This is a genomic window from Lysinibacillus sp. CNPSo 3705 (assembly GCF_028674935.1).
Classification (GTDB): domain Bacteria; phylum Bacillota; class Bacilli; order Bacillales_A; family Planococcaceae; genus Lysinibacillus.
This window is the reverse complement of the sequence record NZ_JAQZSD010000036.1, coordinates 1-43,549: the sequence shown is the minus strand read 5'-3', so window position 1 is coordinate 43,549 and position 43,549 is coordinate 1. Positions and strand designations below refer to the sequence as shown.

At 37.8% G+C, this 43,549-nt stretch carries 42 protein-coding genes and 1 rRNA gene; 13 read left to right on the top strand and 30 right to left on the bottom strand.

Going from position 1 to position 43,549, the window contains the following annotated elements:
* The first annotated feature begins 97 nt into the window (after positions 1 to 97).
* A complete protein-coding gene (locus tag PVA17_RS15700; protein ID WP_274068209.1) occupies positions 98 to 568 on the top strand; it encodes a hypothetical protein in 471 nt (156 codons plus the stop codon).
* Between the two features lie 77 nt (positions 569 to 645).
* On the opposite strand, the gene PVA17_RS15695 is transcribed toward PVA17_RS15700, so the two are convergent.
* From PVA17_RS15695 to PVA17_RS15650, 10 genes are all read right to left on the bottom strand, one after another.
* Positions 646 to 1,368: an amino acid ABC transporter ATP-binding protein gene (locus PVA17_RS15695; protein ID WP_274068208.1), complete on the bottom strand. Its 723-nt coding sequence runs from the start codon at positions 1,366 to 1,368 to the stop codon at positions 646 to 648.
* Positions 1,361 to 2,020, bottom strand: a complete 660-nt coding sequence (locus PVA17_RS15690) for an amino acid ABC transporter permease (protein ID WP_132363591.1) — start codon at positions 2,018 to 2,020, stop codon at positions 1,361 to 1,363. The genes PVA17_RS15695 and PVA17_RS15690 overlap by 8 nt, the downstream gene beginning before the upstream one ends.
* Before the next feature lie 84 nt (positions 2,021 to 2,104).
* On the bottom strand, positions 2,105 to 2,902 hold the full coding sequence (locus PVA17_RS15685) for a transporter substrate-binding domain-containing protein (protein ID WP_274068207.1): 798 nt from the start codon (positions 2,900 to 2,902) through the stop codon (positions 2,105 to 2,107).
* A 262-nt stretch (positions 2,903 to 3,164) separates the two neighbouring features.
* Positions 3,165 to 3,524 carry a Na+/H+ antiporter subunit G gene (locus PVA17_RS15680; protein WP_248717651.1) on the bottom strand — a complete coding sequence of 120 codons (360 nt, stop codon included), beginning with the start codon at positions 3,522 to 3,524 and terminating at the stop codon, positions 3,165 to 3,167.
* Positions 3,502 to 3,786 carry a Na(+)/H(+) antiporter subunit F1 gene (locus PVA17_RS15675; RefSeq protein ID WP_049663615.1) on the bottom strand — a complete coding sequence of 95 codons (285 nt, stop codon included), beginning with the start codon at positions 3,784 to 3,786 and terminating at the stop codon, positions 3,502 to 3,504. Before PVA17_RS15675 ends, PVA17_RS15680 begins: the two co-directional genes overlap by 23 nt.
* Entirely contained in the window at positions 3,786 to 4,268 is a 483-nt protein-coding gene (locus PVA17_RS15670) for a Na+/H+ antiporter subunit E (RefSeq protein ID WP_142509620.1), read from the bottom strand. The genes PVA17_RS15675 and PVA17_RS15670 overlap by 1 nt, the downstream gene beginning before the upstream one ends.
* Complete coding sequence (locus PVA17_RS15665; RefSeq protein WP_274068206.1) at positions 4,268 to 5,773, bottom strand: Na+/H+ antiporter subunit D; 1,506 nt, start codon at positions 5,771 to 5,773, stop codon at positions 4,268 to 4,270. The genes PVA17_RS15670 and PVA17_RS15665 overlap by 1 nt, the downstream gene beginning before the upstream one ends.
* A complete protein-coding gene (locus PVA17_RS15660) occupies positions 5,766 to 6,104 on the bottom strand; it encodes a Na(+)/H(+) antiporter subunit C (RefSeq protein ID WP_132363601.1) in 339 nt (112 codons plus the stop codon). Before PVA17_RS15660 ends, PVA17_RS15665 begins: the two co-directional genes overlap by 8 nt.
* A gap of 3 nt (positions 6,105 to 6,107) precedes the next feature.
* Positions 6,108 to 6,530: a Na(+)/H(+) antiporter subunit B gene (locus PVA17_RS15655; RefSeq protein ID WP_132363603.1), complete on the bottom strand. Its 423-nt coding sequence runs from the start codon at positions 6,528 to 6,530 to the stop codon at positions 6,108 to 6,110.
* Positions 6,517 to 8,931 carry a Na+/H+ antiporter subunit A gene (locus PVA17_RS15650; RefSeq protein WP_274068205.1) on the bottom strand — a complete coding sequence of 805 codons (2,415 nt, stop codon included), beginning with the start codon at positions 8,929 to 8,931 and terminating at the stop codon, positions 6,517 to 6,519. The genes PVA17_RS15655 and PVA17_RS15650 overlap by 14 nt, the downstream gene beginning before the upstream one ends.
* A gap of 758 nt (positions 8,932 to 9,689) precedes the next feature.
* Here PVA17_RS15650 and PVA17_RS15645 point away from each other — a divergent pair.
* Complete coding sequence (locus PVA17_RS15645; RefSeq protein WP_132363607.1) at positions 9,690 to 10,376, top strand: adenine nucleotide alpha hydrolase family protein; 687 nt, start codon at positions 9,690 to 9,692, stop codon at positions 10,374 to 10,376.
* 37 nt (positions 10,377 to 10,413) lie between these two features.
* Here PVA17_RS15645 and PVA17_RS15640 read toward each other — a convergent pair whose 3' ends face one another.
* A complete protein-coding gene (locus PVA17_RS15640) occupies positions 10,414 to 11,619 on the bottom strand; it encodes an MFS transporter (protein ID WP_132363609.1) in 1,206 nt (401 codons plus the stop codon).
* Between the two features lie 118 nt (positions 11,620 to 11,737).
* Here PVA17_RS15640 and PVA17_RS15635 point away from each other — a divergent pair, with 118 nt between their 5' ends.
* A complete protein-coding gene (locus PVA17_RS15635) occupies positions 11,738 to 12,463 on the top strand; it encodes a DUF421 domain-containing protein (RefSeq protein WP_371873283.1) in 726 nt (241 codons plus the stop codon).
* An 18-nt stretch (positions 12,464 to 12,481) separates the two neighbouring features.
* On the opposite strand, the gene PVA17_RS15630 is transcribed toward PVA17_RS15635, so the two are convergent.
* Positions 12,482 to 13,195, bottom strand: a complete 714-nt coding sequence (locus tag PVA17_RS15630) for a CBS domain-containing protein (RefSeq protein ID WP_274068204.1) — start codon at positions 13,193 to 13,195, stop codon at positions 12,482 to 12,484.
* Positions 13,196 to 13,810: 615 nt separating this feature from the next.
* On the opposite strand from PVA17_RS15630, the gene PVA17_RS15625 reads away from it, so the two are divergent.
* On the top strand, positions 13,811 to 14,464 hold the full coding sequence (locus PVA17_RS15625) for a GAP family protein (RefSeq protein ID WP_274068203.1): 654 nt from the start codon (positions 13,811 to 13,813) through the stop codon (positions 14,462 to 14,464).
* 110 nt (positions 14,465 to 14,574) lie between these two features.
* Here the strand turns inward: PVA17_RS15625 and PVA17_RS15620 are convergent, their stop codons facing one another.
* From PVA17_RS15620 to PVA17_RS15595, 6 genes are all read right to left on the bottom strand, one after another.
* Positions 14,575 to 15,357, bottom strand: a complete 783-nt coding sequence (locus tag PVA17_RS15620; protein WP_274068202.1) for an ABC transporter permease — start codon at positions 15,355 to 15,357, stop codon at positions 14,575 to 14,577.
* Positions 15,354 to 16,247 carry an ABC transporter ATP-binding protein gene (locus PVA17_RS15615; protein WP_274068201.1) on the bottom strand — a complete coding sequence of 298 codons (894 nt, stop codon included), beginning with the start codon at positions 16,245 to 16,247 and terminating at the stop codon, positions 15,354 to 15,356. The genes PVA17_RS15620 and PVA17_RS15615 overlap by 4 nt, the downstream gene beginning before the upstream one ends.
* On the bottom strand, positions 16,244 to 16,447 hold the full coding sequence (locus PVA17_RS15610; RefSeq protein ID WP_132363619.1) for a PLD nuclease N-terminal domain-containing protein: 204 nt from the start codon (positions 16,445 to 16,447) through the stop codon (positions 16,244 to 16,246). The genes PVA17_RS15615 and PVA17_RS15610 overlap by 4 nt, the downstream gene beginning before the upstream one ends.
* A 248-nt stretch (positions 16,448 to 16,695) precedes the next feature.
* The gene (locus PVA17_RS15605) at positions 16,696 to 18,378 is read right to left on the bottom strand and encodes a hypothetical protein (protein WP_274068200.1); all 1,683 of its coding nucleotides are present in this window, start codon (positions 18,376 to 18,378) and stop codon (positions 16,696 to 16,698) included.
* A 130-nt stretch (positions 18,379 to 18,508) separates the two neighbouring features.
* Positions 18,509 to 18,940, bottom strand: coding sequence for a protein-tyrosine phosphatase family protein (locus tag PVA17_RS15600; RefSeq protein WP_132363623.1), 432 nt, complete (start codon positions 18,938 to 18,940; stop codon positions 18,509 to 18,511).
* 20 nt (positions 18,941 to 18,960) lie between these two features.
* A complete protein-coding gene (locus PVA17_RS15595) occupies positions 18,961 to 19,908 on the bottom strand; it encodes a carbohydrate kinase family protein (RefSeq protein WP_132363625.1) in 948 nt (315 codons plus the stop codon).
* A gap of 275 nt (positions 19,909 to 20,183) precedes the next feature.
* Between PVA17_RS15595 and PVA17_RS15590 the strand changes: the two genes are divergently transcribed.
* From PVA17_RS15590 to PVA17_RS15560, 7 genes are all read left to right on the top strand, one after another.
* Complete coding sequence (locus PVA17_RS15590) at positions 20,184 to 20,747, top strand: GNAT family N-acetyltransferase (protein WP_274068199.1); 564 nt, start codon at positions 20,184 to 20,186, stop codon at positions 20,745 to 20,747.
* Between the two features lie 15 nt (positions 20,748 to 20,762).
* A complete protein-coding gene (locus tag PVA17_RS15585; protein ID WP_274068198.1) occupies positions 20,763 to 21,680 on the top strand; it encodes an EamA family transporter in 918 nt (305 codons plus the stop codon).
* A gap of 248 nt (positions 21,681 to 21,928) precedes the next feature.
* Positions 21,929 to 23,020, top strand: a complete 1,092-nt coding sequence (locus tag PVA17_RS15580; protein ID WP_132363631.1) for an extracellular solute-binding protein — start codon at positions 21,929 to 21,931, stop codon at positions 23,018 to 23,020.
* 124 nt (positions 23,021 to 23,144) lie between these two features.
* Positions 23,145 to 24,215: an ABC transporter ATP-binding protein gene (locus PVA17_RS15575; protein ID WP_274068197.1), complete on the top strand. Its 1,071-nt coding sequence runs from the start codon at positions 23,145 to 23,147 to the stop codon at positions 24,213 to 24,215.
* 12 nt (positions 24,216 to 24,227) lie between these two features.
* The gene (locus PVA17_RS15570) at positions 24,228 to 25,949 is read left to right on the top strand and encodes an ABC transporter permease (RefSeq protein WP_274068196.1); all 1,722 of its coding nucleotides are present in this window, start codon (positions 24,228 to 24,230) and stop codon (positions 25,947 to 25,949) included.
* Between the two features lie 27 nt (positions 25,950 to 25,976).
* Complete coding sequence (argH, locus tag PVA17_RS15565) at positions 25,977 to 27,491, top strand: argininosuccinate lyase (protein WP_248717636.1); 1,515 nt, start codon at positions 25,977 to 25,979, stop codon at positions 27,489 to 27,491.
* Complete coding sequence (locus PVA17_RS15560; protein WP_274068195.1) at positions 27,488 to 28,435, top strand: N-acetylglucosamine kinase; 948 nt, start codon at positions 27,488 to 27,490, stop codon at positions 28,433 to 28,435. Before argH ends, PVA17_RS15560 begins: the two co-directional genes overlap by 4 nt.
* A 71-nt stretch (positions 28,436 to 28,506) precedes the next feature.
* Here the strand turns inward: PVA17_RS15560 and PVA17_RS15555 are convergent, their stop codons facing one another.
* The 5 genes from PVA17_RS15555 to PVA17_RS15535 all read right to left on the bottom strand — a co-directional run bounded on the left by PVA17_RS15555 (position 28,507) and on the right by PVA17_RS15535 (position 32,694).
* Entirely contained in the window at positions 28,507 to 28,698 is a 192-nt protein-coding gene (locus tag PVA17_RS15555) for a hypothetical protein (protein ID WP_274068194.1), read from the bottom strand.
* A 129-nt stretch (positions 28,699 to 28,827) separates the two neighbouring features.
* Complete coding sequence (locus PVA17_RS15550; protein ID WP_274068193.1) at positions 28,828 to 30,129, bottom strand: transglutaminase domain-containing protein; 1,302 nt, start codon at positions 30,127 to 30,129, stop codon at positions 28,828 to 28,830.
* Between the two features lie 105 nt (positions 30,130 to 30,234).
* Positions 30,235 to 31,392 (bottom strand): transglutaminase domain-containing protein, encoded by a 1,158-nt coding sequence (locus PVA17_RS15545; protein ID WP_274068192.1) that lies wholly within the window; start codon positions 31,390 to 31,392, stop codon positions 30,235 to 30,237.
* A gap of 248 nt (positions 31,393 to 31,640) precedes the next feature.
* On the bottom strand, positions 31,641 to 31,901 hold the full coding sequence (locus PVA17_RS15540; protein WP_004233098.1) for a metal-sensitive transcriptional regulator: 261 nt from the start codon (positions 31,899 to 31,901) through the stop codon (positions 31,641 to 31,643).
* A gap of 73 nt (positions 31,902 to 31,974) precedes the next feature.
* On the bottom strand, positions 31,975 to 32,694 hold the full coding sequence (locus PVA17_RS15535) for a glycosyltransferase family 2 protein (RefSeq protein ID WP_274068191.1): 720 nt from the start codon (positions 32,692 to 32,694) through the stop codon (positions 31,975 to 31,977).
* Positions 32,695 to 33,121: 427 nt separating this feature from the next.
* Between PVA17_RS15535 and PVA17_RS15530 the strand changes: the two genes are divergently transcribed.
* Positions 33,122 to 34,981 (top strand): tetratricopeptide repeat protein, encoded by a 1,860-nt coding sequence (locus PVA17_RS15530; RefSeq protein WP_274068211.1) that lies wholly within the window; start codon positions 33,122 to 33,124, stop codon positions 34,979 to 34,981.
* Positions 34,982 to 35,328: 347 nt separating this feature from the next.
* Here PVA17_RS15530 and PVA17_RS15525 read toward each other — a convergent pair whose 3' ends face one another.
* The 6 genes from PVA17_RS15525 to aceA all read right to left on the bottom strand — a co-directional run bounded on the left by PVA17_RS15525 (position 35,329) and on the right by aceA (position 42,416).
* A complete protein-coding gene (locus tag PVA17_RS15525; RefSeq protein ID WP_274068210.1) occupies positions 35,329 to 36,699 on the bottom strand; it encodes a sensor histidine kinase in 1,371 nt (456 codons plus the stop codon).
* On the bottom strand, positions 36,699 to 37,370 hold the full coding sequence (locus PVA17_RS15520; protein ID WP_274068190.1) for a response regulator transcription factor: 672 nt from the start codon (positions 37,368 to 37,370) through the stop codon (positions 36,699 to 36,701). The genes PVA17_RS15525 and PVA17_RS15520 overlap by 1 nt, the downstream gene beginning before the upstream one ends.
* 129 nt (positions 37,371 to 37,499) lie before the next feature.
* A complete protein-coding gene (locus PVA17_RS15515) occupies positions 37,500 to 38,597 on the bottom strand; it encodes a DUF1648 domain-containing protein (RefSeq protein WP_274068189.1) in 1,098 nt (365 codons plus the stop codon).
* 3 nt (positions 38,598 to 38,600) lie between these two features.
* Entirely contained in the window at positions 38,601 to 38,996 is a 396-nt protein-coding gene (locus PVA17_RS15510; protein ID WP_132363649.1) for a GntR family transcriptional regulator, read from the bottom strand.
* Between the two features lie 429 nt (positions 38,997 to 39,425).
* Complete coding sequence (gene aceB, locus PVA17_RS15505) at positions 39,426 to 41,024, bottom strand: malate synthase A (RefSeq protein WP_274068188.1); 1,599 nt, start codon at positions 41,022 to 41,024, stop codon at positions 39,426 to 39,428.
* Between the two features lie 108 nt (positions 41,025 to 41,132).
* Entirely contained in the window at positions 41,133 to 42,416 is a 1,284-nt protein-coding gene (gene aceA / locus PVA17_RS15500; protein ID WP_132363653.1) for an isocitrate lyase, read from the bottom strand.
* A 214-nt stretch (positions 42,417 to 42,630) separates the two neighbouring features.
* On the opposite strand from aceA, the gene PVA17_RS15495 reads away from it, so the two are divergent.
* Positions 42,631 to 43,302 carry a LytTR family DNA-binding domain-containing protein gene (locus tag PVA17_RS15495; RefSeq protein WP_132363655.1) on the top strand — a complete coding sequence of 224 codons (672 nt, stop codon included), beginning with the start codon at positions 42,631 to 42,633 and terminating at the stop codon, positions 43,300 to 43,302.
* Between the two features lie 150 nt (positions 43,303 to 43,452).
* Here the strand turns inward: PVA17_RS15495 and rrf are convergent.
* Positions 43,453 to 43,549 (bottom strand): 5S ribosomal RNA (gene rrf, locus PVA17_RS15490); the annotation flags it as partial.

The following is a 43,549-nucleotide window of genomic DNA, read 5'->3' as shown; positions in this document are numbered from 1 at the left end:
TCGTAAAACAGCCAATCTATCATAATTTTCTGATAAATACATCATAATAACATGTATAATAAAAGTATTAAAAAATTATGAATAGGTGGTGCTTTATTTGTTAAAAAATACAACTATAATATCTTTTGCTTTAGTACTCCTCATTTTTTGTATCGGATGTTCTAATAATGCCCAAAAAATTATATTGGATATAGCCGATGACAAAGGAAATTATAAAGAACGTATAGAAATTCTAGATAAAGACCAAGTTTCAATCGTACATAAAATTCTTAATAACGCTGAATGGGAAGAAGAAAACGAGGCATCATTTGGGTTATTAAAATATAAAATGTCTTTTGCTTTTATAGATTCCAATAAAGAGGTTAAGACTTCTTACTATTTAATTTATATTTATTCAAATGAACAATTAATTTTGGTAGAGAATGACGCGAAGTTTACTAAATTATCAATAGAAGATTCGAAAAAATTATTTGATATACTACCTAGCGACACAGAATCGCTAAGGACTACTGTAGCTAATTTCCACACACACATAGCCGTAGAAAGTTACGGGGCCCCGAAGAGATAAAATAAAATGAATACCTCAACAAAAACAAAAAGCGCATTTAGACACTCCTTTTAGAAAGTCTAAATGCGTTATGTCGTTTATAATACTTTTTCTAAGAAATCCTTTGCACGCTGGGTAGATGGTGCGGCGAAAAACTGTTCTGGTGATGTATCCTCAATTAACTTTCCGCCATCAAGGAATAGTATACGGTCAGCCACTTCACGTGCAAAGCCCATCTCATGCGTTACGATTAACATCGTCATCCCAGTATCAGCAAGATTTTTCATTACCGCTAATACCTCTTTTACCATTTCAGGATCAAGAGCAGAAGTAGGCTCATCAAATAACATTACTTTTGGATCCATTGCAAGTGCTCGGGCAATGGCAACACGTTGCTTCTGCCCTCCTGATAGACGGTTTGGATATTCATTGCGTTTTTCAAATAGGCCTACCTTCGTTAATAAATCTTCAGCCTTTTTAATCGCAGCTGCCTTATCCATTCCCTTCACATTAATCGGTGCATATGTTAAATTTTCAAGTACCGTTTTATGAGGGAAAAGATGAAAATGTTGAAATACCATACCGACTTCTTCACGGATCTTCATAATGTTTGTCCCTTTGTCCGTTAGAACGTCTCCAGCAATTGTAATCTTTCCGCTCGTTGGCTCTTCTAATAAATTTAAGCAGCGCAGGAATGTTGATTTACCAGACCCTGATGGTCCAATAATAGCAATTACTTCTTTTTGTTTAATTTCTGTTGAAATACCTTTTAGGACTTCATTTTTTCCATATGATTTGTGTAAATCTTCAATTTTAATCACTTTTTCTCATTCCTTTCTCGATTCGTTTGCCAAGGAACGTTAATACAAGTGTCATAATGTAGTAGATTACACCTGCAAATAGTAAAGGTTCTAGATAGCGATATGTTGCACCACCAACAATGTAAGCACGGCGCATAATATCAAGTGCACTAATAACTGTGACAACAGCTGTTTCTTTATTTAATGTAATAAACTCATTGACTAAAGATGGCAAAATATTTTTTATTGCTTGTGGGATAATAATATCCTTCATCATTTTTGCATACGGAATACCAAGTGCTTGTGCCGCTTCCATCTGTCCTTTATCTACCGCATTAATACCAGCGCGAATGATTTCAGAAATATAAGCACCTGAGTTTAACCCAAATGCAATAATAGCCGTTGGAACTGGGTCAATTTGAATATCTAATAACTGTGGCACTGCATAGTAAATAATCATTAATTGTAATACGAGCGGTGTGCCACGGAAAATCGATGTATAAAAATCTGCAAACCAACGTAAAACATTCACTTTACCAATTTTACATAACGCTAGTAATATACCAATTATAAAACCGATGATTGAAGCACCGATTGCAATTTGAAGTGTAACACCTATCCCTTTTAATATGTAAGGAATAGAGGGAATGATAGCTGTAAAATCTAAATTCACAGTGCCCCCTCCTTTCTTGGGTTCTTTTAAGGAAATGAAAGTATAAGCGATAGCTCGAAATAGAGCTATCGCAGTCCAACTTGCTTATTTAACTTTTAACCATTTTTCTTCTAGCTCTTTAATTTTGCCTTCAGTAGCTAATTCTTTTAATGCTTTGTTAATTTTATCTTTAAGATCGCTACCTTTTTGAACAGCGATTGCTTTGAAGTCTTCAGGTTGTTCTTTAACAAGGAACGCCTCAAGTTTATCATTCGTATCAAGATAACCTTTTGCTACACCACTTTCTACAATTCCAGCATCTAAACGTTTAGACATCATGTCTTGAATAATTTCAGGAATTCGTGTACGTCCTTCAACTGTTGCATCTACTTCTGTAGCAATTTTGTTGCCTAATTTTTCTTGAATTGAAGCGTTTTGAACACCAATTTTTTTACCAGCTAAATCAGCTTCTTTTTTAATTCCACTATCCTTTTTCACGATAAACACTTGCTCTGTTTGATTGTATTTATCAGAGAAATCTACAACTTTTTCACGTTCTTTATCAGGAGACATACCAGAAATAACAACATCCACTTTACCTGCTTGTAGAGCTGGTACTAGACTATTGAAGTCAATATCTTGAACTTGCATTTCTGCACCAATCTTGTCACCAACTAATTTAATTAAATCGATATCAAAACCAATAATGTCTTCACCTTTTGCAGCGTCAACATACTCAAATGGTGCATAATCAGATGAAGTACCTACTTTTAATACTTGCTTTTCTTCTGTGCCTTCGCTTGCATTTGTTTTTTTATCGCTTGCCTTATCATCTTTTGCGCCACATGCTGCTAATACACCAATTACTAGCACAAGCATTAGCATAAAAATTTTGTTTTTCATATTCACGATCCCCTTTTAATTGTATTTTTTGTCTATAAAAATCTACGTTATCGAAATTAATCAAATGGATATTTATTCACTTTAGAGAATAAAAAATCTATCTGCTAATAAGATATACCCTTTTGAAGTAATAATCAAGCAAAACTAAAAATTTTCCGATAAAACATTTTACACTTAATTTTCAGATAAATCAATCTACTCAGACAAATGCAGCAGTTATATTCAACAAAGGACCCCCAAAAATGGGGGTCCGCCACTAATGTTATTTTTCATCTGGAAATAGCTTTTCCTTCAACTCATCCTCTCCAGACCCTTCTGCTAAAGGTACTCGAGAGCGATACGCTGCACGACATATTAAATGCCCTGCTACAGGAGCTGTTACGAAAACGAAGATAATTCCTAAAATTAAACGTACACTCACATATCCATCATGCACCCAAAAGTAAATAAATGCACCCAGTAGACATGTTAAGACCGACAATGTTGAACTTTTCGTTGCAGCATGTGAGCGTGTGTAAACGTCCGGCAAACGAATCATCCCTAATGCACTAATAACACTTACAATGGAGCCAATCAATATAAGGATAACTGCTGCCCATTCAATCATTTGATTTACGTTCAACAATCACACCTCTTTCAATATATTTCGTAAATGCAATCGTGCCGATAAAAGCTAAAATACCTAATATTAAAATAGCTTCTAAATACGCCTTTGTTTTCAATATAATGGAGACGATAGCGATTGCTGAAAGTAAATTAACACCTATTGTATCCAGTGCTATGGCACGGTCGGGCAACGAAGGACCTCGAATCACGCGAAACAGCGACAACGCAATCGATACACTGAATAACGCCAGAGCCAATAGCAAAATTTTTTCAGTCATTAACGTGTCACCTCCATGATTGCTTGTTCAAATTTCCCTATAGAACGAATGACAGCTTCTTTTGATTGTTCAATATCCATTGCATGAATATAAAACATGTCTCCCTCTTCACAAACTTCCATCACTACTGAGCCCGGCGTAAGAGTGAGCAACAATGCAAGTGCTGTTATTTCCCAATCTCCTTTAAGCACTGTTTTATACGTAAATATACCAGGCGTAATATTGAGTTTCGGCGTAGTAATTTGTCTTATTACACTATAACTCGATAATAGTAGCTCCCAATTAAAGAGCCATAATAATTTAATGATTGAAAATACACGTCGTAAATAAAATTGCGTGCCGTAAAAGCGATGCATAGCATATAAAATTCCTATTCCGACGATAAACCCCATTAAAAATGTCGAAAACTGCGGGATAACTTCATCTTGTAACAAGAGCCAAAGTGTTGCGATAAATAAATTTAAGATAAATTGCATCGCCATTATTTATTCACCTCACCTTTCCACGTCGTACCATCCAGCACTGCATCAATATAGATGGATGGTGTGTAAAGCGTTTTTGCTGCATCTGTTACATACGGAGCCAGCCATTCAGCTCCAATTCCTAAGCCAATTGTACAAGCTGCCAATAATGTTAGTGGCAAGACCATACGCTTTGGTAACGGCTTTTCATCCTCTAGACTAATAATGGTTTCTCCAAAGAATGAGGAGAGGAATATTCGTAATAGTGAATACAAAACAATTAAACTAGATAAAAATCCTAACCCTAGTAGAACAAAATTTCCGCCCTCAATAGCTCCTTGTCCAATTAAAACCTTCCCTAAAAAGCCACTTAATGGTGGTATTCCAGCAAGGGAACACATGACAATAAAGAATAACCAACCAAAAAGAGGGTAATTTCGAATGAGCCCACTCATTTTATCAATAACCGTTTCGCCAGTAACGTACATCATCATTCCAACTGCTAAAAACAGCATGGCCTTAGCTACCATATCATGCATCAAGTAATAGGTTACACCCTGTAAAGCTGACTCTGTACCGATCGCTAGACCAGCTACTATAAAGCCGACACCAATTAGGACATTATAAGAGGCAATTGTTCTTACATCTCGCCCTGCTAATGCTCCCATACATCCAGCAATAATCGTAACTCCCGCCATAATTCCTAGCACCATATGAGTCACTTCAGTATTCGTTGGGAAAAGTAATGTAAAGGTGCGGACGAGTGCATAAATACCAACCTTCGTTAATAACGCTGCAAAAAGTGCAGCTATAGCTGTTGGAGGTACACTGTATGAGCCCGGAAGCCAGAAAAATAATAGGAGGCCAGCTTTCAAGCTAAAAACAATTAAGAAAATAAGAGCCACAGTCGTTATTAATGGATTAGCTCCTGCCTCCATAACACGGACAGAAATATGTGCCATATTCAACGTGCCAACTGTTCCATATAAAAAAGCTAATGCCACTAGGAAAATCCAAGATGCAACAATATTAATCAGCACATATTTTAACGCCTCGCGCAGTTGAACTTTATCGCCACCTAAACTAATAAGTGCATAAGAAGCAAGTAACATAACCTCAAAGCACACAAACAAGTTAAAAATATCCCCTGTTAGAAACGAACCGTTAACTCCCGCTACCATAAGTAGGACAAACGGATAAAAGTACATCTTTTCAAAGCTCTTACCGATTGAAAAAATGGCATACAGCAAACAAATGGCTGCGACAATATTCGCTACTAATACAAGAAGCATTGCGAATGAATCTGCAACAAATAAAATGCCGAACGGTGGTGCCCAGCCACTAAAATCAATACGCATCACACCTTGTTTTTGAATCTCTAGCAATAATATGACACTAATAAGAACAACAAAACTTAATGTCAATAAACTAATAATGCGCTGCAAAAAAACATTTTCACGTAAAAATACAAGTAAAATCGCCGTAATAACCGGCACAATTAATGGTAAGACAATCATATTACTCATCCGGCGTACCTCTCAATTCATCAAAATTCGCCGAATCGTTCGTTTTATACGCTCGGTAACCAAGAACGAGTACGAACGCCGTTACTGCAAAGCTAATGACGATTGCAGTTAAAATTAATGCTTGCGGCAAAGCATCTGTATAAGGACCTTCTGATTCTTCTAAGAGTGGTACATCCCCTTTTTTCAGTCCACCCATCGTTAATATTAGTAAATGTGCCGCATGCGATAAGACTGCAGTTCCTAAAATCACACGTAATAACTGTTTCGAGAGGATTAAGTACGTCGCAACAGCTACTAATACACCAACTAACACTAGTATTAAAGACTCCATTGGCTACTCATCCTCACTTATACTTAAAATTATTGTGACTACAACACCTACTACCGTTAAAGCTACGCCAGCCTCGAAAATTGTTACAGTCGAAAAGCCCATTTTCCCAAATATCGGTACATTTATATAACTATGTGTTTGCGTTAAAAACGGAACATCGAAAAATAATGAGCCGATTGCTGTGCCTGTTGCAAGTAATACACCAAGCGCCGCAACTTTTTTAAAATCCAATGGCATTCCTTTATGCACCGTTTCAATGTCATATGCTAAATACAACAGAACAATGCCAGAGGCCAGCACGAGACCACCTATAAAACCTCCACCAGGAGCATGATGCCCTGCAAAGAATAGATAAATACCAAGGGTTAAAATAATGAAGACGACCGTCTTTGTGATAGTACGCAAGATGACGTCATTGATTTTCATGATCCGTTTCCTCCTTTCGTGGCTTTAGCTTTGTTAATGTATATACTCCTAAGCCTGCAATCAGAAGAACGACCACTTCTAGCATCGTATCAAATGCACGGAAATCGCCTAATATTGTGTTGACAATATTTGAGCCACCCGCTAGTTCGTAGGAATCATTGAAGTAAGTAGCCACTGGCTTAAAGCGATCAAAATGGACAACTGCTAAGCCAATTAAAGTAACTGTGGCGCCAACAAAAATGGATATAATCGCCTTAGACCATTGCTTTTTTTTCCGCGAAGCTTCAGGCATTAAATCGGGTAAATATTTAAAGCATAGAAGGAATAATGCAGTTGTTACAGATTCAACGACTAATTGGGTTAATGCTAAATCAGGAGCACGGAAAATAACAAAGAAAAATGCAATTGAATAGCCGAGTACGCCATTTAATAACATGGCTGTTACACGTCCTTTAGCGAAAATTATCCATACTGCGGCGAACATCATCACAAATACTAAAATGAGCTCATAAGACTCAATTGTGGAATCCTTCGCAAAATTAAATGCACTAGCATCCGACCAAATAAAATATCCTGCAATTAGCGCAACAAAAAATACATAAATATAAACAAAATAATGCGTTAAATTGCCTGTCATATAACGATTAGTAAGCTTCGCAGAACTATTTTCACTAAACTCAATCATACGGTTGTAATACGTATTAAACGTATATCTTTGCGGGAATATCCGATACAAAGGCTTCCAGCTTTTTAACGTTTTAAATAAGATGACCCCAATAATAATTACACCGAGCGTCATTAACAATTCTGCATTTATGCCATGCCAGGCATGAATATGTGGTGTTAATTCACTAGTTGATGGGAATGTTGGATAAATGCTATCCATAGCAGGCTCTAAAATATAATGCCCTAGCACGTTCGGGAAAAAGAAAATCCCAACTACAAAAATGCACAGAATGATTGGCGAAAATAGCATCCCTAACGGAGCTTCATGCGGTTTTTTATCCAACTTATCTAGCCGTAGTTTTCCGAAAAATGTTCGGCTGATCAAAATCATACAGTAAACAAATGTAAAGATACTTGCCACCCATGCCACTATTGGAAAGAGTAGTCCCAAATCAGCAATTGAAAATGCCTCTACGTTGCGAATCGCTAGTACCGCTGCGAAAAACATTTCTTTACTTAAGAAGCCATTAAAGGGAGGTAAGCCTGCCATAGAAAATCCACCAATGACTGCAATTGTGAAAGTTATCGGCATTATGGCCATTAGCCCTCCGAGACGGCGAATATCGCGTGTGCCTGCCTCATGATCGACAATACCGACCATCATGAATAGTGCACCTTTAAACGTGGAGTGATTAATAAGATGGAACAACGCTGCAAAGCTTGCCTGCGTATAAAGAACAGTATCTGGAGCATAACCGTAATAATGACCTACCGATCCTAGCCCAAATAAGCTCATAATCAATCCAAGCTGACTAATCGTTGAAAAGGCCAGTAACGCCTTTAAATCCGTCTGACGCACAGCATTAAATGAACCCCAGAACAATGTTAGAAGGCCAATCACACTTACTAGCCAGAACCAAACAGCCTCTCCTCCAAATACTGGGGAAAAACGTGCAACTAAATATATACCAGCTTTTACCATAGTTGCCGAGTGTAAATAAGCACTAACCGGTGTTGGCGCCTCCATCGCATCTGGTAACCAAATATGGAAAGGAAACTGTGCGGATTTTGTAAATGCACCAATTAGAATAAGGATTAATGCTGGGCTAAACAGTGTATGATCTCGTATAATGCCTACATTGGCTACGATTTCGCGAATACTAAATGTACCTGAAGCTACATAGAGCATCAAAAAGCCTGCTAACATTGAAAGGCCACCAAAAACGGTAATTGTCATAGCTTTCCTTGCACCAGCACGAGATGCTTTTCGATGATGCCAAAATGCAATTAACAGGAAAGATGACACACTTGTTAGCTCCCAAAATGTGTATAAGACCATTAAATTATCTGAAAAGACGACGCCAAGCATAGCGCCCATGAATAGTAATAAATAGCAGTAAAAATGGTGAAGAGATTCTTTCGTTGATAAATAAAAAATAGAATATAAAATAACTAAACTACCTACACCCGTAATCAGTAAACCAAAAATCATACTGAGTCCGTCGAGATAAGTTGTGAAATTTATATTAAAAGAGGGAATCCACTCATATGTATGCATAAACGTTTTACCCTCGGCAATTTGAGGAATGTAGCGCGCGAGTAAAAGAAACAAGATGAATGGAACAGATAACACAAACCAGCCTAGGTGTGCAACACGCCTTAGTCGCCTATAAAGTAGTGGAATAAGTGCAGCACAGACAATTGGTAAAAGAATCGCAAAGAGAACTGTAACCAAGTGAAAACCTCCTACTAACAATTTCGTTCAGCAACTGTATGATATGGTGCGAAAAAACTGTGTATATGAGAAAATAACCGATAATAAAGTATTCCCAAATCTACTGAAGTTACTACTGTTTTATATGCTTCACGCACAAAAATTTAACAATTGCTGGAGATCCTAAAAAAACTCACTAAAAATGAATAAAGCTAACTAACATATTAGAAATTCTCTTGAAATTTGATTCATGTAATAAAGTGTGTACTCCTTGAATCGGAAAACAAATGGTAAAGATCTAGCTCAATTTATACAGGGAAAAAGTTTCTGGTGATTACACTGCATAAAACAAGGGGAGTCTTTCAGGCTATGAACTTTTTCTACTGAGAAGCCTAAATACCGATAACGTATTGCCTTAAAGCCTTTAGAAAATGGCACGACTTTTTGAGAGATAATATGTACACACTATCCATGTCACTATAGTTTTACCAAGTCACTTGACTAACTAATTAACTAACTGCATAATAGTGTGGCATATAGAGGCAATTGGCTTAAATGTACGGAATGCATAATTCAAATAACTGTAAAGTATAGAGATAACCCAGTTTCCTCAAGGTTTTCCCAATATATTATCATTAACTTTTATACGTTTTTTAGTATACAATATAAATGAGCATAATGCACTGTATCAGTATCGATTTTTGCTGTTTTAGGCTATTTTTTTCAAAATCGACTGTAAAAATGACAAAATAACGACAAGATAAGAGGTGTTAATTTTTATGAAGCATGTAAAAGGGCGTTTAGACGAAAGTATATTAGTTTGTGTCTACTATGGACTTAACGGTGAGCGATTAATACGACGTGGTCATAAAATGGCTACAATGTTAGATTGTCCGCTCTATATTCTTTCGGTCGATTCGCAACCCCTTGATGCATTTGATGCAGAGAAATCTAGCTACATTGAGCAATGGAAAAAGTTATCTGATGAGCTTGAAATTGAAAAGTTCATATTACAAGATAATGAGAAGCGCCCCATCCAAAAGGTTATTGCAGAAGTGGCAAAAAATTACGGAATCTCCCAAATTATTGTAGGCCAAAGTGCACAAAGTCGCTGGGAAGAGATTACAAAGGGTTCCTTCTTAAACGTCTTACTAAAAGAGGTTCCTTTTGTTGATTTTCACATTGTAGCTGTCCAACGTCCAACTGACGACGATGCGAACGATACATACGAAAAAGGTGTACGTGCTTATTTAATCCAAGAACACGAAGATTTTAAAGTAGCATTTACATGTCCTAAATATGTATCAATTGAAGGTATATTTTTCAAAGAGATTGGCACTGACTTTGATAATGGTATTTTTAAATTTACTTACAACGATAAAATGCATGAAGTTCACATATCAGAGGGCTATGTACTAGATAAAGAAAAACTTCCGGCTGAATTTTTATCTCCATTACGCCAATAATAAAAACGCGTTTCTCAAACTTGAGAACGCGTTTATTTTACGCCGCCGAAGCTGGTTTATCCTTAGGTAAGAAAAATGCTACTAGTAATAATAAAGGGAGCAAAGATACAACCATCATCGTAAAATCAATACCCCTATGATCCATTAATACACCAATTACCATCGCACCGATTGCGCCCATTCCGAAAGCAAAACCAGTTGTTAAACCAGCCATTGTTCCAATTTTTGTTGGAACAAGCTCCTGTGCATAGACAACTGTTACTGAGAAGCTAATCATAATGAGTGTACCGATAATCACTAAAAATATCATTGCTGCCCATAACGGTACATAAGGCAATGCCAAACAAAATGGCATTGGCACAACAACGGACAGTAAAATTACGTTTTTTCTACCAATTCGATCGGATAATGAACCTCCGAAAAATGTGCCAACGACGCCAAAGGCCATAAAGGTGAAAATTAATATTTGTCCAAGACGAAGACTAACATCATAATGATCCATTAAATAAAACACATAAAAACTTGTAATATTCGTTGTATAAAATGATCTCGCAAAAATAATCGTAAACAGTAACGTTAACGCAATACCTACTTGTTTCTTTGTTAATGGAGGCAAGTTCGAAACTAATACTCGTTTTTTCTTTGCTATACGTTCTTGCTCTAGCTGCTTTCTATACCACGCTGCAATTTTGCTCAATAAAACAATACCTATTGCTGCCACTACTAAGACAATTGCTGCACCACGTTGCCCAAAAATATCAAAAATATAAGCACTAATTAGTGGTGCAAGTGCTTGCCCAGAGTTTCCTCCAACCTGATAAACTGATTGAGCAAGTCCTCTTTTCGAGCCAGCTGCCATGAATGAAACACGAGAACCCTCAGGATGGAAAATAGCTGAGCCAAACCCTAAAAATAATACTGCAATAATAATTATCCAATATTGTGATGTGAACGCTATAATAGCAATGCCTATAAATGAGCTTGCCATCCCAATCGGGAGTGCGTAAGGCATCGGCTTTTTATCGCTAGCAAAACCAACAACAGGCTGCAGAGCAGAAGCAAACATATTTAATGCGAACGAAATAAGACCTATTTGCGTGAAAGTTAGCCCTAAATCACTCTTCAATATCGGGAACATCGCTGGAATAACAGCTTGCATTGTATCATTGATAAGATGGGCAACAGCTATTGCAATCATAATTGGATAGACTGGATTGTTTAAATTCCCATTTTGTTTATTCATACCGCCACCTCCCTTTCTAATCTTTGTAAATTTTCATTATAAGAGATCGTCGCATACAATTGTCCTTTTTGCACAAGCTATTCATTGAAAATAGCAGTTTTAAGGGAGTGATTTATGTATGAATATAGACGAATTTTTTAAAGCCGATTTTTGGGAAATGATACTTAGGGCAACACTTTCCTTCTTTGCTCTACTCATCGTCACCCGATTACTAGGAAAAAAACAGCTTGGGCAACTAACCTTCTTCCACTATACAACAGGTATCACATTCGGTTCCATTGCTTCTGAAATAGCAGCACAGGCTGAAACACCCTTTTTAGATGGCCTTATTGCCCTCATTTGGTGGAGCATCTTAACTTATATTATGACTATCATTACTATTAAATCTAAAAAAGCTCGTGTAATTGTTGATGACAAGCCAACAATCCTAATTCAAAACGGAATTATTTTAGAGTCCGCCTTAAAGAAAAATCGTCTGCATATGGATGAGTTAGCGATGATGCTACGGGAACAGGCCATATTCTCAATACAAGATGTCCAATATGCATTACTTGAAACGACGGGTAAATTAAGTGTGTTACCAAGACCCGCTGAGCAACCGGCTACAAAGCAAGATGTTAAAGCTGATGTTACGCCGCCAACCTATATACCAACAGAAGTGCTTTCTGACGGTAAGGTTATTTATGAAAATTTAGTTGAACTTGAATTGACTGAAGATTGGCTTATGAAAAAGCTGAAAAAGCAAAATGTCCAAGCCGTTGAGGATGTTTATTTTGCTCAGGTTCAAACAAACGGCTCCCTCTATATAAGCATGAAGGATAAAGCAAGACGATCAAGCTCTTAACAGCTTGTCTCGTCTTGCTTAATCTATTTTTACAATATCTAATGGTGTAACAATGCCGATTAGTTTTTGATGTGGTTTACCATGCTCCGTTATTAATAAAGCTTCAAAGCGACGTCCCCGTTCCACACCTTGTTTAAAAATATCTTCGGCCTCGTAAATCGTTATGTATCTACTCACAAATTTATAATTCACCTTATTTTTTTCATGTATCAAAATATCATGTAAAGACGGAATTTTCTTAGGTATTTGATCGCCTCCCATCATCGTAGCTAGCCAATTTGTAATTCCTACTGTCGTTACAAGCCCTTTAAATTGATCTTTATGATATACGGGAAACTGTGTAAATTTACGATGACGTATAACTTTTAAGACATGTTTTAATGAATCTCTTTCCTGAAAAACTAATACTTTTTTATGAAACATTTGGCCAACAAGTGTTGGCTTTGCAAGTGTTGCATCTATATATTCAATTCTTTCCACAACATCTATATGTGGTTCAGCGATGACATACTCTAATGATGTGCGATGATGAACAATTGCATTTCGTAAATCTGCATACGAGCGCAAATCGTCTTCGTATTTACGAACTAGTACTTCCTTTTTCTTCGCTTGATCAATAAGACGATAAAAGGGCATAAAGTCCTTTGCGCCAACAATATCTCTTAACCTATGATCTATCCGATTAAACGCTGTAAGAAAGCGATCGGAATTTTCTGTAGCCAATTTTTCCACTTCCTCCTACTTATATTTTCATATTTTCCGAGTTATTAGACAAATTCTGTTTCATAGCTCCATTATATTCCTAAGTTATGGATATTCCAAGATAAGTAATTACATCATATAGCCTTGTTGCCATAACGTGGGGTTGATTTTCGTTCTGCCTGTGCACTTTCCTGGAGGCGTCGAGCTATTTATTTATCTACTTTTTGACAGTGTCCAAACACCTGCTAAAAGAAGATAAACAAGTATACCTAGATTACTTGAAATTTATGCGAAGTTTTTTGAATATTATTGGATTAGTATGTATAATATTGGTAATAACCAAAAAGGGGGATTTGCTTTTTCTTGTCATTCATCGTTCGGACACTGCGTTATGATAAAGAAATTGGTCTATTATTGCCGACAGCCAAAACAGAAGGATCCACAATCTTTAGAATAGAATCTATTAGATCGATTGAAGGAATTATAATGCGGATCAGAATCAGTGCAACGCATTATTAAACGTGAATAAAGAAATTTTCTTTACAGTCTGAACAAATTGAATTGTATCCGTTAGAGGAAGTTTTCATACATTTTATTGAACATGCTTTTACGATATACGAAGTTAAAAGAAGGTGATCTCCAACAATGAGTATAGAGACGTTATCGGTAATTGGTGTCTTAGCTATATTAGATACGTTGAGCCCTGCTATAATCGGTGTGACTGTATATGTATTGCTTGTGGCAAAAAAACAACAAAGTCGACTGCTATTAACTTATTTAACGACAGTGGTTTTATTTTATTTTAGTACCGGTATTTTTTTGATGCTTGGCTTAGATGTTATTTTTGATCCAATTGCAAGTGCATTAAATAATCAATCTGCTAGATTAGTAATGATAATTGTAGGGGCGATATTATTTGTCGGAAGTTGGTTAGTACCAAAGAAAAAAACATCGGGATCTCCTAAGCCGAAATCGTTTAGTATAGGGGCAATGATTGCTTTAGGATTTACGACTTCTCTTTTAGAAGTGGCAACAGCTTTACCCTATTTTGCGGCAATAGGTATTTTAACGAGCAATCATTTAGCCTTTTACGAATGGTTGCCCATCATAGCGGGATATAACCTAATAATGATTACGCCAGCGATCCTATTACTCTGCTTACACATACTGTTCAAACGCTTTATGAATAAGCCGTTAAGAAAAATACAAGCGCTTTTTGATAAAAGCACAAGTTCTGCTCTTTCATGGGCAATGTTTTTCGTCGGTCTTATTTTGCTGATGAATGCTCGTATGCTTTAAAAAGTAATATAGTAAAAATCCGCTATAGTTTTTGAATCGATAGTGCCGCTGGTTTTAGTGCTCGTGCCCTATGTTAAAAGTTTACGCGGATTTTTACCTCCATACTTCCTTTAAATTTTCGTCATCGATACGTTTTTCTTCATTGTCAAAATTCCTATACCCATACAAATTATGGTGATAACTAATGTAATAGATAGGCTCCACCAATAATCCGACATCTCCATCGTGCCCCTCATTAATTGAACACCATATACCGGTAATTTCCACGGTGATATCGTCCAAAATGTCCCAACTAAAGCATCCAGTATTTGCCCAATAAATATGACAGCAAATGCACATGCTGTTGCTACCACTGTTTTAAAAGTTGCACTCATCATTAATGTCACGGCTATCACAAAGAGCAGCCAAGAAAAATACGTAAAAAAGCTTGCTATAAGTGTCCCTATCTCAAATGTCCCATAAAGCACGACCGTATAGTATACGCTCGCGGTAAAACCAGCTAATATACTAACAAGGCCAACAGTACTCATGACGATAAATTTACTCATAAAATAAGCGCCGAACGATATTGGACGGACATACAATAAAGTAGCCATTCCACTTGCTCTTTCTTTACTTATGGTGCCTACGAAAATTGCCATTAATACGAGTAAACCTATCGTCTGAAACTGTCCAATAGAAGCTTGTAATAGATCCACTGGCATTAATTCTGGCATCAACATTTCAAAGCCTTCTGGTACGTTACCAACAGCATTTAAAATATCCATCATATAATAGTTCGTCAGTGGATCGCTCATACCGAGCAAAGCAAATACAAGAGGTATCCATAAAAACTTCCAGCTTCGCCAAGCTTCTCTGAATTCCTTTTGAAGTAGTACAGTAAATCCTCTCATATCTTTCTCGCCACCTTCATAAAAATCTCTTCAAGCGATGCTGTTTGACGCTCTACTTTTCGTATTTCATAAGGACAACTACTCAAATGTTGAAGCAACCCCTGCATACTTGGTTGTTCATCAATAATTTCTATATATACATAACTGCCCTTAGCTTTTCCTATAAGTTCAGATTGACTGGCAAAAAGTTGTGCTTCTTTTTCAGTGCTAAATTCTACAACATAATTTGATTCTTCGAAACGTTGTCGAACTTCACGCAATGTCCCCTGCTCTACTAGCTTTCCATCACGTAAAAACAGTAATTGATCTGTCATCTCCTCAGCATCATTTAAAATATGTGTCGAATATAAAATCGTCGTTTCCTGCTGTAAGCCCTTCAATAAATCAAGAACTTCCCTACGACCTACTGGATCCAATGCAGACACAGGTTCATCTAATAACAGTAATTTAGGCTTATGAACAATTGCCTGGGAAATGCCAAGCCGTTGCTTCATGCCACCAGAAAACGTAGAAATTTTCTTATTTAAATCATTACCGAGACCTACAAACTCAAGTGTTTTTTTGGCTTCTGCTTGTGCTTTTTTTGCTGGCACACCATTTAACTTTGCCGCCATTTCAGTAAACTCTAACGCACTTAACCAAGGATAGAATTGCGGATATTGTGGCAAGAAACCTATATTAGCTCTTAAATGACCATCTAGCATTTTTACACTTCCGGAGGTTGGTTTTAATAAACCTGTTAGCATCGATAATGTCGTTGTTTTGCCAGCGCCATTAGGTCCAATTAAAGCTGTCGATGTATTTTTTTCTAAAGAGAACTCAATCCCATCCACAACTACCTTTTCTGCAAATTGCTTTGTAAGTCCTGCTACCTGAAGTAATATCGTCATGATTGTTTTCTCCCAACTATAAAGTACGCAATCGATCCAATAATATTTGTAAAAATAATAAGAAGCGCCCATAAAACTTTAGGGCCATTTGTTGCATGGACTTTCCGTAAATCAACTAAAGCTACAATCATTAAAATAAATTGAACGACTATTAGTGGTGCGATGACTGCCCATGGAACTTTCGCTAATTCCTCCATCATATAATTCACCTCATCTTTGTTATATTATCACTATAACAAAATCTGTTCTAATGTGTATAGCACAAATTTATGTATCGGCTGTTAAAAATAATCCGGCTAAGCACTTTCTCGGGGCGTCCAATGAGTCGTATCGCTTGCGCTACAAGATCTCATCCGTAACGCTGATCTCCAGGAAGTCACTTAGCCGTCACTCTAATCAATTTAACAAATATCATCCATATGTTTCTTCTACTTAAATCGGGTATGCATTAATTCGACTCAAAACCTTTACAACCATCGACTGCTAACGCCATTGCTAAAGTGTAGAATGTGCGACGTGCTCCAGCACAGTTTGGAGATTCTTTATCAGTAGTAGTTAGGTCTGTAGCCGAGCTAACAGTTCCATCTGTATTTGAAGCATCGGCTAATATATCTAAGCGAGCTAAATCCCAAAGACCTGAACGACCGTGTGATGGGAAGGCATTTTGACCATGTAATGCTTGACCAACTTCAAGCTGGAGTTTAATTGCTTCCCCGATTTTATTAATACTTGTAAATCCTTGACCTGCGAATCCAGGATAAACATTGAACAATCCGACCATAGCTTGATTGATCCCCTCGCCCTTATTAGGTATTTGCCATGGATTTTTAATCAACTCGGATGAACCTAACATTGCGTTTTCTGGAATGTACATACCCCAATATTTAGCTTGGCTAATCGAATTATTTATTAAAGTATTTTTAATAATTGAATAGTTTGTAAATATATCTTGGTAAGTATTAATCATCTGAACTACCATAATTCCAGAATCTGAATCTGAATTTGGTACAAGATTGTACCATGATGAAACTGTTGGATTTTCAATCAAGCTTGCAAAGATCTGTAAGAATGTTATTGCAAATGTATTATATGCCGGAGAATCAAATCGAGATCGCAGCATATTATTCGTTAAGTTTACTTCGGAATATCCATGAACCGGCAGAACTCTTTTAGCAGTTAATGCATCGTTAAATGGCTCTTGTTGGAAGCACCCTTTAGCATCATTAGCAACTAACGTATTTGAACCCCAATGAGTATAGCTAAGAACATCTCTGATTGCATTTTTCAAGTTATATGCAGGATTTAATGAAGCCCCAGTTTTATTCACTTTTACATCATAAACATGTGCCGCCATCCATAATGCAATTGTATTTAGCGATTCGTTAAGAATAAATCGTTCGTTTTTAGTGTTGAAATAGGAATGGTGATCTATATAATCTTTATCACTTGTTCCTGGTTGAATACCAGCAAAAGAAACTTGTCCTGAGCTATCAAGAACTGTTGGCATCTCTAAGTATTTTTTTTGAGGATCTGTGGATAAATCTGCGGTAGTTATCCAGTATCCTATTTGGCCCGAATATGGTCCAGTAGCAAAACGGTACGCTTTTTCTGAGTCATTATATGTCCAAGCAGACGGAGTCCGATGATACATTAAAGAATAGTTTTCTTTAGAACTTAATACTTCATTAGCAAAATAGTCTCGGTATCGATCTAACAACTCATCTACATTAGAAAGTGATACATCGCTTTGAGACTCATCCAATTTTTTAAGCATCGCTACACCAAGATAAATAAAGCCTGCTAATGGATTGATTGACGGGAAATTATATGTTCTTTTCAAAAGTTTAGGAATAACAGTATTAACCACTTCTTTGTAAACGGCATCACGCTCTCCAACCAATGCCTTTTGTTGAGCGAACTGGGCACAGAACATCATTAATTGCCCAACACCTTGTTGATAGGTGGAAGCATCATTCGTACCATTTAATAAATGATTTTGGAAAAATTTCCGCACTCGTGGATATCGGCCTTTATCCTTCTTATAAGGATGGTTTACAGATACCTGCTCGTTAGACAATAGAAAAGCTTCAGTAAAGGCTTGAGCCTCTTGTAAGGGTGTAAATGTAGTCAATTGATTCACTCCTAAATTTGTATTTTTAACTTACATACATAAAAGTGAATGATATTTTCAAAAATAAACCAATTTATTATAAAAAAGAAGATGTACCAAAGTTGAAAAAACTATTGGTACATCTTCTCTTTTATTTGTATAGCTTCTGCAAAGCATCTGCCATTTTTGGACGAATTGTTACTTGTGGACGGGCTTTCTTTACCGCCCCTTCCGCTTCCTCTAGAGAATTGGCCATGCCAAGCTCCATTAATACAGCAGTGGCAGCCACTCCTGCGCGACCTCCCCCGCTTCCGCAATGGAAGTACACTTTTTGTCCATTCTCATAGGCAGAAACAATTTCTTTCGTAACTTTTTCAATTGATGGTGCAACTTCTATGTCCTCATCTGCAATTGGCATATGCTTGTACGCATATGAAGCCGCTTCTTGCTCCTCTTTAGATAAGCCATTTACTCGAACATCAATCACGATATCAACCGTTTCTTGTTCAAAAGCTAAATCTGCATCTTTTGCACCGCCAAAGAATAATCGATCCTTCACTAATACATCGTAATTTTTCTCCATTGTATGCACGCTCCAAACGACTATTTAAGTAAATGTTTAATATCATCATAAAATGGAAGAGCTGTTAATGCCCCTGCTTTAGTGGCTGCTAAAGCACCCAGCTTATTGCCAAAGCTTACACAACGAACAAGTTCCTCTTCTGTTGTAGGTAAACCATTGTAATGAACATCGCGTAATACACCAGCCATAAATGCATCTCCAGCACCTGTAGTATCTACTGGCACAACCTTTTCTGTCGGTACATGGATAACCTCACCATTTAATACCGCAAATGTGCCATTTTCCCCTACTGTTACTAAAATAATGGGCACTAAATAACTGTTTAATTGCTCAATGCCCTCTTCCAAGCTAGTTGTTTCTGTTAGGAAAAATAATTCTTCATCAGTAACCTTTAAAATATCTACGTGCTCAAAAAATGACGTGATCGTTTCACGGCAAACCTGCTCACTGCTCCAGCGTAGAGGGCGAATATTCGCGTCCATTGCGATAATTGCCCCTTTTTCCTTTGCCATCTCTACAGCAGCACGTGTAGTATCAAGGGCTGTAGGATGGAACATTGTACCTGAGCACACAGTTAAAGCGGATGCATGTTTAAAAGCTGCTTCATTTAATTGTGTTGCTTCTACTTGTAAATCTGGCGTCTCATCGACATAATCCTTAAAAATCCGCTCACATGCTTCCGTTAAGTGTACATAGACACCGCTAACACGCTTCGCAGGGTTAAATACCGCATAATCCAGGCTGACCCCTTCTTGTGCAAGGCCATCTCGAACAAACTGAGATCCTTCGTCATCTCCTGTGATCGTAATTAACGCAGATGGAGCACCGATACGGCTAATTCCCGCAGCAACATTTACTGTTGCACCACCCATATATTTAGTAAAAGATGTATTTGTTACATCATCAGCGATATAGTCAATAAAAGCATCTCCATAAACTAAAATATAATCCTTATCTTCCTTTGTCATTGTTGTCCCCCCGAAACTCTAGTCATTATAGATTAACATGAAAATTGATGTCATATAAAGTTTTAAACTTTCGGAAAAATAATCAATTATGCCTTGGCAAAAAGCACTCCCTTCTGATTCCAAGACACCCGCGGAGACTTTAACTTCTTTGGGCGGGTGTTTGGCACCCGCCCAAAGAAGTTAATGATGCCATCAAAATATCCCCATTTACTCAAAAACTTGAGTCATCCTCTATCTTTGTTATACTTGCCTATAGAAAGGTAGGGATTTTGACAATGAGTATTACAATTCGACAAGCGCAACCACAGGATGCCCATGCCGTTGTACCATTAATTATTGATGCGATTGGTGATATTGCCAACCGTTTAACAGGTGAACAAACAGCGAAAGCCGTTGAACAAGAACTTACTGTACTATTCAAGCGTGAGGACAATCGACATTCCTATTTAAATACTTTTGTTGCTGCCCTGAATGAACAAGTATTAGGAATTCTTGTTTTTTATAATGGTGTCGAAGCCATTCATATGGATGCAAATCTCGTAAAATGGCTTGAAGAAAAAAATGCGCCATCCATCATCATCGATAAAGAGGCTCATGAAGATGAATATTATATTGATACTATTTGTGTAGCACCAGAAGCTCGTGGTAAAGGAATAGGAACATTATTACTGCAATTTGCCATAGAGGAAACAGAAAAACGAGGCTATACAAAATTATCATTAAATGTTGAAACGGAAAAAGAGGGCGCACGTCGCCTTTATGAACGTATGGGCTTTGTCATTACAGAGCCATGGTCCATAATCGATGAACCATTTCATCATATGGTGAAGCAATTTTAGGAAGTGAAAAAAAACATGAAGAAAAATTTATTTTATCCTCTTTTAATTGTCATTGCTTCTAGTAGCTACGGTGTACTATCGACAATTGTCAAAGTAGCTATGCAGCATGGCTTTACAACAGGAGAGGCAGTATCGAGTCAATATATTATTGGCTTTATGCTGGTTGCAACAATTTTTATAGTGACACAAAGACAATTACCGAAGCTCTCTAAAAAGGGACTGCTTATTTTGGTGTGCGCCGGGATATTTACCGGAACTACAGGAATTATATACGGCGAATCATTAAAGTATCTACCAGCCTCTCTTGCAGTAGTAATGCTCTTCCAATTCACATGGATTGGCTTATTAATAGATTGTGCCCTTCATAAACGCTTACCAAGTCGGACTGAAGTGATTTCCATCATTGTATTATTTGCTGGAACGATTTTAGCTGCTGGCGTACTAAATGTAGATTTAAGCGATATTCCTATTCAAGGCTGGCTACTAGGTTTTGCTGCTGCCTTTACTTTTGCTTGCTTTATTCAATTTAACTCTCGTCACGTGGAAGGTATTACAACGACCTCACGCGTGTTGATTGTTTCCTTTGTCGCTCTTATCATTATTGGTATTTTCCTAAACCCTGAAGTTCTTTGGAACGGCAAATTATTCGGCGGGGGATTATGGAAATTCGGACTAGCACTGGGACTATTTGGGATTATTTTGCCAATTTATTTATTCTCTATAGCTGTTCCGAAAGTGGGCGGAGCTCTCGCCTCTATTTTAAGTGCTATGGAGTTGCCTGTTGCTGTAACCGTTTCTGTTATTGTTCTCCATGAGCCATTAACTTCTTTACAAATAGCGGGTATTATTTTAGTTATTTTAGGTATGATGCTACCGACAATACTTTCGCAGCGACGACAAAAGGGAAAATCTTTAGAGCCTGTCAGTAAGTAAATACTTTAATCTAAATTAGAAAGGGAGATGGATCATTTTTTGATACATCTCCCTTAATTTAAGTATGAACCCCTTTCAAAATCAATTGTTCACTTACATTTTCGATATTCTATCCCCAAAACTCTTATACTTGAAATCTTAGCTACGATAATATAATTATAATTTTTTAATTATTCTAACATTAATGCACGGTCTATGGATTATACTGATAGTATGTAAGTTTTTCACTATTAGGGAGGGGGAAGATTATGCAGAAAACACGTATTTTCGGTTTTTTACTTGTGCTGATGCTTCTTGTCTTAGCTGCTTGTAGTAGTGACAAGGCTACTACAAAAGATAGCGACAAAACGTCCAGTTCTGAAAAGACCGATGTAGCAGCTAAGCCATCTGGAAAGCTTGTTATTTATACAGGGCGCGATGAAGAAATGGTGCAAAAAGTAATCGATCAGTTTAATGAAAAGTACCCGGACATTGAAGTGGAATTTTTAACGATGGGCGCACAGCAAATTTTAGAACGCCTACGTGGTGAAAAAGCAAATCCTCAGGCTGATTTTTGGTGGGGCGGTACGCAATCTGCACTAACTGTCGGTGCCAATGAAGGTTTACTTCAAGCTTGGAAGCCTAGTTTTAACGACTCCATTGATGCAGCCTATAAAGATGCGGATGGTCGTTGGTTTGGTGAAATGTTACTGCCAGAAGTTATTATGATTAATAGCGATGTGTTAAAGAAAGAAACAGGTCCACAAGATTGGGATGAATTATTAGATCCAAAGTGGAAAGATAAAATTTTAATTCGTGGTGTGTTAGCATCTGGGACGATGCGTACTATTTATTCATCTATGATTTTACGCCAAGGTGCAGATACACCTGAGAAAGGCTATGATTGGTTATTAAAATTAGATGCCAACACGAAGGAATATACACAAGATCCGAATGCACTTTATTTAAAGATGACAAGACAAGAAGGCAGTGTTTCTTTATGGAATTTGCAAGATATTTTATTAAAGAAATATACGACTGATTATCCGTTTGATTATATTTATCCGAAAAGTGGTGCACCGATTTTAGTTGATGGTGTTGCTGTTGTTAACAATGCTAAAAACTTAGAAAATGCAAAGCTCTTCGTAGAGTTCTTATTTGAAAAAGGAATGGTGACTCAACTAGCAAACGATTACTATCAAATTCCTACTCGCTCAGATATCGATAAAGCTTCAATGCCTGAGTGGTATAAAGAATTAGACTTAAAAACTTTTGATATAGACTGGACACTCATGTCTGATAAAGAAGCAGAATGGATGGAGTATTGGGATAACAATATTAAAGGACGCGGAAAAAAGTGACCGATTATTAAAGATTTTTGACCTCAAAAACACCTACGAATATTGCGTATATTTTTAAGCCTCGAGTATATGTTTGCTCGAGGCTTCATGTAACTAATTTTTTAACAAGAAAGGAGCATTTCAGTTGAAAAGTGTCAAAATAAAAAATGTCTCTAAGAAATTCGGTCACATTCATGGCGTAAAAAATTTAGATCTTCATATTAAAGCTGGTGAATTTTTCACCTTTCTCGGCCCAAGTGGTTGTGGGAAAACAACTACACTAAGAATGATAGCCGGCTTTTATTACCCAACAGAAGGGAAAATTCTTTTTGATGATTTTGATGTGACAAGGCTTCAACCTAATAAACGGAATATCGGTATGGTGTTTCAAAATTATGCCCTCTTTCCACATATGACGGTAGATGAAAATATCGCCTTTGGATTACAAGTACGAAAATTTTCGAAGTCGGAAATCAAACAAAAGGTCGACCGTATTAGAGGGCTTGTTCATTTATCGCAATATGGGAATCGGAAAATTAATGAATTATCTGGTGGTCAGCAGCAACGGGTTGCATTGGCAAGAGCACTTGTAATAGAGCCCGATATTTTATTGTTAGACGAGCCATTGTCGAATTTAGATGCTAAATTACGCGAAGAAACGCGCGTAGAAATAAAACGTATTCAATCCGAGCTTGGTGTTACAACCATCTATGTTACGCATGATCAAATGGAGGCTATGTCCATGTCAGATCGGATCATGGTCATGGAAAATGGGAACGTCAGACAAATCGGTACTCCGCAAGAAATTTATAATCGACCTTCTAACCGCTTCGTCGCAGATTTTATTGGTGAGACAAACTTAATTGAGGCGACAATTGATGCTGTTAATGGTGACGATATACAAGTAAAAACGACAAGTGGACTTGTTTTGACTGGGCGAAAGCAACAGAGCTCCCCCACTTTAACGCATATGATTGGAGACAAAGTATTTATTTCTATTCGCCCTGAATCCATTAATCAAGGTACTGGTGAAAACACATTAACAGGTAAAATCACTTTTGTTGAATTTACAGGAATAAGTGTGAACTACATTGTAGAATGTCTAGATTTTTCACTAAAAGTAATGATTATCAATATGAACGGTCAACTTAAAAAAATTGGTGAAGACATCACCTTAAATATAACCCAAGATTCACTGTATTTTTTAGGAGAATAGGAGGGTAACAACATGGAAAAAACACACCTCAATCCTTCTGAAGGAAATGCATGGACACGACTAACTAGCTCAAATTGGTTTGTCTATATTTTAGTTGCACCTTTATTTTTAGTGTTGTTTGCCTATGTAGTATACCCGTTCTATCAAACTTTTACAGAAAGCTTTTCTGGTGATGATGCACTATCTAATTATAAAAATTTTTTTAATATAGCTAGCCCAGCAAATATAGAAGCATTATGGACTAGTATTTATATATCCGTTATCAGTGTTATTTGCTGTGCAATCGTCGGTGTAACTATGGCATTTTTACTGGAACGCTATGATTTCCCAGGCAGACGGATACTCTCTGTTTTAGTATTGGTACCCATGGCTCTTCCGCCGCTAGTAGGTGTGCTGTCCTTTACATTTTTGTATGGAGAGAGTGGGATTTTCCCACGTGCGTTTCAGCACCTATTCGGTTTAGAGCAAGTTCCATTTTCATTAAAAGGCATATGGGGAGTTATCGTCGTACATACATTCACTATGTACACTTACTTCTACTTAACCGCCTCAGCAGCTATAAAAGGTCTTGATCCAGCTTTAGAAGAAGCCGCAACTAGCTTAGGTGCCGGGCGTGTTCGAATATGGACAAAGATTATTCTACCCATGTTAACACCCTCGATTGTTGCCTCATCCCTACTCGTATTTATGATTTCTATGGCATCCTACACTGCACCTTTAATGTTCGGTGTTGAACGCACGATGACCATGCAAATCTATTTATCACGTACGAATGGGAATTTAAATATGGCAGCGACACAATCTATGATTTTATCCTTTGTGTCCATTACCTTTTTAATTATTATGCGCTGGTATCAAAACCGCCGAAATTACCAAAATCTTAGCAAAGGTATTAGTGTTCATCGATCCGAAGTGTCTTCAAGAGGCATGAAAGTTATGGCGACTATTGCGTCTTTCATAGGTACATTAATTTTAATTTTGCCGATTTTAGTGCTTATATTAATTTCATTTTCCGTTGATGGTGCATGGAAAACGCAAATTCTCCCAACAGATTATACATTAGATCATTATTTTGCTCTTTTTACAGATGAACGGACGTGGCGGCCGATTTGGAATTCTGTTCGAATGGGGATTGTTGCCACGCTCGGCAATATCATTTTCGGTGTTGCTGCAGCCTACGCTATGGTGCGCTTAAATTTTAAAGGTAAAACATTACTCGATATTTTAATCATGGTTCCTTGGGCATTGCCGGGTACCGTTGTAGCTGTCAATCTGATCGCAGCCTTTAGTACGGAAAATATATTCTCCTTTAATCAAGTTCTTATCGGGACATTTTGGATTTTGCCGTTAGCTTATTTTATTAGACATTTACCCCTTGTTTTCCGATCGACATCTGCATCACTTGTGCAATTAGATCAATCTATCGAAGAAGCTTCACGAAGCTTAGGTGCAACCTGGTGGTATTCATTTAGACGTATTGTACTACCACTTACATTTACGGGCATTTTGGCGGGTACATTACTAGCACTTGTTCAAAGCTTCGGCGAATTCGTAGCGTCTATTCTTCTTTACAGTACGTCAACGATCCCATTATCAGTGGCGATATTTCAAAAATTGTATTCTTTTAAATTTGGTACTGCTTGTGCATACGGTGTCTTACAAATTTGTTTAATTTTAATTGTATTGATTATTTCCGAGAAGTTATCTAAAGGCAGTGCTGGTTCGGCCATATAACTGCTAATCTACTAGGAGGCAATAACTATGTTTGAAGATTTCCGCAACAAGACCCAGCGAGAAGATGGGATGATCTTCCCTTCCAATATTTATCGTAAAATTGTCTTGCAACCGGCTTACGATGAAGCCAAGAAAAACTTTTTAACAATTATGTTGCAAATCAATATTGCACACTTAAAAATGTTAGAAGAACAGGGTTTAGTTAAACAAGAAGAAGCTAAAGAAATTGGTACTGCTTTAAAAAAACTAGACTTGAACTATTATCGTATTGAGGATTACAGCCCGCGATATGAGGATTTGTTTTTCCGCATCGAAAATAAATTAATAGAGCTTGCTGGTGATGTTGCAGGGAATCTTCACATTGGTAGAAGTCGTAATGATATGGGCATTGCCATCTATCGCATGACTTTAAGAAAAAAATTGTTATTGCTTATGCAAGAATTACTGACATTACGAGATGATTTAATCGCAGCGGCTGAGGAGCATGTTGATACGATTATGATTGGCTATACACATACGCAGCAAGCACAGCCAACAACCTTTGCGCATTATTTGAAAGCTGTCATCGATCAACTTGAACGAGATTTTGAACGTTTACAGCATGTCTATAAAACGGTGAATCGCAGTAGTATGGGGGCCGCAGCATTGACGACAACAGGCTTTAATATTAGTCGAGAGCGCATGCGTGAGTTATTGGCATTCGATGATATTATCGAAAATGCGTGGGATGCTGTTGCTGGAGCAGATTATATTGCGGAGGCAGCGAGTATCGTACAACTTGCGGCACTTAATCTTGGCCGCACATCCCAAGATTTCTTACTTTGGGCTACACAGGAATTCAATGCGTTTACGCTAGCAAGCCCGTACGTGCAAGTTAGCTCTATCATGCCACAAAAGCGCAATCCTGTTTCGATAGAGCATACACGTTCATTGCTATCAGCGGTTGTTGGTGATGCTAGTACAGTATTACAAATGGTACATAATACACCTTTTGGAGATATCGTAGACACAGAGGATGATATGCAACCTTATTTATGGCGCGCGATCGACCGTTTAATAGGTATATACAAACTATTTGGTTCACTTGTTGTCACGATGGATGTAAACAAGAAAAAACTAAGAAATCGAGCAGAAAATAGCTTTGCCAATGTGACAGAGCTCGCAGATACGTTTGTGCGCTCTGAAGGGATTTCCTTCCGCCAAGCACATAGTATTGTTAGTAAATGTATTAAAGTATTGCTCTCTCATGGGGAGGAATCTCTAGCAAGTCTTACATGGGGTCTTGCCAATACACAATCTAAATTAATTACTGGTAAGCCATTAAAAATTTCTGAGGAAGATTTTTATAGCACATTAAAACCAGAAACTTTCGTTGGTGTACGTACATTACTTGGTGGTCCAGCGCCCGCAACGATGAAAGAATCTCTTGAACGCTCCAAGGCCAATACTCATAACCTTAAAGAGTGGGTCAGTTTGAAAGAGTCTAAAATTGTTGAGGCAGAAAAACAATTAACATTAATTTTCGAGGAATGGAATCAATGATGGAATGGCTACTTATTATTGACGGTGGTGCTACAAAAACGGCATGTGCGCTCGTACATGCCGAGTCAGGTGAAATAAAATATACAACATCAAGCAGTGGCTCGAATTATCAAGCGATCGGTGCTATAGCTGCTACAGAAATATTGCAAGCATTATTAGCAAATGTGCAAGGTTTTTTACAACAGCAAGATGACTCAACTATTGCTGTTGCTACCTTTGCAATGGCTGGGATTGATTCTCCCAAAGATCATGAAGCCGTATCAGCAATCGTTCATAGTGCACTATCTACATTACAGCTAAAGATAGATACGCTTATTATAGAAAATGATGCACAAGCCACTTTACTTGGTGTTACTGCTGGACATGCAGGCGCATTACTCATTGCTGGAACCGGAGCTATTGCGTACGCATATGATGGTACACAAATCGTACGTGCAGGTGGTTGGGGGCACCGTGCAGGAGATGAAGGCAGTGGCTATTGGTTAGGACAAGAAATTATACGCGCCATTTTCCGCATGGAAGACGGGCGTGGTGAGCCGACCATATTAAAAAATGCTGTCTATGATTATTTACAGATCCAAGATGTTACAGAGCTAGCTTCATGGCTATTCCGTCCATCCTACACAAACGCGCAGCTTGCAAAAATGGGTGCATTTTTGGCAGGGGCCGTGACCAAAAAGGATTCATGCGCTATTCAAATATCAATGCGTGCTGCTCATGAATTAGTACTCCTTGCATGCGCTGTGGTGAAAAAAATTGATTATAAGGGCGAAGCATTCAGCCTTTATTGTAATGGTGGTGCCATAAAGCATAATCCATTAATTTTTAAAACTTTTTCACAAGAAATGAAATCGATGTATCCTGAAATTGAGATTTCTTTATGTCAGCACCAGCCTATCCATTATCTTATAGAGCGAACAAAAAAAGCCTATGACAGTTTGTAATGTCATAGGCTCTTCATGTTGTTGAAAACTATTATGTTCAATGAAATCAAGTTGTCTATTTAAACAAAGTACTACTCCTCTGCAAAACGAGGGGTTAATTTCCGTTCCGACTGGACGCTTTGTTGCTGCCGCTTCGCTTTCGCACAGAAAAAAACATTTGTTGCTGCCGCTTCGCTTTCGCACAGAATAAAAAACATTTGTTGCTGCCACTTCGCTTTTGCTACAGAGCAAAGCTTCCCGGGGCGTCCGCTGAGCCGCTTCACTCGCATTCTCGCTCCAGCATATCATCTGTGACGCTAATCCCCAAGGAGTCGTCCAATCTCCACTCCAATCAACCACTTCACATACCGTGTATCTGCTGGCATGACACTCATATCTTTTTATTGATCAAGTTAAAGCGCCATTTTTTTCAGTTCATTTGTCGTGAAATATAAATAGTTGTCCTGCACAAATAAATCTTTCGTTTCTTCCCTATTTAATACTTTTTCGCCGCTTCCATCCGGGCGAATCTTTGTTAAATACGCTCCTTGTGAATAATTACTAAAATATAGCCAGCCATCTGCATAAACGATGTACTGTGCACGTGATTTAGTGACACGTTTCGATTTACCAGTTTGTAAATCAAGCACGTACAACTTATTATCATCAGCAACATTACTATAAAATATTTGTTGCCCTACTTGTGCAGCGAAATCTACATTATGAAAGTAGCTATACATTGTACTCGTTGCTTTCGGGTAGTCTTTAGCAATCCATGTATGATCCTTTGCCATCGTGCGATCATCCACTAAAAAGTATTGATAGCGAACCGCCCCTTTACGATCAGGCACCGGGTCATTCCATGTTGTATCAAGGTGATACCATCGACCATCCAGCTTTACTAAATTCCAAGCATGTCCTTCCTGTCCGACATAGCCTATGATATATTTCGTTTCTATACCTAGCTTTTGTAACATCGAATGAGCCAACAACGCATAGCCCTGACAAACGCCACCATGCTCTGCAAGCACTGTATATGCGCTATGTGGACTAGAATTCGTTTGATCCGTATAAGCGGTGTTAGCGACGATATAATCATTGACAGCCCTAACCTTCTCTACATCACTTAATGATTTCTTATTGATTGAGGCTACAATCTCTTGCACATTCATTTCAACAAATGATGCCTGTTCTGGTGTCATTAAATAACTTTGCTCTCCAAAGATTTTGGCTGTTTTTCTTCCATATTCAAAACGAATGGAATGCTTACTTATATGTCCATATACATAATCATCTCGTTTTATAGCATTTTCATAGGCTTCTTCCACTAACTGTTCAATTCGTTGTGTATCGCCTTTATATTGAATCTCAAACGTAGGTGAAAAACTACTATAGTACGCATACATCGCATCAGCCATTTCCTTTGCATTTGTTACAACTAACTTTGCTTCAGGTTTTTTAGCTACAGGAGCTGTAACGGCTCCTCCTTCTGGCTTTTCTTCTATAGGTGTGGCCGTTTCAATGGAGGTATTCTCTGAAAGTTTAGCAGTAACATCTATGATTTTGTCCTTTGTTGAAAGAAGCACCGTTTCTATTTCATCATTATTTGCCCACGTTATTACTTGTTGTACAACTGCTTTACCAGCCGTATAAATGGGGTCAATAAAAATAATTAAAATTACAATAATGGCTAATTTTTTCCACAAAATCCTCACCTCCAACCGTTTTCCTGTTTTCATTATATACAAAAAAAGCACAAAGGACTCACTCGGAAGTCCTTTTGTGCTGTCATTTTATAAATAGAAAAGAATATTTGAAGTTTATTTTATTTTAAGCTTCTGTTCTTTGCCATTAACATTATAAACTAAATAATTATCATTAATTCTTAAATCAGAAACTACTTGCTTCACGAGCACCTCAGTTTTTAATGTTTTAAGATTTAATTTTGTTAAATAGCCACTGTTACTGTAATCACTGAAATATAAAAAGTTATCCGCTCCTGTAATATACAAAGCACGTTTATCAATGACCTTTGTTTTGTTACCACTTGCTAAATCGAGCGTATACAATTTATCTTTGTCTGCCGTATTGCTAAAGTACAGCGTATTATTAACCTGATATGCAAAATGAACATTTTGCATATAGTTATATTTTGTACTTGTTGCAGCAGGATAATTTGATGCTATCCATTTATGATCTTTCTTTAGCTGTGCATCCGTCACTAAAAAATAATCATACGAAGAAGCACCGAAACGATTTGGTAATGGATCATTCCATGTTGTATCTAAATGATACCAGTTACCATCAATCTTCACTAAATTCCATGCATGTGCCTCGTTATTATTAACAGTACCAACAACATATTTTACATCGAATCCAGCTTGTTCTAACATTTTGTAAGCTGTTAACGCGTAGCCCTGACATACAGCTTGTCCTTCCATTAACAATGCATAAGCACTATGAGGACTAGCCTTTGTTTTAGTACCATATGTAGTATTTGACACAATATAATCATTAATCGCTTTTACTTTTTCGAATTCTGTTTTCATTGAAGGCTTAATAATCGTTTTTAATAGTTGATCAACCTTTTTTTGTACAGCCGCTTCTTGCGTTTGGTTTGTCAAATATTTCACTTTAAATGTCACATTACCCATTGAGTCTGCTGAAATAGCCGTACTCTCCATATGACCACTCGCATAGACTGCTTGTTCCTGTGCTTTTTCAAAGGACTTCATAAAATTCTTTTTGAAATCAGTCATTGATCCACTATATGTAATTTTAATTTCAGGAGCGAAATTATTTAATTGCTTTACGATTTCTGTTGTGAATTGATCCCAAGTTGTTACTTTATTATTAGCTACTACATTATAAGCAAACGCAGCGGAAGTATTTACTGAGCGAGCGTCTGCATGTTGAGCATAGGCTGCTGTTGGACTTAACATCAGTAATGCTGCTCCGCTTATCAACCATTTTTTCACAATAAATCACCTTCTATTTGTTATATTCTTGTAATTAGAATAACAGAGAAAGGAACTACAAATCTATCAGACAAGTTCACTATCCATGACTTTTAACTATATGTATAACACATAATCAATAGGCACAAATACCTTGAAATAAAATATAAGTATCAATTAAACTATATTTTTGTAAAAAAAAATAAAAACTCACCTGTTTTAAAGTGAGTTTTATGATGATCTTTTTTATAAGATAGGCTTCCCTTTATTTAACGGCTTTTCACCACTAAATTAACTGCTTCTTGAATGGCTTCATTCATTTTCTCGCCATCACCTTCAGCATTTTGTACACATTCTAAAAGATTCGTACTGACAATAACACCAACTGTACGATCTACTGCTGAGCGTACTGCCGACAATTGAGTAATGACAGCCTTACAGTCCTTTTCTTCTTCCATCATTTTTAAAATTCCACGTAGCTGACCTTCCATCCGTTTCACTCGATTTTTCACTTGATCTGAATATTCCATCATTATAGCTCTCCTTCTTTCTATACTTGCTACGTTCTTGAGTAATTTTTATTCTTTATCCTAGCATATTACTTCACCTATTGTTATTTTCTCTTGGATTTAAATAATTCATAAGCATTTTAACAATAATTGACCTTGCATTTGTTATTTCATCATACTGGATCACTGTATTTTTCTTTATTCGTAGCTGACCTATCTCTACTTCAAAAATTGGACACTTTCTTTTAATGGCCGCAACCAACATATTTGTGTCGTAGTCATACCGTTCACCTTTTACTTTTATCAGCCACGGAAGCTCTTTTTTAGAAATAAAGCGTAAACCAGTTTGTGTATCCATCAGTTTTCTATGATAAAGGATTTCAAAAAACAAACTTGTTGTTCGATTAGCCCAATATGATAAAAACGTACTGTCCGAGGAATGGAAATTACGTACGCCTAACACAATTCCTTCAGAAAATACCTTTGTCATTGTTAAAACTAGCTTCACATCCTGTAAAGTATGTTGGTTATGAGCACCTACTGTTATAACACCTTGAAACATCTCCCTTTGCTCCATTACATAGGCAAAGGCTGTTTTTAGTGCGCCTCCCTTACCAATATTGTTGTCATGCTTTAGTACTCGACAGCGGTCAATCTTTTGTAATTCTTCAAATACATTTGCATATTTTGGGTCGCTACCATCATTGACAACAATAACTTGACTAATAGCGGTGGCTAATAATTGGTGGACATAGGTTATAAGTGACTGTTGTGGATTATAGGCTGGTATAATTGCTGCAATATTTTTCATCATTTTTATCCCCCGGATAATATGAAACTTTGGCATATGCACTCTCTAATAATCGTTACTGAATTTCAACAAATCTCCTTATAACAAATAGTATCATGTATCGAGGACAATTCAACAATAACGGTATTTTCCCGATATATGAAAAAAAGGCTATCATTCGTAGTGTATTGTGATTTCTGCTCCGTTAGCAACAGCAACTGCACGATATTGGTCCAAGGGCGTTATCTAGGAGTGATGTAGCCTTCGTTCCTCTATCGCTAATCCTCAAAAGTTCACCCAGTCGGAACAGAAATCAACTAATAACAAATTAAATATCCAAATTTTTAGTGAAGAGCATACAAAGAAGAATTTTATGAAATAGGTGATTGCTATCGTTGTACAATATGAAATCGTCCAAGATCAATGTAAGAAGTTAAAAGCTTTGTGCCTGGTGAAATTGGCTAATAATTTACAGGATGCTAGCTCGCTTGCCATTACAAAGCCAGCTCTATCTCTTCAAAAATCACTCCTAGTACTGGAGGAAGTTTTATATGAACTTTATAAGCTGGAAATGCATACTGAACCAAAGCTAAAAAATAGACGATCATTACTCAATAATCGTAGCTTTGTTGCAAAAATTCATCCACGCCGCATTTATTTATTAATGAATCTTGTAAGCAAAATGACTTCTAGTAATAGAAGTGAAGTGGTGGAGGCAAAGGCGGCAAAAATTGTTCTTGATTATATAAGTGATATTGTCGAATGGTTTATCGAACGCTATGACCGTACCTTCAAGGAAAAGTTGATGCGGCAAAGCTCCCGCTTTGAAGATATAACCTCAGCTTTTGATATAAATACGCTACTTCAAGATGACCAATCAACCGAGGCCTATAAAACAGCTGCAGACTGGTTTGAGCTTGCCGCAAAACAAGGGAATGCTAGTGCTCAATATAATTTAGGCGCTCTTTATAATCAAGGCCGTGGTGTAAAGAAAGATTATGCAGTAGCAAAAATGTGGTATGAACGGGCCGCTGCGCAAAATGATGCAAACGCACTTTATAGCTTAGGCGTGTTCTATCATTTAGGACATGGTGTTATGCAAAATTATGAAGAAGCCGCTCACTATTATAAAGCGGCTGCAGATTTAGATAATGCAGATGCGCAGTACAATCTAGGAGTCCTATACAATCAAGGACTCGGTATGCCACTAAACTTTTCCGAGGCAGCAAAATGGTACATGCTAGCAGCCAATTCAGGAAATACAAGCGCTCAAAATAATCTTGGATTCCTTTATCACAATGGGACTGGTGTCGAGCAAAGCTATGAGGAAGCTATAACCTATTTTGAAATGGCTGCATTAGCAGGTGATGCTAGTGCTCAATATAATCTTGGCTATATGTACCTTAAAGGTCGTGGCATCTCGCAAAATTTTGAAGAAGCTGCGCAATGGTTCCATTTAGCTGCACTTCAAGACCATACAAATGCAGAATTTCAATTAGCTATGCTATATAACACTGGACAAGGTATTCCTTATGATCGCCTAGAGGCTATAAAATGGTTTAAGCTTGCAGCACATAAAGGACACTTGAATGCCCAATACTGTCTCGGTGTGCTCTATGTTAAAGAAAACGATATAACTTTAGCTAAAAAGTGGTTACAGCTAGCCGCTAGCAACGGACATATAAGTGCGGGCTTTGAGCTTGGACGTATTTATATATACCACCTTCAGCAACCAGAGGAAGCTCTCCCTTACTTCAAAGCGGCTGCTGAAAAGGGTTATGCTGATGCTCAGTACGAGCTCGGATTATTATATGAAGCTGAATTGAATTATGATGAAGCAGTAAAATGGTGGAGGGCCGCTACTGATCAATCCCATATTCAGTCTGAATATCAATTAGGGTTATTATATGAGCACGGATTAGGGGTCGAGCAGGACCTAGAGGAGGCACGACGCTGCTATCGACTCGCTGCAACCCAAGGACATGCCGGTGCTCAATATCAGCTCGGTAATTTATTTGATAAGGGTAAAGGTGTCGAACAGGATTATACGGAGGCTGCGAAATGGATTGAACAAGCTGCCGCTAAGGGACATGCCAAAGCACAATATCAATTGGCTCAAATGCACAGTCATGGGCAAGGGGTACCAAAGGATTTTGCGAAGGCCGCCCAGCTGTATCGACTCGCTGCCAATCAAGGGCATCAAAAAGCACAATTCCAGCTTGGTATGCTTTACAAAAAAGGACACGGTGTTGCACAGGATTATACGGAGGCAACAAAATGGCTTAAGAAGTCCCTTGAAAATATTAAATAAAGGACTCGTTAGCTGAACGTAGGGTTAATTTCCGTATAACGAGCCAAACAAAGCTGTTCTTCATAAAAAATACCGTGTCACTCTTATTAAAGATGATGACGCGGTATATTATTTAGTTCTTCTTTCCTATTTTTTAATCTACCATAAATGTTACAACGTTGAATCAAGATAAAGAAAATCATTGTAAATGTTCTGCTCTGGATTCAAATTGTAGAACCACATGCCTAGCGTTAAGGCAAAAATCGCAGCAAGACGAATAAGGCGTATACTCCATTTTTGTTCCAAACGATACCCTAAGCTGTTTCAGCAGTTTATCATGTGAACATTAACTTTACAGGAACTCCTCATTACAGTTTAGGTAAGTGGACACGCACCTTCGTACCGGAATTTATAACACTGTCCATATGAACCGTTCCTCCATGTAGCTCAGCAATTTGCTTCACGATGGCTAGTCCAAGCCCAGTACCTTGCTTTGTTCTGGACGCATCTACTCGATAAAAGCGATCAAATACCTTTTGTAGCTGCTCGGCAGTCATTCCTATGCCGCTATCCTCAATAAGTACTTCAACTGAGGTTGAAGATTGTTGTATGTGAATATGAATTTCTCCACCTTCGACATTGTATTTAATGGCATTTGTCAATAAATTATCCCACACATTTTGTAATAATCCCGCATCGCCATCATATGTTACTGGTTCAAGCTGATACGATAATTGTACATTAGCGTCTTCAAGCTGCCAGCGATATTTTCTTACGGTTTCCTTTAATTGCTCATCTAAACGATAAGGCTCACACTTTAATAGCCTTGTAGATTGATCGAGTGATGTTAGTAATAGTAATTGCTTCGTTAATGTCGACATACGCTTCGTTTCTAGCTCAATAATCGTTGTATATTCCTGCCTCTCCTTGTCGGTCAGCAAGGGATTCTTTAGTAAATCTACATAGCCTTGAATATTCAACAATGGTGACTGAAAATCATGTGATACATTACTGATAAACTCTTTACGTATTCGATCATTTTCCTGTAATTTTTCTGTCATAACATTAAAGCTAACCGCTAATTGTCCAATCTCATCTGCTCGATCTATATCCAGTAGCGTATCGAATTTTTCATGTGCAAGCTGATGTGTTGCCTCTGTTAGTTTTGTAATAGGGCGAATTAGAGCCTTCGCAAAAAGTAGCATTGCCAATAGACTAAGTACTGTCATCGTAAGCATAAGTCCACCAAGTATCGTATGCACTTCAGAGAACAACAAGCGAATATCAGGTCTAATGAACAGTGCATACTGCTTATTTTCATAACTAAACGGTACACCTATCGTATTAATTAACTCATTCGCAAAAAAGCCTGTCACAAAAGTCTCTTTTGGAAAATCGCGCATACCATGATAAATTTCCCCGTTTAAAACACGCTTGACTGTATTTGATGGTAATGTTTTATCACGATACTCACCGCCGAAGAAATGCCCTTCGCCATCAGTTGTTACATAAATTTGATAGCCTATTTCACCAAGAGTCGTTAAATAATTATCTAAATCATTAGGCTTTGAAGACGCAATGTATTTTGCAATATCCTGCGCAATTTTCACATTTTTAGCATCGTTTTTTTCCTTCACAACTTGATGATAATACGTATTTGTCGCTAAAAAGCCGATACATAAGCTGCCAACCATAACGAGCATCGTCGTGACAACAAATCTACTATATAACGTTTTTATCATGTACTAACCTCAAGCTTATAGCCAACACCACGCACTGTTGTAATTTCAACATCTGATTTATAACGATGAAGACGTTCACGAATCCGCTTCACATGTGTATTTAAAGTCTGTTCATCTCCATCGTAATCATAGCCCCACACCTGCTCCATAATAAAGCTACGTGTAAACACCTGATTTGGGCGAGATGCTAGTAATGCCAATAGTTCAAATTCCTTTAAAGGTAGAACAAGTGTATCTTCCCCAATGACAACCTCAAAGCTTCGACGATCAATAACGAGTCTACCCACCTGGATGGTTACCTGATTTTTCTTATCGAATCTACGCAATATCGCGGCTATGCGAAACAGCAATTCTTTAGGTTCAAAAGGCTTTACAACATAGTCGTCTGAGCCTGCCAAAAACCCTCGTTCTTTGTCCTCAAGCTCGCCTTTTGCTGTTAATAACAATACGGGGATATCGTACTCCTGGCTCAATGTCTCGGTTAATGTAAAACCATCCATTCCTGGCATCATAACATCTACAACTGCCAAATCAGGCAAGTTTCCTTCAAGTAGTTTAAGAGCCTGGTGTCCGTTTTCCGCCTGTATCACCTGATAGCCCTCTCTTGTCAGATAAATATTTACTAGCTGTAAAATATGTACATCATCATCTACAACAAGAATTTTCATTCAGGTCAACCTCCATCCAACTTGTTTCTGGTACACTATTTTAACAAAAAATCCGCCGAAAAAAGTTAAAGTCTCCGGCGGATGTCACAAAATTATGCCGAGGCATAATTGATAACTTCATTTTTCATATTATAACGAAAAGAAAGAAATAAACAGCAATATAAGTAATGGCAAACCAATTACGATATAGCCACGTGGATTTGCAAAATTCATCGTCCAACCGACCCCAAAGCGTTTCTCTACAAAAACGGAAGGATCTTGACGATTCACATAAATTAATCCACCCTTCCAATAGCGATCCTCATCAACATCCATTACTTCTGAAACGACATTGTCTCCATAGCTCACCCTCAGCTTGCGTTTCTTCCAGGCATAAACGAGGACTAAGCCAAGAACAAGCAATAAGAACAAAATAAATACCGGTAGTAGACTTTTTGCTGTAGCCATTGAAGGGTAGATGTTGCTTAGCTGTAATACTGTAAATAATATTGTAAAGGCATAGCTTAATAACATAATGCTCCAACTCATATACTTTCGGCTTTTTAACTGCTCTTCCAATGATTCTTCCTTACGGTTAACAGCCAACTTGATTGCTGAATGCTTTATAGAATCTACAATTCCCCACATCATACATTGTATCATCAACATAACAAGTGGCAGTGAAATAGCAGTAAAATATGTTTTGCTTCTCCAAGAATCCGCTTCACCGCTAGGTCCCCAGTGTACAGCAATGTGATCTGGTATTTGATCATAATGGCGGAATGTAAAGATAATTAGAAGCGCTGTAACGCCAAAAGGGATTACATAAAATGGCCACGGAAGCATTTCATCACGACTACGTGCCGTTAAGTCAACAGCACGAACTTGTTTTATAGTTAAGCCCCATTGCCCTTCCTTTTTAAGTTTTAAAATTTTTTGATGGTTTATCCAATATAATGTCATACTGACTGCAAGCATTGCAAATAAGCAGCCAAGCAGTAACATACTTTGCATAGCCTCAAATTGTGCAAAGTAATAATAGCTAAAAATCATTATCATTAATAATAGGACACCAGAAATTCCAACGATTTGAGCATAATGCTTTTTCATATTACATAAAGCGGGATGCTTTACGTTTTGTTCAGGTACAGTAACGCCAAAAATGATTGTCTCTCGTACTATATATGGAACAAATACTTGTAGAGCTAATGTAAAGAGGTAGACGGTTAAGAAAACGAAAAGTAGCATGTGCTACACCCCTTCTGCAGGTATTTGCAAATCAGAAAATACCTTTTTTATCATGTGCTCGATTTGTTCAGCTGTTGCGCCGAGCACCATCCCTTCTACTACAACAGGCTTTAGGCTTTTTTCAATTTGTTGAAATTGTTCAGCAGTTAATGCTCGCTCTTCTGTTGAACGAATAATAGCACCTGATTTGGCTCTTATAGTTATGATCCCCTTTTCCTCCAGCTCATGATAGCTTTTATTAACTGTGTGCATATTAACGCCCAGATCAGCCGCTAAACTACGTACAGATGGTAGGGTATCTCCTGGCTTCATTTCTCCTCTTACAATACCTTCAATAATTTGCCGTGTTACCTGTTCATAGATTGGTACATCAGATTGTGGCTCTATTTGAATAAACATTCATATCATCTCCAAAGTTGTTATATAACTAATATAACAAATAATCATTTTTTGTGCATAAAAAGTGAGACCAGTTGGATTTTATAGTCAATATGAACAATCAAAAAAAGGAGATATCCCATGATTAATTCAGGACATCCCCTTTCAACGATTGCTAATGCATCATTAATTTCATCAAAAAAAATGCCTTACAAGCTCCCCATCTAAGCTCGTAAGACATCCTTCACCCCATTTAAATCTCTTTTTATAATAGACCCCTTCTTTTGTAACCGTGTTCATTTTTTAGTAAGGAACGAGGGAACAGACCCCGTCCGTTACACTAGTGGAATAAGGTGGACTCCATTCGAGTTTAGTCCACAACAATTTAGGAAAGTTTGGATATGTTCGTTTCGTAGATTCGTATCTCAAATCAATTATGCTAAAAGCAAGTTAAGCTAATTTTTCGTAACCTGGAAGCGTCAAGAATTCCACAAATTCGTCTTGTTCAATTAAAGATTTAAACAGCTCAGCAGCTTCTTCATAGCGTCCGCTGTTATAGGCTTGTTCCCCAACACCCTCTTTAATTTTTACAAGCTCTTCCTCCAAGATATCTAGTACAAAGGCTAATGTAATACCACGGCCATCATCTAAAACACCTTTTGGATGACGAATCCATTGCCATACTTGTGTACGAGAAATTTCTGCAGTTGCAGCATCCTCCATTAAGTTGTTAATCGGTGCAGCTCCGTTGCCTCGTAGCCAAGAAGCAATGTACTGAACCCCTACACTACAGTTAATACGAAGACCTTCAAGTGTAATTGTACCTTCTGGCACAGCTACTAAATCTTCCGCTGTAACATTTACATCCTCGCGCTTTTTATGGATTTGGTTTGGTGTCGTCATAATCGCATCAAACTGTTCCATTGCTGTTGCAACCATACCCGGATGCGCTACCCAAGTTCCATCATGGCCATCTGTTGCCTCACGACGTTTATCTTCTGCAACCTTTGCAAACGCTACAGCATTCGCGTCGTCATCTCCTTTAACAGGGATTTGCGCTGCCATACCGCCCATCGCAGGAGCATTACGTTTATGACATGTTTGAATACATAATGACGTATAGGCCTTCATGAATGGTACAGTCATTGTCACTTGCCCACGGTCTGGTAAAATTACATCAGGCTGATTGCGCAGACGTTTGATATAACTGAAAATGTAATCCCAACGCCCACAATTCAGACCAGCTGAATGTTCGCGTAATTCATATAAAATTTCATCCATTTCAAATGCTGCTAAAATTGTTTCAATTAATACAGTAGCCTTAATTGTCCCTTGTGGAATTCCGATATAATCTTGTGCAAACACAAAGACATCATTCCATAAGCGAGCCTCCAAATGGCTTTCAAGCTTTGGTAGGTAGAAATAAGGTCCTGTACCTTGTGCCAATGCATTTTTAGCATTGTGGAATAAATACAGACCGAAATCAAAGAAGCTACCAGAGATCGGTTCACCATCCACTAGTACATGCTTTTCAAGTAAATGAAGACCACGTGGACGAACTAATAACACAGCTGTGTTTTCGTTTAATTTATACGTTTTACCATTAGATGCTTGTGTAAATTCAATTGTCTTATTAATAGCATCACGCATATTAATTTGACCGCCAATCATATTTTCCCATGTCGGTGCAGATGCATCCTCGAAGCAAGCCATAAACATTCTTGCACCAGAGTTTAATGCATTAATAACCATCTTACGGTCAACAGGACCTGTAATTTCTACACGACGGTCTTGCAAATCTGCTGGAAGTGGTGCAATTGTCCAATCTCCCTCACGGATCTTCTTTGTTTCTGGTAAGAAGTCGAGTTTCTCACCTGCATCAAGACGCTTTTGACGTTCTTGACGAGCCTCTAACAGCTCTTTTCGACGAGCATCAAATTTTTCGTGCAGGGCAAGAACAAACTCAATGGCTTCTGGTGTTAAAATTTCTTTTGTCTGCTCGTTTTGTTCCCCAACAATTTTAAGCTTACCTGTTGTTGCTTGTTCCATCAGTTATTTCCCCCACCTTTGCGAATTTAAGTAGTCATCCCCCGCTTTAGGAGGAGCGGAGGAGACTAATCTATGATTATGAATTTAGGAATACGCGTACTTTGTGACTTAAACGAATTGTTCTGTCTCTGTAGAACCCGCCATTGCCGTCGTAGAAGAAGTACCGCCAGAGATAACTTGAGATACATCATCAAAGTAACCAGTACCTACTTCACGTTGGTGACGTGTAGCTGTATAGCCTTTTGATTCTGATGCAAACTCAGCTTGTTGTAGCTTAGAGTATGCAGCCATACCATTATCCTTATAATCATGTGCAAGCTCAAACATAGAGTGGTTTAATGCGTGGAAACCAGCTAATGTTACGAATTGGAATTTGTAACCCAATTTACCTAGCTCGCGTTGATATTCTGCGATTTCTTCTTCTGATAAATTTGCTTTCCAGTTGAAAGAAGGTGAGCAGTTGTATGCTAGTAATTTACCTGGGAATTCAGCATGAATAGCTGCCGCAAATTCACGAGCTTCTTCAAGAGATGGTTTAGACGTTTCACACCAAATCAAGTCTGCATATGGCGCGTAAGCTAAACCACGAGCAATCGCTTGTTTGATGCCTGGTTTTGTACGGAAGAAGCCTTCTGGAGTACGTTCACCCGTAATAAACTCAGCATCACGCGGATCGATATCAGATGTTACCATATCAGCAGCATCAGCATCTGTACGAGCGATTAAAATCGTATCAACACCCATTACGTCTGTTGCAAGACGAGCAGCGATTAAATTACGAACAGCATTTTGTGTTGGAAGTAACACTTTACCACCTAAGTGACCGCACTTTTTCTCAGAAGCTAATTGGTCTTCTAAGTGAACACCAGCGGCTCCAGCTTCAATCATTCCTTTTACAAGCTCAAATACGTTTAGAGGACCACCGAAGCCAGCTTCAGCATCTGCTACGATTGGAGCGAACCAATCAAATTGATCTACACGTCCTTCAGCATGATCAATTTGGTCTGCACGTTGTAAAGCTTGGTTAATACGCTTCACTACTGCTGGAACAGAGTTTGCTGGATATAAGGATTGATCAGGGTACATTTGACCAGAAAGGTTAGCATCAGCAGCGACTTGCCAGCCCGATAAGTAGATTGCTTTTAATCCTGCTTTTACTTGCTGTACAGCTTGATTACCAGTCAATGCACCTAATGCATTAATGAACGGTTCTTCTTGTAAAGACTTCCAAAGTCGAGCCGCACCTTTAGTTGCTAAAGTTTGTTCAAGTACTACAGAGCCCTGTAGCTTAATAACCTCTTCAGCAGAATATGTGCGTTCAATACCAGCCCAACGAGGGTTCTCTGCCCATTGTTTTTCTAATGCTTGGATTTTTTCTTGACGTGTTGACATATTGAAATTCCACCTTCCCCTTTGTATACAATATACTCTGTTAAAAAACTTTTAATCAGCTGTTCCATAACAGGTTTATTTGTTATAAATTAATATATAACAGTGCATCTGAATTTTCATTATTTTTAGATAAAATACCAAATTTTAATGATAAAACCGCTTTTTTGGGCGACGAAATTTGGTAAACTGTTTACAAACAAGGGGGATATTCACAATGAAAAATGAGTTTAATTCTTTGTCAAAAGATATATCGCAACAGTTTATTTCAATGTTAAAAGACTGGGTACCAGCCAATTCATCCATTGCAATTGCTGCTGAAAACTCCTATATCTATTTTCATTCTGGACATCAAAACATTAACTTGGAAATAGGTCAACAAGTACAGTCTGGTAGCATTGCCGAGCAAGTACTACGCACAAGGAAACGAACAGATGCCGTTTTAGATAATTCCTTATTCGAAACACCCTATTATGGAATAGGTTATCCTATAAACATATTAGATGTGCCTGCTGCACTTGTTGTAGTTTTACCTTCAACCTTTACCGAAAAGAAATTGGAGCCCTTTCAATTTTTAACTGGAAAGCAAGAAGAGGAATGGAATCCTGTTGCAATAGAAAAAATCTCTCATATTGAAAGCCTGCAGAAAAAAACGTGGTTTTATGTAGAGGGGGAACAATTTAAAACAAGTATTACTCTTAAAGAACTTCAAATGCGTCTACCGTCATCTTTTATTCGCATTCACAGGTCTTATATTGTTAATATTCATTTCATAAAAAAAATAGCTCGTGATCTTACTTCTAATTTTGTTGTCACTCTAAAGGATGGCAGTGAACTACCCGTTAGCCAATCTTATTTAAATACTCTTCGAAACGCCCTTGAATTTTAGATTTTGCCTTGCGTAATTGTTGTTGCTGTCGCTTCGCTTTCGCACAGAGAACATTGCTGATTGAAGAAAAAAGGCTGTCCTATACATTTATTGTATAAGACAGCCTAAAAAAATAAAAAAGCCTGAGAAAAAAATCTCAGACTTTAGCTTGCCTAGCGACGTCCTACTCTCACAGGGGGAAGCCCCCAACTACCATCGGCGCTAAAGAGCTTAACTTCCGTGTTCGGTATGGGAACGGGTGTGACCT

Bases quoted from the DNA above. Each gene is read 5' to 3' on its own strand.
- PVA17_RS15685 (WP_274068207.1), bottom strand. From the start codon at position 2,902: ATGAAAAACAAAATTTTTATGCTAATGCTTGTGCTAGTAATTGGTGTA.
- PVA17_RS15675 (WP_049663615.1), bottom strand. From the start codon at position 3,786: ATGACTGAAAAAATTTTGCTATTGGCTCTGGCGTTATTCAGTGTATCG.
- PVA17_RS15670 (WP_142509620.1), bottom strand. From the start codon at position 4,268: ATGGCGATGCAATTTATCTTAAATTTATTTATCGCAACACTTTGGCTC.
- PVA17_RS15665 (WP_274068206.1), bottom strand. From the start codon at position 5,773: ATGAGTAATATGATTGTCTTACCATTAATTGTGCCGGTTATTACGGCG.
- PVA17_RS15660 (WP_132363601.1), bottom strand. From the start codon at position 6,104: ATGGAGTCTTTAATACTAGTGTTAGTTGGTGTATTAGTAGCTGTTGCG.
- PVA17_RS15655 (WP_132363603.1), bottom strand. From the start codon at position 6,530: ATGAAAATCAATGACGTCATCTTGCGTACTATCACAAAGACGGTCGTC.
- PVA17_RS15645 (WP_132363607.1), top strand. From the start codon at position 9,690: ATGAAGCATGTAAAAGGGCGTTTAGACGAAAGTATATTAGTTTGTGTC.
- PVA17_RS15640 (WP_132363609.1), bottom strand. From the start codon at position 11,619: ATGAATAAACAAAATGGGAATTTAAACAATCCAGTCTATCCAATTATG.
- PVA17_RS15635 (WP_371873283.1), top strand. From the start codon at position 11,738: ATGAATATAGACGAATTTTTTAAAGCCGATTTTTGGGAAATGATACTT.
- PVA17_RS15625 (WP_274068203.1), top strand. From the start codon at position 13,811: ATGAGTATAGAGACGTTATCGGTAATTGGTGTCTTAGCTATATTAGAT.
- PVA17_RS15620 (WP_274068202.1), bottom strand. From the start codon at position 15,357: ATGAGAGGATTTACTGTACTACTTCAAAAGGAATTCAGAGAAGCTTGG.
- PVA17_RS15615 (WP_274068201.1), bottom strand. From the start codon at position 16,247: ATGACGATATTACTTCAGGTAGCAGGACTTACAAAGCAATTTGCAGAA.
- PVA17_RS15610 (WP_132363619.1), bottom strand. From the start codon at position 16,447: ATGATGGAGGAATTAGCGAAAGTTCCATGGGCAGTCATCGCACCACTA.
- PVA17_RS15600 (WP_132363623.1), bottom strand. From the start codon at position 18,940: ATGGAGAAAAATTACGATGTATTAGTGAAGGATCGATTATTCTTTGGC.
- PVA17_RS15595 (WP_132363625.1), bottom strand. From the start codon at position 19,908: ATGACAAAGGAAGATAAGGATTATATTTTAGTTTATGGAGATGCTTTT.
- PVA17_RS15590 (WP_274068199.1), top strand. From the start codon at position 20,184: ATGAGTATTACAATTCGACAAGCGCAACCACAGGATGCCCATGCCGTT.
- PVA17_RS15585 (WP_274068198.1), top strand. From the start codon at position 20,763: ATGAAGAAAAATTTATTTTATCCTCTTTTAATTGTCATTGCTTCTAGT.
- PVA17_RS15580 (WP_132363631.1), top strand. From the start codon at position 21,929: ATGCAGAAAACACGTATTTTCGGTTTTTTACTTGTGCTGATGCTTCTT.
- PVA17_RS15570 (WP_274068196.1), top strand. From the start codon at position 24,228: ATGGAAAAAACACACCTCAATCCTTCTGAAGGAAATGCATGGACACGA.
- argH (WP_248717636.1), top strand. From the start codon at position 25,977: ATGTTTGAAGATTTCCGCAACAAGACCCAGCGAGAAGATGGGATGATC.
- PVA17_RS15560 (WP_274068195.1), top strand. From the start codon at position 27,488: ATGATGGAATGGCTACTTATTATTGACGGTGGTGCTACAAAAACGGCA.
- PVA17_RS15540 (WP_004233098.1), bottom strand. From the start codon at position 31,901: ATGGAATATTCAGATCAAGTGAAAAATCGAGTGAAACGGATGGAAGGT.
- PVA17_RS15535 (WP_274068191.1), bottom strand. From the start codon at position 32,694: ATGATGAAAAATATTGCAGCAATTATACCAGCCTATAATCCACAACAG.
- PVA17_RS15520 (WP_274068190.1), bottom strand. From the start codon at position 37,370: ATGAAAATTCTTGTTGTAGATGATGATGTACATATTTTACAGCTAGTA.
- PVA17_RS15515 (WP_274068189.1), bottom strand. From the start codon at position 38,597: ATGCTACTTTTCGTTTTCTTAACCGTCTACCTCTTTACATTAGCTCTA.
- PVA17_RS15510 (WP_132363649.1), bottom strand. From the start codon at position 38,996: ATGTTTATTCAAATAGAGCCACAATCTGATGTACCAATCTATGAACAG.
- aceB (WP_274068188.1), bottom strand. From the start codon at position 41,024: ATGGAACAAGCAACAACAGGTAAGCTTAAAATTGTTGGGGAACAAAAC.
- aceA (WP_132363653.1), bottom strand. From the start codon at position 42,416: ATGTCAACACGTCAAGAAAAAATCCAAGCATTAGAAAAACAATGGGCA.
- PVA17_RS15495 (WP_132363655.1), top strand. From the start codon at position 42,631: ATGAAAAATGAGTTTAATTCTTTGTCAAAAGATATATCGCAACAGTTT.